The sequence below is a fragment of the Streptomyces sp. NPDC056480 genome, assembly GCF_042795405.1.
GTDB lineage: Bacteria > Actinomycetota > Actinomycetes > Streptomycetales > Streptomycetaceae > Streptomyces.
In genome coordinates, this window is record NZ_JBHTSA010000048.1 from 1 (window position 1) to 56577 (window position 56577).

47 protein-coding genes (1 of these 47 only partly in view) are annotated in these 56577 nt (G+C 72.6%); 14 read left to right on the forward strand and 33 right to left on the reverse strand.

The window, feature by feature from the left end; all coding sequences use genetic code 11:
• From ACFQ79_RS21580 to ACFQ79_RS21590, 3 genes are all read left to right on the forward strand, one after another.
• Positions 1 to 5499 (forward strand): amino acid adenylation domain-containing protein (locus tag ACFQ79_RS21580; protein WP_383585859.1); only part of this gene is annotated, 5499 nt, incomplete at its 5' end.
• Positions 5500 to 5602: 103 nt separating this feature from the next.
• Complete coding sequence (locus ACFQ79_RS21585; protein WP_383585861.1) at positions 5603 to 6739, forward strand: flavin-containing monooxygenase; 1137 nt, start codon at positions 5603 to 5605, stop codon at positions 6737 to 6739.
• The gene (locus ACFQ79_RS21590; RefSeq protein WP_383585863.1) at positions 6736 to 7170 is read left to right on the forward strand and encodes a hypothetical protein; all 435 of its coding nucleotides are present in this window, start codon (positions 6736 to 6738) and stop codon (positions 7168 to 7170) included. Before ACFQ79_RS21585 ends, ACFQ79_RS21590 begins: the two co-directional genes overlap by 4 nt.
• A 224-nt stretch (positions 7171 to 7394) precedes the next feature.
• On the opposite strand, the gene ACFQ79_RS21595 is transcribed toward ACFQ79_RS21590, so the two are convergent.
• From ACFQ79_RS21595 to ACFQ79_RS21625, 7 genes are all read right to left on the reverse strand, one after another.
• The gene (locus ACFQ79_RS21595; protein WP_383585865.1) at positions 7395 to 9077 is read right to left on the reverse strand and encodes a long-chain fatty acid--CoA ligase; all 1683 of its coding nucleotides are present in this window, start codon (positions 9075 to 9077) and stop codon (positions 7395 to 7397) included.
• 202 nt (positions 9078 to 9279) lie between these two features.
• Positions 9280 to 9834, reverse strand: coding sequence for a hypothetical protein (locus ACFQ79_RS21600; protein WP_383585867.1), 555 nt, complete (start codon positions 9832 to 9834; stop codon positions 9280 to 9282).
• A 167-nt stretch (positions 9835 to 10001) separates the two neighbouring features.
• The gene (locus tag ACFQ79_RS21605; RefSeq protein WP_383585869.1) at positions 10002 to 12911 is read right to left on the reverse strand and encodes an NHLP bacteriocin export ABC transporter permease/ATPase subunit; all 2910 of its coding nucleotides are present in this window, start codon (positions 12909 to 12911) and stop codon (positions 10002 to 10004) included.
• A gap of 1 nt (position 12912) precedes the next feature.
• A complete protein-coding gene (locus tag ACFQ79_RS21610; RefSeq protein WP_383585871.1) occupies positions 12913 to 15219 on the reverse strand; it encodes an NHLP family bacteriocin export ABC transporter peptidase/permease/ATPase subunit in 2307 nt (768 codons plus the stop codon).
• Positions 15220 to 15263: 44 nt separating this feature from the next.
• Entirely contained in the window at positions 15264 to 16070 is an 807-nt protein-coding gene (locus ACFQ79_RS21615) for a hypothetical protein (protein WP_383585873.1), read from the reverse strand.
• Between the two features lie 128 nt (positions 16071 to 16198).
• The gene (locus ACFQ79_RS21620) at positions 16199 to 16417 is read right to left on the reverse strand and encodes a hypothetical protein (protein ID WP_383585874.1); all 219 of its coding nucleotides are present in this window, start codon (positions 16415 to 16417) and stop codon (positions 16199 to 16201) included.
• A gap of 480 nt (positions 16418 to 16897) precedes the next feature.
• A complete protein-coding gene (locus ACFQ79_RS21625) occupies positions 16898 to 18391 on the reverse strand; it encodes an MFS transporter (protein WP_383585876.1) in 1494 nt (497 codons plus the stop codon).
• A gap of 146 nt (positions 18392 to 18537) precedes the next feature.
• Here ACFQ79_RS21625 and ACFQ79_RS21630 point away from each other — a divergent pair, with 146 nt between their 5' ends.
• Entirely contained in the window at positions 18538 to 18975 is a 438-nt protein-coding gene (locus ACFQ79_RS21630) for a MarR family winged helix-turn-helix transcriptional regulator (RefSeq protein WP_383585878.1), read from the forward strand.
• A gap of 8 nt (positions 18976 to 18983) precedes the next feature.
• Here ACFQ79_RS21630 and ACFQ79_RS21635 read toward each other — a convergent pair whose 3' ends face one another.
• The 6 genes from ACFQ79_RS21635 to ACFQ79_RS21660 form a co-directional block, all read right to left on the reverse strand.
• Positions 18984 to 19562 carry a hypothetical protein gene (locus ACFQ79_RS21635; protein WP_383585880.1) on the reverse strand — a complete coding sequence of 193 codons (579 nt, stop codon included), beginning with the start codon at positions 19560 to 19562 and terminating at the stop codon, positions 18984 to 18986.
• Positions 19559 to 20734: an ROK family glucokinase gene (locus ACFQ79_RS21640; protein WP_383585882.1), complete on the reverse strand. Its 1176-nt coding sequence runs from the start codon at positions 20732 to 20734 to the stop codon at positions 19559 to 19561. The genes ACFQ79_RS21635 and ACFQ79_RS21640 overlap by 4 nt, the downstream gene beginning before the upstream one ends.
• Before the next feature lie 57 nt (positions 20735 to 20791).
• Positions 20792 to 21598 (reverse strand): ATP-binding cassette domain-containing protein, encoded by an 807-nt coding sequence (locus ACFQ79_RS21645; protein WP_383585884.1) that lies wholly within the window; start codon positions 21596 to 21598, stop codon positions 20792 to 20794.
• A complete protein-coding gene (locus ACFQ79_RS21650; RefSeq protein WP_383585886.1) occupies positions 21595 to 22650 on the reverse strand; it encodes an ABC transporter permease in 1056 nt (351 codons plus the stop codon). Before ACFQ79_RS21650 ends, ACFQ79_RS21645 begins: the two co-directional genes overlap by 4 nt.
• Entirely contained in the window at positions 22647 to 23666 is a 1020-nt protein-coding gene (locus ACFQ79_RS21655; protein WP_383585888.1) for a sugar ABC transporter substrate-binding protein, read from the reverse strand. Before ACFQ79_RS21655 ends, ACFQ79_RS21650 begins: the two co-directional genes overlap by 4 nt.
• Positions 23667 to 23788: 122 nt before the next feature.
• Positions 23789 to 24517: a GntR family transcriptional regulator gene (locus ACFQ79_RS21660; protein ID WP_383585952.1), complete on the reverse strand. Its 729-nt coding sequence runs from the start codon at positions 24515 to 24517 to the stop codon at positions 23789 to 23791.
• Positions 24518 to 24656: 139 nt separating this feature from the next.
• Between ACFQ79_RS21660 and ACFQ79_RS21665 the strand changes: the two genes are divergently transcribed.
• Entirely contained in the window at positions 24657 to 25655 is a 999-nt protein-coding gene (locus ACFQ79_RS21665) for a Gfo/Idh/MocA family oxidoreductase (RefSeq protein ID WP_383585890.1), read from the forward strand.
• A 97-nt stretch (positions 25656 to 25752) separates the two neighbouring features.
• Here ACFQ79_RS21665 and ACFQ79_RS21670 read toward each other — a convergent pair whose 3' ends face one another.
• From ACFQ79_RS21670 to ACFQ79_RS21680, 3 genes are read right to left on the reverse strand one after another with little or no spacing between them, the layout of a single operon-like run.
• A complete protein-coding gene (locus ACFQ79_RS21670) occupies positions 25753 to 26931 on the reverse strand; it encodes a cytochrome P450 (protein WP_383585892.1) in 1179 nt (392 codons plus the stop codon).
• Between the two features lie 37 nt (positions 26932 to 26968).
• Positions 26969 to 27652 carry a response regulator gene (locus ACFQ79_RS21675; RefSeq protein WP_383585894.1) on the reverse strand — a complete coding sequence of 228 codons (684 nt, stop codon included), beginning with the start codon at positions 27650 to 27652 and terminating at the stop codon, positions 26969 to 26971.
• The gene (locus tag ACFQ79_RS21680) at positions 27649 to 28863 is read right to left on the reverse strand and encodes a sensor histidine kinase (protein WP_383585896.1); all 1215 of its coding nucleotides are present in this window, start codon (positions 28861 to 28863) and stop codon (positions 27649 to 27651) included. The genes ACFQ79_RS21675 and ACFQ79_RS21680 overlap by 4 nt, the downstream gene beginning before the upstream one ends.
• 145 nt (positions 28864 to 29008) lie before the next feature.
• On the opposite strand from ACFQ79_RS21680, the gene ACFQ79_RS21685 reads away from it, so the two are divergent.
• Positions 29009 to 29230, forward strand: coding sequence for a hypothetical protein (locus ACFQ79_RS21685; protein ID WP_383585898.1), 222 nt, complete (start codon positions 29009 to 29011; stop codon positions 29228 to 29230).
• 18 nt (positions 29231 to 29248) lie between these two features.
• On the opposite strand, the gene ACFQ79_RS21690 is transcribed toward ACFQ79_RS21685, so the two are convergent.
• The 3 genes from ACFQ79_RS21690 to ACFQ79_RS21700 all read right to left on the reverse strand — a co-directional run bounded on the left by ACFQ79_RS21690 (position 29249) and on the right by ACFQ79_RS21700 (position 31335).
• Entirely contained in the window at positions 29249 to 29605 is a 357-nt protein-coding gene (locus tag ACFQ79_RS21690) for a hypothetical protein (RefSeq protein WP_383585900.1), read from the reverse strand.
• 11 nt (positions 29606 to 29616) lie between these two features.
• Complete coding sequence (locus tag ACFQ79_RS21695) at positions 29617 to 30552, reverse strand: DMT family transporter (protein WP_383585902.1); 936 nt, start codon at positions 30550 to 30552, stop codon at positions 29617 to 29619.
• Between the two features lie 171 nt (positions 30553 to 30723).
• Positions 30724 to 31335: a dihydrofolate reductase family protein gene (locus tag ACFQ79_RS21700; RefSeq protein WP_383585904.1), complete on the reverse strand. Its 612-nt coding sequence runs from the start codon at positions 31333 to 31335 to the stop codon at positions 30724 to 30726.
• A gap of 170 nt (positions 31336 to 31505) precedes the next feature.
• Between ACFQ79_RS21700 and ACFQ79_RS21705 the strand changes: the two genes are divergently transcribed.
• The gene (locus ACFQ79_RS21705; RefSeq protein ID WP_383585906.1) at positions 31506 to 32246 is read left to right on the forward strand and encodes an SDR family NAD(P)-dependent oxidoreductase; all 741 of its coding nucleotides are present in this window, start codon (positions 31506 to 31508) and stop codon (positions 32244 to 32246) included.
• A gap of 358 nt (positions 32247 to 32604) precedes the next feature.
• Here ACFQ79_RS21705 and alc read toward each other — a convergent pair whose 3' ends face one another.
• Positions 32605 to 33723 (reverse strand): allantoicase, encoded by a 1119-nt coding sequence (gene alc, locus ACFQ79_RS21710; RefSeq protein WP_383585908.1) that lies wholly within the window; start codon positions 33721 to 33723, stop codon positions 32605 to 32607.
• Positions 33724 to 33726: 3 nt separating this feature from the next.
• Entirely contained in the window at positions 33727 to 35061 is a 1335-nt protein-coding gene (gene allB / locus ACFQ79_RS21715; protein ID WP_383585910.1) for an allantoinase AllB, read from the reverse strand.
• Positions 35062 to 35398: 337 nt separating this feature from the next.
• Between allB and ACFQ79_RS21720 the strand changes: the two genes are divergently transcribed.
• Complete coding sequence (locus ACFQ79_RS21720; RefSeq protein WP_383585912.1) at positions 35399 to 36205, forward strand: IclR family transcriptional regulator; 807 nt, start codon at positions 35399 to 35401, stop codon at positions 36203 to 36205.
• A gap of 714 nt (positions 36206 to 36919) precedes the next feature.
• On the opposite strand, the gene ACFQ79_RS21725 is transcribed toward ACFQ79_RS21720, so the two are convergent.
• Both ACFQ79_RS21725 and ACFQ79_RS21730 read right to left on the reverse strand, forming a co-directional pair.
• The gene (locus ACFQ79_RS21725; RefSeq protein WP_383585914.1) at positions 36920 to 37600 is read right to left on the reverse strand and encodes an ABC transporter ATP-binding protein; all 681 of its coding nucleotides are present in this window, start codon (positions 37598 to 37600) and stop codon (positions 36920 to 36922) included.
• Positions 37597 to 38676: an ABC transporter permease gene (locus ACFQ79_RS21730; RefSeq protein WP_383585916.1), complete on the reverse strand. Its 1080-nt coding sequence runs from the start codon at positions 38674 to 38676 to the stop codon at positions 37597 to 37599. Before ACFQ79_RS21730 ends, ACFQ79_RS21725 begins: the two co-directional genes overlap by 4 nt.
• A gap of 112 nt (positions 38677 to 38788) precedes the next feature.
• On the opposite strand from ACFQ79_RS21730, the gene ACFQ79_RS21735 reads away from it, so the two are divergent.
• Positions 38789 to 39991, forward strand: coding sequence for a sensor histidine kinase (locus ACFQ79_RS21735; protein ID WP_383585918.1), 1203 nt, complete (start codon positions 38789 to 38791; stop codon positions 39989 to 39991).
• A 5-nt stretch (positions 39992 to 39996) separates the two neighbouring features.
• Positions 39997 to 40623, forward strand: coding sequence for a response regulator (locus ACFQ79_RS21740; RefSeq protein WP_383585920.1), 627 nt, complete (start codon positions 39997 to 39999; stop codon positions 40621 to 40623).
• 193 nt (positions 40624 to 40816) lie between these two features.
• On the opposite strand, the gene ACFQ79_RS21745 is transcribed toward ACFQ79_RS21740, so the two are convergent.
• The gene (locus ACFQ79_RS21745) at positions 40817 to 41143 is read right to left on the reverse strand and encodes a DUF5955 family protein (RefSeq protein WP_383585922.1); all 327 of its coding nucleotides are present in this window, start codon (positions 41141 to 41143) and stop codon (positions 40817 to 40819) included.
• Between the two features lie 199 nt (positions 41144 to 41342).
• Between ACFQ79_RS21745 and ACFQ79_RS21750 the strand changes: the two genes are divergently transcribed.
• From ACFQ79_RS21750 to ACFQ79_RS21760, 3 genes are all read left to right on the forward strand, one after another.
• Positions 41343 to 41969: an NTP transferase domain-containing protein gene (locus tag ACFQ79_RS21750; RefSeq protein ID WP_383585924.1), complete on the forward strand. Its 627-nt coding sequence runs from the start codon at positions 41343 to 41345 to the stop codon at positions 41967 to 41969.
• Between the two features lie 228 nt (positions 41970 to 42197).
• Positions 42198 to 43820 (forward strand): malate synthase A, encoded by a 1623-nt coding sequence (aceB, locus tag ACFQ79_RS21755; protein ID WP_383585926.1) that lies wholly within the window; start codon positions 42198 to 42200, stop codon positions 43818 to 43820.
• A gap of 247 nt (positions 43821 to 44067) precedes the next feature.
• The gene (locus ACFQ79_RS21760) at positions 44068 to 45213 is read left to right on the forward strand and encodes a GDSL-type esterase/lipase family protein (protein WP_383585928.1); all 1146 of its coding nucleotides are present in this window, start codon (positions 44068 to 44070) and stop codon (positions 45211 to 45213) included.
• A 58-nt stretch (positions 45214 to 45271) separates the two neighbouring features.
• Here the strand turns inward: ACFQ79_RS21760 and ACFQ79_RS21765 are convergent, their stop codons facing one another.
• The 3 genes from ACFQ79_RS21765 to ACFQ79_RS21775 form a co-directional block, all read right to left on the reverse strand.
• Positions 45272 to 47071 (reverse strand): hypothetical protein, encoded by a 1800-nt coding sequence (locus ACFQ79_RS21765; RefSeq protein ID WP_383585930.1) that lies wholly within the window; start codon positions 47069 to 47071, stop codon positions 45272 to 45274.
• Positions 47072 to 47143: 72 nt separating this feature from the next.
• On the reverse strand, positions 47144 to 48385 hold the full coding sequence (locus tag ACFQ79_RS21770; RefSeq protein WP_383585932.1) for a hypothetical protein: 1242 nt from the start codon (positions 48383 to 48385) through the stop codon (positions 47144 to 47146).
• A gap of 109 nt (positions 48386 to 48494) precedes the next feature.
• Entirely contained in the window at positions 48495 to 49460 is a 966-nt protein-coding gene (locus tag ACFQ79_RS21775) for a fibronectin type III domain-containing protein (RefSeq protein WP_383585934.1), read from the reverse strand.
• Positions 49461 to 49591: 131 nt separating this feature from the next.
• Between ACFQ79_RS21775 and ACFQ79_RS21780 the strand changes: the two genes are divergently transcribed.
• Positions 49592 to 50185, forward strand: coding sequence for a hypothetical protein (locus tag ACFQ79_RS21780; protein ID WP_383585936.1), 594 nt, complete (start codon positions 49592 to 49594; stop codon positions 50183 to 50185).
• An 18-nt stretch (positions 50186 to 50203) separates the two neighbouring features.
• On the opposite strand, the gene ACFQ79_RS21785 is transcribed toward ACFQ79_RS21780, so the two are convergent.
• The 6 genes from ACFQ79_RS21785 to uraH form a co-directional block, all read right to left on the reverse strand.
• The gene (locus ACFQ79_RS21785; RefSeq protein WP_383585938.1) at positions 50204 to 50884 is read right to left on the reverse strand and encodes an aspartate/glutamate racemase family protein; all 681 of its coding nucleotides are present in this window, start codon (positions 50882 to 50884) and stop codon (positions 50204 to 50206) included.
• Positions 50885 to 50943: 59 nt separating this feature from the next.
• The gene (locus ACFQ79_RS21790; RefSeq protein WP_383585954.1) at positions 50944 to 52293 is read right to left on the reverse strand and encodes a nucleobase:cation symporter-2 family protein; all 1350 of its coding nucleotides are present in this window, start codon (positions 52291 to 52293) and stop codon (positions 50944 to 50946) included.
• Between the two features lie 399 nt (positions 52294 to 52692).
• The gene (locus tag ACFQ79_RS21795) at positions 52693 to 54081 is read right to left on the reverse strand and encodes an 8-oxoguanine deaminase (protein ID WP_383585940.1); all 1389 of its coding nucleotides are present in this window, start codon (positions 54079 to 54081) and stop codon (positions 52693 to 52695) included.
• A gap of 48 nt (positions 54082 to 54129) precedes the next feature.
• On the reverse strand, positions 54130 to 55536 hold the full coding sequence (locus ACFQ79_RS21800; RefSeq protein ID WP_383585942.1) for a nucleobase:cation symporter-2 family protein: 1407 nt from the start codon (positions 55534 to 55536) through the stop codon (positions 54130 to 54132).
• Positions 55537 to 55607: 71 nt separating this feature from the next.
• Complete coding sequence (gene pucL / locus ACFQ79_RS21805; RefSeq protein WP_030323851.1) at positions 55608 to 56531, reverse strand: factor-independent urate hydroxylase; 924 nt, start codon at positions 56529 to 56531, stop codon at positions 55608 to 55610.
• A gap of 5 nt (positions 56532 to 56536) precedes the next feature.
• Positions 56537 to 56577: the final stretch of a hydroxyisourate hydrolase gene (gene uraH / locus ACFQ79_RS21810; RefSeq protein ID WP_383585944.1), read on the reverse strand. The gene runs 349 nt beyond the window's last position; the window shows 41 of its 390 coding nt (coding positions 350-390); its start codon lies off the right edge, out of view; the stop codon is at positions 56537 to 56539.

Below are 56577 nucleotides of genomic sequence, written 5' to 3' on the forward strand. Positions count from 1 at the left end.
GGCGCCACCATCGACTGGCCCACACTCCTGGACCCCTACCAGCCCCACACCGTCGAACTCCCCACCTACCCCTTCCAACGCCGGCACTACTGGCTCGAACCGGAAGCCCCGTCAATGGCGCCCGGCGCGCCCCGTCCGGCCGTACCGACTGCCGAGTCGGCAAGCCTGCTGGGCGCACGACTGCCGTCCTCGCCGCTCGCGCAGGCGCAGTTCTCCCCGCCGCTCGACCCGTCGGCGCACCCCTGCCTCGGCGACTTCGTGGTCGGCGGGCGGCCGGTGGTCAGTGCCGGTGTGTTCGTGGAGTCGCTGATCGAGGCGGTCACCGAACTCTCGGGTCCGGGACCGGTGTCCATCGAGGATCTGGAGCTCCCCGCCGATCTGGCGCTCGCGCCGGACGGCACCGACCGCGCCGCTCAACTCATTTGGAGCGACGGCCGGTTCAGCTACTTCGCGCAGGATTCGACCGGCGGCTGGCAGCTGCACGCGCAGGCGAAGGCCCAGTCGGGTGCGGCGCCCGCGCCGACGGTGGCGCTCGCGGCGGGCGGGTCGGGCCGTGAGCTGACCGGCGACGAGCTGTACCGGCTGCTGTGGCAGCGCGCCCTGTACCTGGGCTCCGCCGCCCGCTGGGTGGAGCGGATCAGGCTGGGCCGAAACGAGGCCACCGCCGAGATCCGGTCCGCGGTGCCCGGCGAGACCGAGGCGTACGTGATCCACCCCGGGCTCGTCGACGCGATGTTCCAGACGGCGCTGGCCTGCTTCCCCGCGGACGGCCCTGCGCTCGTGCCGGCCGGTCTCGAACGCTTCGTCCACTATGACCGCGGCGGCCCCCAGGACGGGCTCCGATGTCATGCCGAACTGTTCGAAGGGGGCACCCGGGCACGTATCCGGCTCGTCTCGGCGAACGGCCGACTGGTGGCCGAGGCCGACGGCGTACGGTTCGTCCCCGCCCTGACCCGGCCGGTGGCGGAGGGCGAGACGGCACAGGCGCCGACGGCGCACCACGTGCCCTCGGCCGTGCGGACCCCCGCTCCGGAGCCCGAGGCGCGGCCGCGCGTCCTGCCCCCGGCTGTCTCCACCACGACGGCCTCGGCGGAGGGTGCCGAGGCGACACCCGCCGTGGAGCCCGACGCGGCGCGGGCCTTCGTGACGCGGACCGTCGCGCGTGCCCTCGGGACGACGGCGGCCCGGCTGGACGCCCAGCAGTCGCTGCAGGCACTCGGTCTTGACTCGCTGATCGCGATGAAGATCCGGACGTCGCTGAACAAGGAGTTCGACGTCCTGCTGCCGATGGCCGCGTTCCTCGAAGGCCGCAGCACCGAGGACATCGCCGACGACGTCCTGGCCGCCCTCGGCTCCGACACGGAGAACCCCGCGGGCACGGAGCCGGAGATGGAGCCGGCGACGGAGCCGGAGACGGAGATAGAGCCGGGATCGCCGCAGGTCGACGGTGAGGCCGTCATGACCGAGGACGACTCGGAGGAGGACGATTCCGGGGCCCATGAGCCGTTCGGACTGACCGACCTCCAGCAGGCCTACCTCGTGGGCCGCGGCGACGCCTTCGAACTCGGCAACACCTCCACGTACTTCCAGATCGAGATCGACCTGGAGAACGTGGATCTGGACCGGCTCGGCGCGTCCTTCCGGGCGATGATCGAACGCCACGACATGCTGCGGGCGGTCTTCACCGCAGAGGGCGAGCAGCGGATCCAGCGCGACGTCCCGGCCTATGTGATCCGGGAGACCGACGCCTCCGCCCTGGAACCGGCCGAGCGCGAGGCCGAACTGGTCGCCGTGCACGAGGAGATGCGGCACCAGGTGTTCGACACCACGCGCTGGCCGCTGTTCGACGTGCGGGTGACCCGTGTCGACGAGCGGGTGATCCGGCTGCACGCCGGCTTCGACGCCCTGATCATCGACGGGTTCAGCACGTCGATCCTGTTCAAGGAGTGGGCGGCGCACTACCGCGGGGAGACGCTGCCCGAACTGCGGCTGCGCTACCGGGACTACGTCAGGGAGGCCCGCGCCCTGGAGGCCGGTCCCGAGTACGACCGGGCGCTCGCCTACTGGCGCGACCGGCTGGACACCCTGCCGCCCGCTCCCCAACTCCCGCTTGCGGTGGCCCCGTCCAGCCTGGAGCGGCCGGTGTTCAACCACCGTGGCGCGACCCTGGCCAAGGAGGACTGGGACCGGTTCAAACAGCACGCGGCGGCCGCAGGGGTCAGCCCGTCGGCGGCCCTGTGCACCGCGTACGCTCAGGTCATCGCGGAGTGGAGTGCCACTCCCGACTTCTCCCTGAACCTGCTCTACTTCAACCGGCTGCCGCTTCACCCGCAGGTCGGCGACGTCATCGGTCAGTTCTCCACGACCCTGATGCTGGAGATCCGCGACGCGGCGACCGACTCGTTCGCCGTCCGCGCCTCCGCGGTCCAGAGCCGGCTGTGGACCGACATGGAGCACAGCCAGGTCAGCGGTGTGCAGGTGCTCAGGGAGCTGAACCGGGCGCGGGGCGCCTCGGTGCGGGCCGCCGCGCCGGTCGTCTTCACCAGCCTGGTGAACATGGCCGGTCAGCAGGACGGCGAGCGCGGTGGAGTCGTGCGGCACCTCGCCGGGATCGGTGAGAACGGCCGCCAGGTGAGCAGTTCGGTCCGCACCCCGCAGGTGTGGCTCGACCACCAGGCGGTCGAGGAGGCCGGTGAGCTCCTCCTGAACTGGGACGTGATCGAGGAGCTGTTCCCGGCGGGCTGCATCGACGCGATGTTCGCCGCGTACCAGCGGACGCTGCGCGACCTGTCCCGCGACGCGGGGGCCTGGCAGCGGCCCAGGCCCACCCTCGCGCCCGTCGCCGATCTGGACGTACGGGCCGAGGCCAACGCCACCGACGGGCCGGTGCCCGACGGGCTGCTGCACGACGCCGTGCTCGCCCGGGCGGCGGAGACGCCCGACGCGCCCGCGGTCGTCACGGGGTCGCTGACCCTGACGTACGCGGATCTCGAGCGCAGGTCCCACCGGGTGGGTCAGCGGCTGCGCGCGCTGGGGGCCGGCCCGGGCGACCTGGTCGGCATCGTCATGGACAAGGGCTGGGAGCAGGTCGTCGCGGCCCTCGGGATCCTGCGGGCGGGTGCGGCGTACGTGCCGATCGACGCCCGGGTGCCCGCCGAGCGGCTGCATGTGCTGCTCGACAGCGCCGGGATCGGCCGGGTGGTCACCCAGCCGTGGGTGGACGACGTCGCCGACTGGCCGCAGGGTCTGGCCAGGACCGTGGTGCGGGCCGACGAAGAGGCCGATGGAGGGGCAGCGGGGCAGGGCGACGGCGTCGGCCGGGAGTCGGACGGCGGGCTCGAACCGCTCGGGCCGTCCGGCGCACAGCCCACCGACCTGGCCTATGTGATCTTCACGTCGGGCTCCACCGGGCTGCCCAAGGGCGTGATGATCGAGCACGGCGCTGCTCTGAACACGATCGTCGACGTCAACGAGCGCTATCGCGTCACCGCGGCGGACCGGGCCATCGGACTGTCCGCGATGCACTTCGACCTGTCGGTCTACGACGTCTTCGGACTCCTTTCGGCGGGTGGCGCCCTGGTGCTGCCCGAGCCGTCGGCGCACCGTGAGCCCGCCCGCTGGGCGGAGCTCGTCATCGAGCACGGGGTGACGATCTGGAACAGCGTGCCCGCGCTGATGGAGATGTTCACCGAGCACGCCCTCGCGAACCGGCTCACGGGGCTGCCGCTGCGGCTGGTCATGATGAGCGGGGACTGGATCCCTGTGAACCTGCCGGGCCGGATCCGGCTGCTCCTCGAGGACGCCGAGCTGTGGAGCCTGGGCGGCGCCACCGAGGCGTCGATCTGGTCGATCCTGCACCCCATCGGGGAGGTGAACGAGGACTGCGTGAGCATCCCCTACGGCAAGGCGATGCGTAACCAGCGCTTCCACGTGCTCGACGGCGCGATGCGACCGTGCCCCGTGTGGGTGCCCGGCGACCTCTACATCGCCGGGGTCGGTCTGGCCCGCGGGTACCTGAACGACGAGGCCAAGACCAGCGCCGCCTTCCTGCACGACCCGGTCACCGGTGAGCGGCTCTACCGCACCGGCGACCTGGGACGCTTCCTTCCGGACGGCACCATCGAGTTCCTCGGCCGGCAGGACTCGCAGGTCAAGATCCAGGGCTACCGGATCGAACTGGGCGAGGTGGAGGCCGCGCTCACCCAGTGCGAGGGCGTACGGGCCGCCGCGGTCGTCGCGGCGGGCGAGCAGCACGGGCCCAAGCGGTTGATCGCGTACGTCGTCCTCGACGACGGGCGCGACGACACCGAGCAGCGGATCACCGAGTCGCTGCGCAAGGTGGTCCCCCAGCATCTGGTGCCGCAGCGCATCCTCGTCCTGGACGAGCTGCCGCTCAGCGACAACGGCAAGGTCAACCGGGCGGCGCTGCCCGCTCCCGACGAGGTCGCCTTCGAAGGCGCCGGCTTCGTCGCCCCCCGCGACGAGGTGGAACGCCGGCTCGCGGAGATCTGGGCGGAGTTCTTCGGCGTCACCGAGGTCGGGGTGACCGCGAGCTTCTTCGACCTCGGCGGGGACTCGCTGCTCGCGGTGCGGCTGATGGCCAGGATCGCCCGAGGTCTGGGCCGCAGCCTGCCGCTGTCCAGCCTCTTCGCCCGGCCGACGATCGAGCTGCTCGCCCAGGCGGTCCGGCAGGCCGGCAGCGTCGAGGACGGCCGCCGGGCGCTCGTGCCGGTCCGTACGACGGGCCGGAGTGCTCCGCTGGTGTTCGTCCACCCGGTCGGCGGTGACGTGCTCTGTTACGCGGAGCTCGCCGAACTCCTCGGACACGACCAGCCGTTCTACGCGCTGCAGCTCCCGGACACGGAGCTGCTGAGCGTCGAGGACATGGCCGCCCACTATGTCGCCGCGGTCCGTGAGGCGCTGCCCGACGGCCCGTACCGGGTCGGGGGCTGGTCGATGGGGGGCGTGATCGCCCTGGAGATGGCGGTCCAGCTGACGGCGGCGGGGGCCGAGGTGGAACTGCTCGCCGTGGTCGACCTGATGGAGCGGCCCGGCCCGGCCGAGGGCGCGCCGGTCTCCGACGAGGTGCTGCTGTCCTGGTTCGCCCGGGATCTGGCGGGCCTCGCCGGGGTGGAGTGGGAGCTGCCGGCCGAGGCGTTCGACGGCCGGCCGCCGGTGGAGGTGCTGCACGCCGAGGCACGTGCGGCGGGGGCGTTGTCCGAGGACATCGACCTCGACACGCTGAGTTCCATCGTCGGCCGGTTCCAGAGCAACTACCGCGCCCTGCTGCGGTACGCGCCCAGCGCCTTCGCCGGCCGGGTGCTGTCGTTGCGGGCGGCGGACGGCGGAGCGTCCGTCGAGACCGCGTCCCGCTGGATGGAGTACTTCCCCGGCGACGCCGCCCTCGTCGACGTACCCGGCGACCACTACACGGTCATGCGCGGTGAGCGGCTGCGGGTCCTGGCGGACGAGTTGCGCCGGGCTCTCGACGCCCACTGAACCGACCCGGCCGGGCCGCCCTTCCCGGCGGCCCGGCCGATCCACCCCGGACCGGTCCTTCCGGTGCCACGGGTCCAGGTCCAAGAAAGTGAGGACGATCGGTATGGGAATTGATCAGGCCGACCCGGTACGGCGGCAGGCCGGTGAGCGGACGAGCACGCTCCCGGCCGCCGTGCCGGTCGCCGTCGTCGGAGCGGGCCAGTCCGGGCTCGCCGTCGGGTACTACCTCCGGCGGGCCGGCGTGGAGTGTGTGCTGCTCGACGCGGGCGGCGAGGTGGGCGAGACGTGGGATCGGCGCTGGGACTCGCTGACGCTGTTCACGTCCGCGCAGTTCTCCGGGCTGCCGGGCCTGCCCTTCCCCGGCGACGGGAGGCACTACCCCGGCAAGGACGAGGTGGCGGCGTATCTGCGGGACTACGCCGAGCGGTTCGACCTGCCGGTGCTGCCGGACCACCGGGTGCTTTCGGTGCGCAGGGACGGTGACGGCTATCTGCTGAGCACGACGCGCGGCGACTGCCGGGCCGGGCAGGTCGTGATCGCGACCGGGGCGTTCGGCATACCCCGCCTCCCGGAGTTCGCCGCCGCGCTGAGTCCGGACGTGCCCACCCTGCACACCGCCGAGTACCGGAGCCCCGCGCAGGTGGCGCCGGGGACCGTGGTGGTCGTCGGCGACGGCAACTCCGGCCGGCAGATCGCCGCCGAGCTGTCCGCGACCCACGACGTGGTGCTGAGCTGCGGCGAGGCCGTGTCACCGCCCCTGCCGCAGACGGTCGTCGGCCGGGACATGTTCTGGTGGATGAGCGTCCTCGGGGTGATGCGTCTGCCCGTGAGCATGCAGGCGCCCGACCCGGTCGTCGGCGACCGGGTGCCCGAGCTCGTCGCGGCGGGCGGGATCCGGACCGTGGGCCGGATCACCGCGGCGGAGGGCGCCGAGCTCCTGGTCGCGGACGGCGAGCGCGTCAAGCCGTCCACGGTGATCTGGGCGACGGGCTTCCGCACCGACTGGAGCTGGCTCGACCCGGAGATGCTCGACGACGACGGGCAGCCGCGGCACACCGAGGGCACGGGAGCCGTGCCCGGCAGCCACTACCTGGGGCTGTACCGGATGCGTACCCGGGGCTCGGCGCTCATCGGCTTCGTCGGCCGCGACGCCGAGCACGTCGCGACGGCGCTCGTCGCCACCGCCCGGGGCGAGCACACCACGACCACTCCGCCCACGACGGAAGGCCAGGCGTCATGACCAGTGCCACCTCCACCGAACTCGATGTGCTGGGGGCGCTGCTGGCGTTCGACTTCATCGGGTTCGCCCAGAAGTCGGCCGCTCTCGACCCCACCGGACCGCGGTACGGGCAGGCGGTCGGCGTCGCCTTCGGGCTCGCGGCCCGTCGGCGCTTCCCGCAGGGCGCGACACCGGGGGAGATCAGCGGGTACGTCGCGGGGGTCCTCGGCTCGCTGGACGCCGGCGCGGAGGACTTCGACCCGGCGTTCCTGGAAGGCCTGGTCGCCGCCGGACTCGACGAGGGCTCGGCGCCCGGCGGTGAGCACCCGGACCCCGAGACGACGATCCAGGCCCGGCTCGTGCTGACGCTCCGGATGGTCCGGGAGCTGGGTCTCGACGCCGACCGGCAGCGGGAGCTGCTGGCCGAGACGGCGGACCGGCTGGCGGCCTGAGGCCGGTCACCGGGCCGGGAGCGGTGCCCCGGACGGTCCTGGTGCTCCAGGGCGTCCGGGGCGCCGCTCCGCCGCTCAAGCTCCCGGGGCGCTCCGCCGCTCAAGCTCCCGGGCGCTATGTCGCTCAGGCTCCCTGGGCTCCGCGCCGTCGTTCACTCCCCGGGCGCTCCGTCGTTCACTCCCCGGGCGCTCCGTCGTTCACTCCCGGCGCCCCGCGCCGTCGTTCACTCCCCGGGCACCCCGGATCCCGTGGGCGTCTGCGCCCCGGAGTCGTCCGGGCCCGGGAGCCAGACGTCCAGCGCCCCCTCCGCGTACAGGGTCCGCACGGCCCGCTTGTCGTACTTGCCGACGCTGGTCTTCGGCACCGCGTCCACGAAGGACCAGCGCTCCGGCACCCACCAGCGCGCCACCCGTCCGGTCAGGAACTCCCGCAGCTCGTCCCCGCCGGCCTCGGCGCCCGGCACCAACGACACGCAGGCCAGGGGGCGTTCCTCCCAGCGCGGGTCGGGCACACCGACCACGATGGCCTCCAGGACCGCGGGGTGCTCGATGATCGCGTTCTCCAGCTCGATGGTGGAGATCCACTCGCCGCCGCTCTTGATGCCGTCCTTGAGGCGGTCGCTGACCACCACCCAGCCGCCCGGCTCGATCACGCCGAGGTCGCCGGTGCGCAGCCAGCCGTCGTGGAACTTCTCCGGGGAGTCGGGGGTGTTGTAGTACGAGCCGGTGACCCAGGGTCCGCGCAGCTCCAGTTCGCCCACCGAGGTTCCGTCCCAGGGCTGTTCGGTGCCGTCCTCGGCGATCAGCCGCACGTCGACGTACGGCATCACGCGGCCGCTCTTGGCCAGCCAGCCGACCTCCTCCTCGTCGGGGGTGCCGTACGGAGGGACGGCGAAGGTGGCGAGGGGGCTGGTCTCGGTGAGTCCCCAGCCCTGTGTGAGGCGGACCCCGTAGCGGTCCTTGAGCCGCTGCAGGAGGGCGCGCGGCGGGGTCGCGCCGCCGCAGCCCGCGAGCCGTACGCCGCTCAGGTCCAGCGGGTGCTGTTCGCCGTGGTGGACCAGGCTGTTCCAGATCGTGCAGATCGCGGCCACCGCGGTGGGCCGCTCCTCGTTGATGATGCGGACCAGGTCCGGGGTGTGCAGCTGCCGGCCGTTCATGATCAGGTCGGAGCCGGCGAGCCAGGCGGAGTACGGCCAGCCCCAGGCGTTGGCGTGGAACATCGGCACGATCGGCAGGACCCGGTCGCCTTCGTGCATCGCGAAGCCGGAGCCGCCCGAGACGCCGAGGGTGTGCAGGGAGATCGAGCGATGGCTGTAGGCCACGCCCTTGGGGGCCCCGGTGGTGCCGGTGGTGTAGCAGAGCGCGGCCGCCTCCCGCTCGTCCAGGTCGGGCCAGACGTAGCCGGGCCGCTCGGCCGCGAGCAGTTCGTCCCAGCGGTGCACGGCGATGTGCCCGGGCAGGTCGACCTCCGGCGCGCCGCCGATGACGACCACGTGGCGTACGCTGCCGAGCCGGTCCCGCAGAGGGGTGAGCATGTCCTGGAGGGTCGAGTCGACCAGCAGGACGGAGTCCTCGGCATGCTCGACGATGTAGCCCAACTGGTCCGGGTGGAGACGGAGGTTGAGCGTGTGCAGCACGGCGCCCATGCTCGGTACGGCGAGATAGGCCACCAGGTGTTCGGGGGTGTTCCAGGCGAGCGTGGCGACGCGCTCGCCGGTCTGCACCCCCAACCCGGCCAGTGCGGCGGCGAGTCGTTCGGCCTGGGCGCCGATGTCGGCGAAGGTCTGTAAGGACCGTTCGTTCTCCGCGTCGGCACATCGGATCACCCGGCTGTCCGCGTAGACGCGTTGCCCGTGGGCGAGGAGGTCACGGACGAGCAGCTCGCGGTCCTGCATGGTGCTCTTCATGGTGCGGCCCCTTGGAGGTTGCGCCGTCAGAAGGGCGGAGCCGGCCCCGAGGGTGGAGCCGGCTCCGGGAGTGGTGACGGCTCTGAAGGTCTGGTTCTGGTGATGTGATTCCGAAGGCACGGTGCCGGGGGTGCGATCGGAGCGCGGGTGACGGCGGCGCGCCGTCACCCACGACCGACCGGCCCGCGGCCGGTGCGTCGGATCAGCCCAGGTACTGGATGTCCCCCACCAGCGTGGCGCTGACGTGGTCGTGGTCGAGGAGGTTGACCCGGGCGTTCATCTTTCCGCTGCCGGCCACCATCGCGTAGTTGCCGGTACCTCCGGTGATCTTGAACGTGCCGGCCGGGTAGACCAGGGTGGCCGTCGACACCGGCGCGGTGAGCGCGTAGCTGAAGTTGAGCTTGTCGCCGTCGGCCTCGGTGAGCGTCAGCGTCCCCTTGATGTCGTACTTGCCGGGTATGGTCGCGAGACACACCACCTCGGTCTGGGACCAGGTGGCGCTGCCGACCGGCTTGCCGGTGGCGGTCCCCGTCCCGACCACGTTGTAGCCGTTACAGCCCACGGTGTCCGGATGCGTGGTCGCGACCACGCTGAAGTTCGAGGCGATGTCGACGGTGGGCAGCCAGGTGTCGGCGACGATGCCCGCGCGGTCCGTCTCGGTGGCGAACGTGACGCCCGCCGTTCCGCCGGTGACGAGTAAGGCCGCGGCCGCCACCGCTGCGGTACGCGCGAGCCATCGGTTCGTGAGTCTTGTCATCTTCTCCCCCGGAATGATGCAGAAATCGACCAACTGCGCCTATATGAAGGCCTGTTGGGGACAGCTTCCCTGATCGAAAGCCCTTCCGTCGAGGCATTCCGGCTTTTCCTTCCGGGAGGCACGGATTCCGAAATGTGCCCTCTCCAGGTATCCGCGCGGACCGCCCGTCAGCCGAGCTGGCGGCGTACCAGCGCGTGGAACGGACCGCCCGTGTCGGCGAGGAGTTCGGCCGGCGGTCCCTGCTGGGCGACCCGGCCGTCCGCCATGACGATCACCCGGTCGGCGTCCATGATCGTGGACAGCCGGTGGGCGATCACGACGCGCGTCGCGCGCAGCGTGCGCGTGGACTCGATGACGACGCGCTGGGCCTCGTTGTCCAGGGCGCTGGTGGCCTCGTCCAGGAAGAGGACCCGCGGCTTGCGGATGAGGGCCTGGGCGATCATCAGCCGCTGACGCTGGCCGCCGGAGACCGTGCCGCCGCCGTCGGAGAGCATGGTGTGCATGCCCATGGGCATGGCCTTGATGTCCTCGGCCAGACCGGCCATGGCGGCCGCCTCCCAGGCCTCCTCCGGGGCGTACGGCTCCGCGCCGCGGATGCAGTCGAGGATCGAGCCGGAGAACGGCTGCGCGTTCTGCAGGACGACGCCGCACTGCCGGCGCACGGCCGTCCGGTCGAGCGCCGCCAGATCCTGACCGTCGTACAGCACACTGCCCGCGGCCGGCCTGTCGAAGCCGATGAGCAGGCGGAGCAGGGTCGACTTGCCGCAGCCGCTGGCCCCGACGATCGCGACGAACTCGCCGGGGCGCACCTGGACCGACACGTCGTCCAGGACGAGCGGACCGTCCTCGGTGTACCGGTAGGACAGGTTCTTCGCCTCGACCGCCCCGCTCAGCACCCCCGGCCGGGTGCTGGAGCCTCGCACCTCGGGGGTCTCCCGGAAGACCGGGCCGATCTGCTCGAACATCGGCTGCACGGCGGCGGCCGAGACGAGCGCGCCGGTCAGCTGGGTGACCGAGGAGAGCAGGATCGTCACGGCCGTGCTGAAGGTGAGGAACTCGGCGGCGGACATGCTGCCCCGCGCCGGTCCCGCGAGCAGCATGAACATCACCAGCATGCACAGCGGCGGGCAGACCGCGTTGAGGACGGTGATGACGTTCTTGATCCGGCCGATCCGCTGCTGGAGTTCCCGGGTGCGGGCGAACTCCCGTGCCCAGGCGGCGTAGGCGAAGCTCTCGGCGGCGGCCACGCGCAGCTTGGGCAGCCCCCGCAGGGTCTGGAACGCCTGGTTGTTGAGCTTGTTGCCGAGGGTGAGCAGCCGCCGCTGGTACCGCAGCTGCCACAGCCCGAGGCCCAGGAAGAGGGCCGCGACGACGAACAGCATGGCGAGCGCGACCAGGGCCAGCGGCACGCTGTAGAAGAGCAGCAGGACGAGGTTCATCGTGCCGACGGTGCTCGCCTGCAGACAGACCGAGCCGATGCCGGAGAGCACGCTGCGGATGGCGCTGACGCCCATGGCGGCACTGGCCAGCTCCCCGGTGGAGCTGCCGGCGAAGAACGTCACCGGCAGCCTCAACAGCCGGTCCCAGACGGCCGGTTGCAGGGTGGCCTCGATACGTCCCTCGACCCGCAGGATCGCGATGTTCTGCAGCAGCATGAAGGCCGCCGAGACGACACCGGCCGCGACGAGCGCGAGGGCCGTCTGCACGATGAGACCGTCCTCGGCGCGCGGTACGTACTCGCCGAGGACCTTGCCGGTGGCGAGGGGGACGAGCGCACCGAGGCCGACTGCGACAAGCCCGCCCACGAGGAGGCTGCGCAGGTCGCCGCCGGTCCCCCGCAGGCTGAAACGGAGCAGCCGCGCCAGGCCCGGCCTCCCGTCGGGCAGCGGGCGGTAGAACATGACGGCGCCGGGTTCGAACGTGCCCTCGTCCGCGGCGTCCACGCGTTCCCTGGTGCCGTCGGCCGGGTCGACGGCCTCGTACCCGCCGCGTCGCCACAGCAGGGCGACCGGAGCGCCGTCCTCCTCCCGCCGCCCCACCAGGGGTCCGCTGTTCTCGCGCCACCAGCGTCCGTGGAGGCTCACGACCCGGGTGCGGATCCGTGAGGCGACCGCGATGCGTTCGACGGGGTCGGTCCCCCCGGTGTCGGCGCCGGTCCCGACCGGCTCCGACAGGGTGATGCCCGCCTCGCGGGCGACCAGCCGGCACACGGCGAAGGCGGCGTCGTCGCCCCCGCCGCGCCCGGCCGCCCCGCGCGACCGGCCGCCAGGGCGGCCGATGGAGGCGAGCAGGGCCTGGTCGGCCTGGGTGCGCGCGGCCTCGCCGGCCTGGATGCCGGCCGCCGTGCGGTCCTCGTGGGCGCGCTCGGCCTGTTCGATCCAGTGGTCCAGGGCGTACAGCAGCCGGTACTGCTGGTCGACCATGCCCTGCCACATCGCCCCGTCGACGAGGAGCGCGGCCGCGGTGTCGTACCCGTCGTACCCCTCGTACACGGCGCCGTAGCGGACGCTGCCCGGGGTGATCTGCATCCACAGCACGTCGTCGTCGGCCGCGCCCGGGCCGGCGGTGGCGCGGCTCTCGAGGGGGGCCTGGTAGAGGACGCGCAGGCCGCGCCCGATGCCGAGCGCGAAGGCGTTCTCCAGGGGACTCAACGGCACCTCGCCGACGCCGTACGCCCCCTGCCCGTATCCCCCGTGGCCGTACTCCCCCGGTCCGTACTCGCCCTGGCCGTACTCCCCCGGTCCGTACTCCGCCTGTCCGTACGGCTGTAGCTCGCGCAGTTCGACGCGGCGCAGCAGGCAGCCCTGGAGGGGGCGGCCGATCAGGGTGTGGCCGGGGCCCTCCGCCGGGCCGAGCAGCAGCGTGCCCGGCGCCAGGCGGCCCAGGAAGTGCCAGTGGCCCTCCTGCGCCGCGTCGATCGCGAACAGGTCGAGCTCGCCCTCGACGACGAGCCACAGCACGAGCGGCCCCTCAAGCGAGAGGCTGCGCATGCCCGTGCAGTCGAGGGGCGTGCCGAGCCCGCCCAGGGCGGCCACGACGGGGTCCGCAGCGACGGGTGCGGGGTGGGGGGACGTCACCTCAGTGCTCCTTGACCAGTTCGGCGTACGCGCCCCGCGCCGCGAGCAGCTGCTCGTGCCGCCCGCGCTCGACGACGGTGCCCCGCTCCAGGACGACGATCTCGTCGCTGTCGCGGACGGTGCTCAGCCGGTGGGCGATGACCACGCAGGCGCAGCCCCGGCGCCGCAGGTTGTCGATGACGAGACGTTCGGTCGCCGCGTCCAGGGCGCTGGTCACCTCGTCGAGGACCATGACGCTGGGACGGCGTACCAGCGCCCGTGCGATCTCCAGGCGTTGGCGCTGGCCGCCGGAGAAGTTGTGGCCGTCCTGCTCGACCCGGCTGTGGATGCCGCCGGGGCGGCGCGCGATCACCTCGTACACGGCGGCGTCCTGGAGCGCGGCCACGACGGCCTCGTCGGGGATGGAGGGGTCCCAGAGGGCGACGTTGTCGCGGACGGTGCCCTCGAAGAGGAAGACGTCCTGGTCGACGAAGGAGACGGAGGCGGCGAGCGCGCCGCGCGGGATGTCCTCGAGACGCATGCCGTCGATGCGGATGGCGCCCTCCCAGGGGGCGTAGAGCCCGGAGATCAGCCGCGAGACGGTGGACTTGCCGCTGCCGGAGCCGCCGACCAGCGCGACCTGCTGTCCGGGGCCGACCGAGAGCGAGAAGTCCTGCAGGAGCGGGGCGTCCAGCGGGCTGTAGCCGAAGGTGATGCCGTCGAGCACCACGTGGCCCTTGAGGCGGCGGGTGGCGGCGGGCGGCTCGCGCCGTGAGTAGATCGGGTCGACGGGGAAGTTCTCGACGTCCTTGAGCCGGGCGACGTCGGCCGCGAAGTCCTGGATGCGGCCGGCCACGCCGTTGAGCCGGGTGATCGGGGTGGTGAAGCTGGTGATGAGGGCCTGGAAGGCGACGAGCAGACCGACCGAGAGGTGCCCCTCGACCGCGCGCAGGCCGCCGATCATCAGGATCAGCGCGCTGTTGAGCGCGGCAAGCGTCGGGGCGACGACCGCCAGCCACATGCTGGGGACGCCGAGCCGCTGCCGCACGTCGAGGGTGACGGCGTGCTGGCCCGCCCAGCGGCGGAAGAAGCCGTCCTCGCCGCCGGTGGCCTTCATCGTCTCGATGAGCTGCAGACCGCTGTAGGAGGTGTTGGTCAGCCGGGCGCTCTCGGCGCGGAGCTTCTGGGTGTCGGTGGCCCTCACGTGGATCACGATCCGCATGGCCACGACGTTGAGCAGCGCGATGCCGATGCCGACGACCGTCAGCTGCGGGTCGTACGTCCAGAGCAGTACCGCGTAGAGGACCACGACCACCGCGTCCACGCCGGCGGCGGCGAGGTCCCGTGCCAGTGTCTCGGCGACCGCGTCGTTGGACTGCAGGCGCTGCACCAGGTCGGCCGGGTTGCGCTGGGAGAAGAAGGCGACGGGAAGGCGGAGCAGATGCCGCAGGAAGCGGGCGCTGCCGAGCGTGGAGGAGATGATGCGGCCGCGCAGCAGGTTGGACTGCTGGAGGAGGGTGAGCACCGCCGTGAGCAGCAGGGCCGCCGCCATCGACGCGAAGAGCACGCCGAGCAGTGAGGTCTGCTCGCCGATCAGGAACATGTCGATGTACGTCCGGCTCAGCGCGGGTACCGCCGCACCGACCACGACGAGGAGGAGGCTGGCGAGCACGGCGGCGAGCAGGGTGCCCGAGGTGCCGCGCAGGCGGGCGGGCATGGCGCCCATGACGCCGGGCTTCCGCCCGGTGCGGCGGAAGCCCTCGCCGGGCTCGAAGGTGAGCACGACGCCGGTGAAGCTGGTGTCGAACTCGTCCATGGGCACGAAACGCCGCCCCTTGGCCGGGTCGTTGATGTGGACGCCGCGGCGGCCGAGGCGGCGGCCGATGCCCTCGTAGACGACGTAGTGGTTGAACTCCCAGAAGAGGACGGCCGGCGGCCCCACTCCGGCGAGCGCGGCCAGGTCCATCTGCATGCCCTTGGCCTTCAGGCCGTAACTGCGGGCGGCCTTGAGGAGGTTGCTGGCGCGGGATCCGTCGCGGGAGACGCCGCAGGCGATGCGGAGCTCCTCCAGGGCGACGAACCGGCCGTAGTGGCCGAGCACCATGGCGAGCGCGGCGGCGCCGCACTCCACCGCCTCCATCTGCAGCACGGTGGGGGTGCGGACGGGGCGGGGGGTACGGCCCTTCGGGACGGGCCTGCGGCGCCGGGGGCTTCGGCCGGCCGGCTCGGGGCGGCGGCGCCGGCTGCCGCCCTGCGGCACGGGGCGGTGCCGCCGGTGTCCGGAGGACGGGAGCCGGGGGGGCTGGGTCGTGTCGGGCGACGCGGTCACGGGTGCGGCCAATCGAGCTGGGGGGTCGTGTCGGGCGGGCGAGGTCACGGGAGCAGCCAGTCGACGGGGCGCTGGGCGGCCAGGTGGACGGTTCCGGTGACGGGCGTCGTGGAGTCGACGGCGTACGGGGGCCCGTCGGCCGAGGACCACCGGTAGCCGGACGGGGTCGCGGCCGAGCGCTCCAGCTGGACGAGCACCGCGACCGGGTTGCCGTTCCGGGCGAACTGCGCGGCGAGCCTGCTGTCACCGAGGAAGCCGCTGATCTGCGCCGGCGTCTGGGGGGCGCGGCCGACCGCCTTGACCCGGCCGCGGAGCACACCGAACCGCTGCTGGGGCGCGGACTGGACGCCGAGGTCGACCTGGGCGCCGACGGGGATCGCCGCACCGCTGCCGCCGGGCACGTAGAGCAGGGCCACCAGCGGGTCGTCCGGGTTCTTCACGCGTTCCACGGTCGCCACATCGGCGCCGGTGGTGACGACGAGACCGGTCTTGGCGAGGAGGGTCGTCACCCGCCCTCCGTCGACCACGCGGACGTCCCGGTCGCCCTGTGCCGTCCGGACCGTGAGCAGGGGGGTGTCCGGGGACACCAGCTGTCCCTCCTCGGCGTGGACGGCGGTGACCTGTCCCGCGAACGGGCTCTGCAGGAGGTAACTGCCCTCGGCCCGGGTGAGAATGCCGGGTGCGCTCAGCTTGGAGGACACGGATCCGGTGAATGCCCAGAAGGTCGCGGCGGCCATCACGACGACGGTGACCACGAGCACGAGCCGGCCCTGCGGGCGCGCGAACCGTACCGGCAGGTCGAGTTCTTCGGGCGATTGCAGCTTGGAAAGCGCCTTCTGACGGAACTGCACGGACTCTTCCTTCGACTGCATTCTTCACGGGGTTGCCGAATTGACCGGCAGAAGCCGCTTTCCATGAGCGGGAAGGGCAGCCGTGAACCCCGGAACGGAATGCGTTCCGGGGTTCACGGATGTACCGCTCAGAGACCGGCGACACCGACGTTGACACCGGCGAGGCCCGTGACGACGCCCGGCAGGGACTGCACGCCCTGGACGGTCTGGAGCGAGGTCACGGTGCCGAGGACGGTGCTGACGTCGCCGACCACGGCACCGGCGAGGCCGCCGGAGATGGCGAGGCCGCCGGAGACGGCGTCGAGCTCGGCGTCGGCGATCTCACGGGTCTCGATGTCGTTACGCATGTGTGCGCACCCTTCAATTCGTGTGAATGTTTTTACCCCGGCCGGAATCAAGCACCGTTCCGACGGCGGCCGCGATGTGCTGATGTAAGCACGCGAACGGGTTGCCCGGCCAACCGAGTTGACGTGCCGCGGCACACGAATTCATCACCGAATCGATGGGCGTTTCGATCTATTTGACAGATCGCCAGGAGATCACCACAGGTTCTCCGCAGGATCGAGTAACAGAAATGGGCCCCCGGTCGCCCTCGCGGAACGCAAGGGGACATAGGCCCCTGAAGCGGGGGGAGGGCGGCCGCCGGGTCGAGCGGCGACACAAGGGGAAGGATCCCCTCCTCTTGCACGATGTGAAGATTCGCCGGAGCGACGCTCGGTGAGGAGGTCGGCACCGCGGGTGCCGACCCGACTCCGGGCGCCGCTCCGGCGAAGAGACCTCGCCGCTCCGGCGAAGACCTCGCGGCTCCGGCGAGGAGACGACCCCGGCTAGGACACCGACGCCTTCTCGGGAGCGGGGGCGGCGGCCGACGCCGTCTCCGCGGCCGGGCGTGCCGCGGCGCGCGTCCGCAGGCCGAGGCCCGCGATCAGCGCGACCAGGGCGAACGCCGCGGCACCGATCCAGAAGGTGAGGGTGAAGCCGGACTCCGCCGGCAGCGGCGGGACGCCGGCCGGGAGGTGCTCGATGGTCTGCGAGGCGAGGATCGTGGTGACGACCGCGCTGCCGATCGCGCTGCCCGTGGAGCGGGAGATGGAGTTGATGCCGTTGGCGATGCCGCTCTGGTGGTGCGGGACGCTCGACATGATGACGGCCGGCATGGCCGCGTAGCCGAAGCTGACGGCCGCGCCGACGACGACCCCGGCCCCGATCACCGAGGCCGTGTGGCCGTGGCCGAGGGCGAGCCAGGCGAAGCCGACGGCGCCGAGGCCCGCTGCCAGGGCGAGGGCCGTGCGCGGTCCGCGGTGGCGGACCAGCTGGCCGCCGATCGGGGAGGCGAGCAGCGAGACGATCGCGCCGGGCAGCAGGAACTCCACGGAGGCGCGCAGGATGGACGCGTCGAAGCCGTAGCCGGTGAGGGCCTCGGGCATCTGGACGAGGTAGGAGACGCCGAGGAAGTTCGCGAACATGCCGAAGCCGACGAGGATGCCGGCCAGGTTGGCCATGAGGACCGGGCGGTGGACGAACATCTTCATGTCGACGAGCGGTTCGCGGACCTTGCGCTCCACGAGGACCCAGACGACCGCCATGACGGCCGCGCCGGCGAAGCTGCCGAGCGTCCGCGCCGAGGCCCAGCCCCACTCGTGGCCCTGCGAGATGGGCAGCAGGAGCAGCAGCAGCGTGATGCCGAGGGTGAGCGCGCCGAGGAAGTCGGTCCGGCCGCCCGTCTTGTGGCGGGTCGCGGGGACGAGGAACACGACCGCGAGCAGGGCGAGCGCGGCGAAGCCGGTCGCCATCCAGAAGGCGCTGCGGTAGTCGGCGTCGGAGCCGGAGGTGAGCAGGCCGGTCGCGACGAGGGCGAGGCCGCTGCCGAAGGCGAGGGTGCCGCTGACCAGGGACATGGCGCCGGGCAGCTTCTGCGGCCTGACCTCCTCGCGCAGGACGGAGAGGGCGAGCGGGAAGATCGCGGTGGCGGCGCCCTGGAGGACGCGGCCGAGGATCAGCAGGGGCAGCGAGGTCGCGAGGGCGGCGACGACGGAGCCGACGACCATGACGCCGAGGACGGCGACGAGGGTGGGCTTCTTGCCGTGCTGGTCGCCGAAGCGGCCGAGGAGCGGGGTGAACACGGCGGCGGAGAGCAGCGTGGCGGTGGTCACCCAGCTCACGTTGGCCGTGGAGGTGCCGAGGTCGGTGCGGATGAGGCCGAGGATCGGGACCGGCAGCGTCTGCATCATCGAGACGACCATGGCGGCGAGACTCAGGGCGAAGACGATGACCGTCTCGCGCCGGGCATCGGCGACGGGCGGTGTGGGGGCATGACTCATGGCAGGGAGGGCCTTTTCCGGTGACGCGGGAGCTTCAGATCATCGATGTTTGATGTCATCAAGTACTTGCCCGAAGGTAGACCCGGATACTTGAGGTGGTCAAGTAAACAATTGATAATGTCAAGTGTTCTGAGTAGGCTCGACCCATGAGCGTGACGACCGAGACCCCCACCAGGCTCCAGCTCATGGAGCTCCTCGCCGCCATCGGCACGGCCCAGTGGCGCGACTTCGCGGCCGCCGCGGCACACCACGGTCTGACCTCCACCCAGGCGAAGGTCCTCGCCCAGCTCAACGGCCCGCTGCCGATGCGCGCCCTCGCCACCCTGCTCGTGTGCGACGCGTCCAACGTCACCGGCATCATCGACCGCCTGGAGGCCCGCTCCCTGGTCCGCCGCGAGCCCGACCCCTCCGACCGCCGCGTCAAGAACGTCGTGGCGACCGACGAGGGCCGGGACGTCATCCGCCGCGTCCGCGAGGAGATGCAGGCCACCAGCGGCGCCCTCGACACCCTCGACGCGGCCGAGAGCGCGACCCTCTACGACCTGCTCGCCCGGCTCCGCCCCGGCATGGAGAGGAACGCCTGACCCACAGGTCAGGGACTCGTCGTCGAGACCGCGTACACCCGGGGGAACGCCGGGTCGGTGAGGTCGACCGTCAGATCGGTCGCCGGACGCGGCTCCTCCCGCTTCACCGTCGTGCCGGCCCAGTTCATGCCGTCGGCGAAGCTCCAGCCCGCGATGTCCGCGTCACGGTCACCGACCGTGATCCGGCCCGGGGTGAGCGCGGCGCGGCTCGTGCCGGACTCGGCGAGGAAGCCGTCCAGGTCGGCGGCGGTCGTCGTGAACTGCACGTACAGCCGGCTGGTCTTCCAGTTGCTCGTCTCGTAGTAGGCGACCCCCCACGCCCCGGCGGGGATCGGGACCTCGAAGATCCGGCGCTTCATCAGCGAGGGCCAGTTGTCCTGGAGGCCGGCGGCCGAGGACTCGCGCTCCTTGTCGCGGCCGCTGTCACGGCTCTGGCCCGCGGAGATGACGAGATAGCCGGCCGGGATGCCCACGAGCAGGACGATGATGACGGCGGTCAGCCAGCGGCGGCGGATCATGTGCCGGCGGTCCTCGGGGAGCCTGCCCCCGGGGTCGCGCGGCGGGGCGGACTGGTGGGGCAGGGTCATGAAGGCGGGTCCTCGGGGATACGGGGGGCACGGCCCGAGGTCCCGCTGCGCAGGGCCTGGGCGTAGCGCTCGTACCGTTCGTACCGCTCCACCCGGCGCCGGTTGGCGCGGCGGAAGCGGCGGGCGACGAGCCGGGCGAGGTCGGCGGCGCCGACCATCCCCGCCTCGGGGCCGAGCTGGGCGCGGGTGATACGGGCCTCGGGACGGTAGCCGCGGCCGGTGAGGTGGCGGCGGAAGGAGTCCCTGGCGGGGCCGATGAGCAGGTCGTCGGCGGCCGAGACGCCACCGCCGATGACGAAGCAGGAGGGGTCGAGGGCGGCGGCGAGGTTGGCGATGCCGACGCCGAGCCACTGACCGATGTCCTGGAACAGCTCCACGCACATGGCGTCGCCCTCGCGGGCGAGCTCGGTGATGAGCGGTCCGGTGATCTCGGGGACGTTCCCCTTGACGCGTTCGATGAGCCCGTACGCGACCGGGGAGTCGGCGGCGGCCAGCTCGCGGGCCTCGCGGACCAGGGCGTTGCCGGAGCTGTACTGCTCCCAGCAGCCGCGGTTGCCGCAGGGGCAGCGGTGGCCGCCGGGGACGACCTGCATGTGGCCGAACTCGCCGGCCACCCCGAACCTGCCGCGCTTGACCTGGCCGCCCTCCAGGATGGCGCCGCCGATGCCGGTGCCGAGGGTGATCATGACGAGGTGGTCCTCGCCGCGTCCGGCGCCGAAGCGCCACTCGGCCCAGGCGGCGGTGTTGGCGTCGTTGTCCACCATGACGGGGACGGCGAGGCGGCTCTGGAGGGCGTCCTTGAGCGGCTCGTTGCGCCAGGCCAGGTGCGGGGCGAAGAGCACGGTGGCCCGCTCGGCGTCGACCCAGCCGGCCGCGCCGATGCCGACGGCGTGCACGTCGTGCCGGTCGGAGAGGTCAAGGACCAGCTCGACGATGGTGTCCTCGACGACCTTGGCGCTCTTGGACTTGTCCGGGGTCTCCGTGCGGAGCTTCTCCAGGATGTTGCCGTCGGCGTCCACGACGCCGGCCATCACCTTCGTACCGCCGATGTCGATGCCGACGGTCGGCACCCGCGGCGCCGTCAGATGGGAGCGCCGCTCCCGGGTGCCGACGGTCCGCAGCACGGTGCCCCGGGCCGATCCCCGGTGGGCGAGGTCACGGTAGGTACTCATCGGCTCCGATTCTGCCAGGTGGGGTGTCAAGGGGCCGTTCGATCGCGGCCGCGTCCGTCACGTCCCGGACGGCCGCTCCAGTTCGTGGCGCAGGTCCTCCAGCTCGGTGCCGCCGGCCATCTGCCGGGTCAACTCGTCGAGCGTGACGGAGCCCTTGGTGTGGCTGCCGGCCATGACGCCCCGCTTCAGCAGCACGAAACGGTCGCCGACCAGGTACGCGTGGTGCGGGTTGTGGGTGATGAGGACCACGCCGAGACCCTGGTCGCGGGCGGCGGCCACGTACTTCAGGACGACGCCGGACTGCTTGACGCCGAGCGCCGCGGTCGGCTCGTCGAGGACGAGGACCTTCGCGCCGAAGTGGACGGCCCGGGCGATGGCCACGCACTGGCGCTCGCCGCCGGAGAGGGTGCCGATGGGCTGGTCGACGTCGCGCAGGTCGATGCCCATGCGGAGCAGCGCCTCGCGGGTGGTGGTCCGCATCAGGCCCACGTCGAGCCGCTTGAAGGGGCCGGAGCCCTTGGTGGGCTCGGAGCCGAGGAAGAAGTTCCGCCAGACGGGCATGAGCGGGACGACGGCGAGGTCCTGGTAGACGGTGGCGATGCCCCGGTCGAGGGCCTCGCGCGGGTTGGCGAGGGTGACCTCCTCGCCCTCGATGCGGAAGGTCCCCGTGTCGTGCCGGTGGAGGCCGGCGACGATCTTGATGAGGGTGGACTTGCCGGCGCCGTTGTCGCCGAGGACGCAGGAGATCTCGCCGGAGCGGACCTCCAGGGAGACCCCTTCGAGGGCGCGGATGTTGCCGTAGTACTTGCTGACGTCGTCGAGCTCGACGAGCGGAGCGGACTCGGTCTTCGTGGCCGTCGTCACTTGGTGGCCTCCACGCGCTTACGGATCCAGGCGTTCAGCAGGGTCGCCAGGAGGAGCATCGCTCCCAGGAAGAACTTGAACCAGTCCGGGTTCCACTCGGCGTACACGATGCCCTTGCTCGTCATGCCGAAGATGAGGGCGCCGATCGCCGAGCCGATGGCGGAGCCGTATCCGCCGGTGATCAGACAGCCGCCGATGACGGCCGCGATGATGAAGATCAGCTCGTTGCCGACGCCCTCGCCCGACTGGACGACGTCGAAGGAGAAGAGCAGGTGCTGGCCGGAGATCCAGGCGCAGAACGCCACACCCAGATAGAGGCCGATCTTCGTCCGGTAGACCGGGACGCCGACCGCGCGGGCCGCGTCGGCGCCGCCGCCGACCGCGAAGATCCAGTTGCCGAAGCGGGTGCGGAGCAGGATCCAGGTGGCGAGCGCGACCAGGCCGAACCACCACAGGATGGTGACCTTGAACTCGACGCCGCCGATGGTCAGCTGCGAGGCGAAGAGCTCGCGGGCGGAGGAGAAGCCCTCCATGTCGGCGATGGTCTTCGTGGAGACGGTGCCGCTGATCAGCTTGGTGAGGCCGAGGTTCAGGCCGGTCAGCATGAGGAAGGTGCCGAGCGTGATGATGAAGCTGGGCAGCTTCGTACGGGTCAGCATGACGCCGTTGAAGGCGCCGATCGCCAGGGTGACGAGCAGCGAGACGCCGACGCCGACCCAGACGTTCGCCGTCATCTGGTAGCTGAACATCGACGAGACCAGGGCCGAGCTGGTGACCAGGACACCCGCGGACAGGTCGAACTCGCCGCCGATCATGAGCAGCGCGACGGGGACCGCCATGATGCCGAGGGTGGAGGCCGCGTAGAGCACGGTGCCGAGGCTCGACGGGTTCAGGAAGCTGTCGGCGGTCACCGAGAAGAAGACGAAGACGGCGATCGCGCCGACGACCGAGCCCAGCTCGGGGCGGGCCAGCAGCTTCTTCAGCGGGGTGGTGCGCAGCAGCCGTTCGTCGACGTGGTCGAGCCCGTCCGACGGTGGGGCGGTGGAGCTCATCGGGTGCCCCGCTCGGCGTACTCGACGAGCTTCGCCGCGTCGTCCTTGGTGATGATCTGCGGGCCGGTGAGGACCGGCTTGCCGCCGCCGAGGACGTTGGCGTTGTAGCGGTAGAGCCAGAGCAGGTCGACGGCCTCGTAGCCCTGGAGGTAGGGCTGCTGGTCGACGGCGAAGCCGAGCGTGCCGGCCTGGAGGGAGGCGGCGACCTTGGCGTTGAGGTCGAAGGTGTCGATCTCGGCCTTGCTCCCGGCGCTCTTGGCGGCCTGGACGGCGGCGTCGGCGAAGGGGGCGCCGAGGGTGACGACGGCGTCGACGGACTTGTCGGACTGGAGCTTGGCCTCGATGGACGCCTTGACGTCCGGCATGTTGGTGCCGTCGACGTAGAGGTTGACCAGCTCGCCGTCGAAGGTCTTCTTCGTGCCGGCGCAGCGCTGCTCGTGGCCGACGTTGCCCTGCTCGTGCAGGACACAGAGGGCCTTCTTCTTCCCCCGCTTGTCGAGCTCCTCGCCGACGGCCTCACCGGCGACGGTCTCGTCCTGGCCGATGTGGGTGAGCGCGCCGTAGGCCTTGGACTGCTCGGCGCCCGAGTTCACGGTGATCACCGGGATGCCGGCCTTGACGGCCTTCTCGACGGCGGCCTTCATGGCGTCCGGCTTCGCGAGCGTGACGATCAGACCGTCGACGCCCTTGGCGACGTACGAGTCGATCAGCTGCGCCTGCTGCTGGGCCTCGTCGCTGTGGGCGTAGAGGAAGTTGATGTTGTCCTTGGCGGCGGCCTGCTTGGCGCCCTTCTGGACGATGTCCCAGAAGGTGTCGCCGTCACCCGAGTGGGTCACCATGGCGAAGGTCCAGCGGGGGGTGTCGACGGCCGCCCTGCCCTGGGCCTCGGCGGCCTTGCGGGCGTCCTCCGCCCGCTTTCCGCCGGTGCTGCTGCACCCGGCGAGCGCCCCGGTGAGCGCGAGCGCGAGCACAACGCCGACTGCGGCGCGTACCCCTCCTGTCCGAAGCCTGGTCACGAGGCCGTGCCCTCCTTTGTGTCCTTTGCGTGCATTGCAGTCGTGCATTGCAGTATCGGTCATGCGGGTCGTGGCGCTCGCCAGGGGGCCGGTGTCCGGCTCCCTGGCCGGTGGGGTACGGCCTACGGACGGACCATCAGCTGGAACTCGAAGGAGTAGCGGCCGGCCCGATAGAGGTGGGAGCCGTACTCGACGGCGCGGCCCGTGTCGTCGTAGGTGACGCGCTCCATCGTCAGCAGCGGCGCGCCCTCCCGTTCGTCGAGCAGGGCGGCCTCGTCGGCGGTCGCGGCGCGGGCGCCGACGGCCTGGCGGGCGCTGTGCAGGGTGAGCGCGGCGGAGCGGAGCATCCGGTAGAGGCCGGTGGTCTCCAGCAGCGCGGTGTCCGGTTCGCCGGGGCCGAGGAGCCCGGCGGGCAGGTGGTTGCGCAGGTACGCCATCGGTTCGCCGTGCGCGGTGCGGAGCCGTTCCAGATAGACGACCTCACTGCCCTCGGGTACGCGGAGGGCCGCGGCGACCGGGCCGGTGGCGGGTTCGACGCGGTTGGCCAGGACCCGGGTGGCGGGGAGCTGCCCGGCGGCGTCCAGGTCGTCGTACAGACTGCTGAGCTCCAGCGGGCGGCGGACGGTGCTGTGCACGACCTGGGTGCCGACGCCCCGGCGGCGGACCAGGAGGCCCTTGTCCACGAGGGTCTGGATGGCCTGCCGGACGGTGGGACGGGAGAGGCCGAGACGGGTGGCGAGGTCGATCTCGTTGCCGAGGAGGGTGCCCGGGGTCAGCGTGCCGTTCTCCACGGCGCTCTCCAGCTGCTGGGCCAGCTGGAAGTAGAGCGGGACCGGGCTGGTGCGGTCCACGGAGAGCGGGGGCAGGGCGGAGCCTGACTGCTTGGACACGGGGGGAGCGTAGCCCGGGGCGCTGATGACGGGAAGTCGTGACGTCCGGTTGTCCTGACAAATCCTTGACACCGGGGACGGGCGGCTCCACGGTGGGGCCATGCGCATCGGACTCATCGGTACGGGCCGGATCGGGAGCTTCCACGCGGGTGTGCTGGCCCGCCACCCGGAGGTCGAGTCGCTGGTCGTGGCGGACGCGGACGCCTCGCGGGCGGCCGGGGTCGCCGGGGCGCTCGGCGCGGAGGCCGCGCCGGACGTGACCGCCCTGTTCGGGCACGCCCTGGACGCCGTGGTGATCGCCTCGGCGACGGCGGCGCACGCGGAGCTGATCGCCCGCGCGGCGGGCGCCGGGCTCCCGGCCTTCTGCGAGAAGCCGATCGCCCTGGACGTGCCGGGGACGGCGACCGCGCTCACGGCGGTGGCCGAGGCGGGCACGGAGCTCCAGCTCGGCTTCATGCGGCGCTTCGATCCGGGGTACCGGGCGGCGCGCGAGGCGGTGCGCTCGGGGCGGCTCGGCCGGCTGCACACCGTGCGGGCGGCGACCTCCGACCCGGCGCCGCCGCCGGCCGCGTACCTCCCGCTCTCCGGCGGTCTCTTCCGGGACTGTCTGGTGCACGACTTCGACATCGTGCGCTGGGTGACCGGGCGGGAGGTCGTGGAGGTGTACGCGACGGGCTCGGACGCCGGTCCCGCGATGTTCCGGGAGGCCGGGGACGTGTCCACGGCCGCCGCGCTGCTCACCCTGGACGACGGCACGCTCGTCACGGCGACGGCGACCCGCCGCAACGGCGCCGGGTACGACGTCCGGATGGAGCTGGCGGGCGAGCTGGACCAGATCGCGGTGGGCCTGGACGACCGCACCCCGCTCACCTCGGTGGAGCCCTGGGCGTCGGCACCGCCGGGGAAGCCCTGGACCGGCTTCCTGGAGCGGTTCGCCCCCGCGTACGAGGCGGAGCTCGACGCCTTCGTACGGCTGGTCCGCGGCGAGGCGCCCAACCCGTGCGACGGCCGGGAGGCCCTGGCGGCGCTCCGGATCGCCGAGGCGTGCGAGCACTCGCGGCGGGAGCGGCGACCGGTCCTGGTGGCCGACATCGGCTAGCGGCCCCCCGGCGCCGAGACCGGACCGGGATGCCTCACGACCGGACCGGTCGGCCTCACGACCCGACCGGTCGGCCTCAGCACGGCACCGGTCGACGTCACCACCGGACCGGAAGGTGCCGGACTCCGCGCATGAGGAGGCCGGGGAGCCACTCCCAGGGCTCGCCCTCGGGGTCGAGTTCCAGGTCCGGGAAGCGGTCGAGGAGGGTCCGGAGCGCGATCCGGCCCTCCAGCCGGGCGAGCGGGGCGCCCAGGCAGTAGTGGATGCCGTGCCCGAACGCCAGATGGCCCCGGGTGTCCCGGCGGATGTCGAAGCGGTCGGGCTCGGGGAACCGGGCCGGGTCGCGGTCGAGCGCCCCGATGGCGACCAGGACGTACTGGCCCGCCGGGATCTCGGTGCCGCCGAGCACGACGGGCTCCCGGCTGAAGCGGAAGGTGCTGGTCTCCACCGGTCCGTCGTACCGCAGGGACTCCTCGATCGTCCCGTCCAGGAGGCTCGGGTCGGCGCGCAGGGCGGCGAGCTGCTCGGGGTGGGTGAGCAGGTTGCGGACGGTGTTGGCGATCAGGTTGACGGTGGTCTCGTGGCCCGCGATGAGCAGCAGATAGGCCATGGCCCGGAGTTCGGGCCCGGAGAGCCGGTCGCCGTCCTCGGCGCGGGCGGCGATCAGACCGGAGAGCAGGTCGTCGGCGGGGCCCGCGGCCCGCTTGTCCTCGATGAGCGAGTCGAGGTAGGCGCCGAAGTCCACCATGCTCCGGGCGAAGTCCGCTTCGCCGGTGGGGCTGACCAGCTCCGACGACCAGCGGCGGAAGGTGTCCCGGTCCGCCGCGGGGACCCCGAGGAGCTCGCAGATGACGGTGATCGGCAGCGGGTACGCGAAGGAGTCGACGAGGTCGGCCCGGCCGGCCGGTTCCATCGCGTCGATCAGGTCCGCGGTGAGCCGCTCGATGCGGGGCCGCAGGGCTTCCACCCGGCGGCCGGTGAACTCCCCCGTGACCAGGCGGCGCAGCCGGGTGTGGTCGGGCGCGTCGGCCGAGAGGAGGTGGACGCCGATGATGTCCTCCTCGGGCGGCCGTACTCCGATCACGTGCGGGGACTTGGCGAGCCGGGGGTCGGCGAGCGCCGCGCGTCCCTCCTCGTGGCCGACGACCAGCCAGAACTGGAAGCCGTCGGGCATCCGCACCTCGTGGACGGGGCCGGTCTCGCGGAGCTTCGCGTAGTAGGGGTACGGATGCGCGGTGAAGTCCGCGCCGTACTCCCCCAGTTCGATGACGGACATCGACGCAGACTATCCGAAGGCGGCGGAGCCGAAGTGATCAGTTCTGGCCGTCCTCGTCCCCTCCTGTGGGCAGGAGGCCCGCGTCGTGGACGAGGAGGGCGATCTGGACGCGGTTGTTGAGGCCGAGTTTGGCGAGGACCCGCGAGACATGGGTCTTGACCGTGGGCACGCTCATGTACAGCTCGGCTGCGATCTCCGCGTTGGACAGGCCCCGGCCGACGGCGACGGCCACCTCCCGCTCACGGTCGGCGAGTTCGGTGAGGCGTCCGGCGGCCGCGGTGCGCGGGGACTGCTCCGGCTGTCCGGCGACATGGGTCATGAGCTGGCGGGTGACGGCCGGAGACAGCACCGGGTCCCCGGCGGCGACCCGGCGGACGGCTGCGACGATCTCGGCGGGCGGCGTGTCCTTGAGGACGAAGCCGGCCGCGCCGGCCCGCAGGGCGCGCAGCACCTGCTCGTCGGCGTGAAAGGTGGTGAGGACGACGACCTCGGGGGCGCCGGGCTCGGCGCGCAGCCGCTCGGTGGCGGTGAGCCCGTCCACGTGCGGCATGCGGATGTCCATGAGGACGACGTCGGGGGCGTGGCGGGCGACGAGTTCGGGGACCTCGCGGCCGTCGGCGCCCTCGCCGACGATCTCCAGGTCCTCGGCGCCGCCGAGCATCAGGGTGAGGCCCGCGCGGACCAGGGGGTCGTCGTCGACGATGAGCAGCCGGATGGTCATGGGGGCCACGGTAGCCAGGCGTGCAGGGAGAACCCGCCGTCGGGTGCGGGTCCGTGCTCCATCCGGCCACCGGCGAGCGCGGCGCGTTCGGTGAGTCCGATCAGGCCCTGGCCGGAGCCGGGAACGGGCGGGACCGGTCCGGCGGGTGCCGGGTTGTGGACGTCGACGGTGAGGCCTTCGCCGGGGCGGCCGCGGACGGTGACGGTGACCGTGGTGCCGGGGGCGTGCTTGCGGGCGTTGGTGAGGCCCTCCTGGGCGATGCGGTAGACGGTACGGCCGGTGGCGGCGGGCACGGTGGCCGGTTCGTCCACGGTGGTGTCGAGGACGACGTCCGCCCCGGCCTCGCGGGACTCGTCGATCAGCGCGTCGAGGGTGGCGAGGGTGGGCTGCGGCCGGTCGGCCCCGTCGCCGTTCTCGCCGGGGGCGCGCAGCACGCCGATGATCTCGCGGAGGTCCTGGAGGGCCTCGTGGGCGCTGTCGCGGATGACGCCGGCGGCGCGGGCGACCTGCTCGGGCGGGGCGTCGGGGCGGAACTCCAGGGCTCCGGCGTGCACGCTGAGCAGGGTGAGCCGGTGGGCGAGGACGTCGTGCATCTCGCGCGCGATGGCCTCGCGGGCGAGCCGCTGGGCCTGGGCGGCGCGCAGCTCGGCCTCGGCCTCGGCGCGGCGGGCGCGTTCCCTGAGGGCCTCGACGAGCTGGCGGCGGGAGCGGACGAGCATGCCCCAGGCGGTGACGAGCAGGATGAGCGTGAAGCCGAGGGCGATGGAGAGCCCGGTGTTGGTGGTGGGGTCGGGCCGGATGAAGGCCTGTGCGGTGGAGGTCGCGACGGCGAGCGCGCCGATCGCGGCGACCTCGCGGAAGGGTTTGCGAACGGCGACGCTGAAGAGGCTCGCGAGGAGGGCGCCGGCGGCGACCGGGGCCACGATGTTGAGCAGGGAGAGGCCGATCGCGAGCCCGGCGGGCCAGCGGCGACGCAGCCAGAGGGCGCAGCAGGCGGCGGCGCCCAGGAGCTGGTCGACGAGGGTGACGGCCTCGCTCGTGTACTCCGCGCTGGTGTCGGCGGCGATGAGGCCGACGAAGGCGGCGAGCAGGAAGAGCGAGGTGTCCACGATCCAGTCGCGGACGGTACGGCGGGGCCGGCCCTCCCCGTTCCCACCGGGTTCGACCAGGTGGGAGGGGAGCAGCCAGCGCTGCCGGTCCGTGCGAGTCATACCGGCAATGTACGCAGCCGGGGGCGGCGTGCGGGGCATCGGCGGCCGGGCCGCTACCGAAGTCGCGGAGGTCGATACTTCGGTCGCGGTGCCCGTGAACCGGCGGCGGACGCGGCCGGTCCCCCGGCCGCGCCATGATCACTTCATGAAGAAGTCTCTGGAGGTCGCCGGTTTCCTGCTCGCTCTCTTCGGTGTGGCCGGGGTGGTGCGCGAACTGACGGACGGCTGGTTCCGTCTGTTCGGCGTGACCCGGTTCCTCACGGAGAACGTGGGGTTCCTTGAGGGCCGTGAGCTGTTCGCCGACATCGTGATCGCGGTGCTCGGCCTGGTCCTCATGATCGGGTCGGCCCGGGTGGCGAAGTCCTGACCGGTCCGGCCCCGTGGCTCAGACGCCCGTCGTGTTGAGCCGGGTCACCTCGGCGAGGTGCTCGGCCATCCGGTGCGAGACGGAGCCGCTGGTGTAGAGGGCGCCGCCGACCACGGCGAACGGGACGGAGCCGCCGAGGAGGGCGAGCATGCCGGGCCAGTCCCGGCTCTCGACGCATTCCTCGTCGTGGACGTAGTCGCTGGTGAGCAGGGCGGGGCAGGGGCTGCCGCCGCCGTCGGCGTCCTCGTAGGGGGTGAGCAGCAGGACGCCGAACCAGACCCAGAGCAGAGCGGCGATCGTGAAGAGGCCGAGGCCCCAGCCCTGGGTGCGCCGGGCCTTGGCGCGGAACTCGTTGTCGTACACCAGTGAACGCATGATCGAAGAACCTACCGGGCCTCGCCGTCGGCGGCACGGCGGCCCCAACTGGTGCCCGCGAGCACGAGGATGGCGCCCGCGAGACCGAGGACCCCGGGGCGGTCGCCGGCGAGGGCGATGCCCGCGGCGGCGGCCCAGAGCGGTTCCGTGCCGAGGAGGAGGCTGACCCGGGACGGGGAGGTGCGGCGGACCGCCCACATCTGCACGAAGAACGCGAAGAGCGTGCAGAAGACGGAGAGGAAGATCAGCCCGGCCCACTCGCGCGGGCCGAAGCCGAGCGCCACGGCCCAGGGCGAGGCGCCGGTGCCGGGGAAGGTCGCGATGACGGCGAAGACGGCGACGGCGGAGCCCAGCTGCACCGTGGTGAGGGAGAGCGAGTCGGCCGACCGGACGGCCTTGATCCGGGACATCGCCAGGACGTGGACGGTACGGGCGAGGGCGGCGAGCAGCATGAGCAGGTCGCCGAGGGAGGGGGTGCTGAAGCCCCCGCCCTGGGTGAGGAGGACGACGCCGAGGACGGAGAGCGCGGCGGCGCCGAGGAAGGCGCGGGGCGGTCTGACGCGGGTGACGGCCGCCTCGGCGAGCGGGGTGAAGATCATGGTGAGGCTGATGATCAGACCCGCGTTGGTGGCGGAGGTGTGGACGACGCCGTACGTCTCCAGGAGGAAGATCCCGCCGAGGATGAGACCGAGGGTCCCCGCGCCGCGCCACTGGGCGGCGCTCAGGGCACGGAGCCTGGCCCACCCGGCGACGACCAGGACGGGCAGCACCACCGCGAACCGCAGCACGAGGACCGCGATGACGGTGTGGGTGGTGGTGATGCCCTTGGCCGCCAGGTAGCTGGCGCCCCAGACGACGGCGACGAGCAGAACGGGCAGGTCGGTGAGCCAGGCGCGGCGCGGGGCGCCGAGGGGCACGGGGGCGGCGATCGACGACGAAGCTGACATTGCGGCCGTATCTCCAACTATCGGGGCGGGGTGGAGACTTCGACGGCTCGCACGTGGAGCGATCACCGTACCGGGACGGTCCTGTGGTGGCTACACCTTTCGTGGCCCCGCCTGTCCGTCCGCGCGGGGCCCGGGCGGGCGGGACGCACGGGCGCGTGACGGCCCGGCCGGTCAGGCGTAGCTGCCGTACTCGGGGCGGCCCACGCGCTCGTACGTGGTGAGGGCGACGCCCGCGCCGGTGGTGCGCGCGTCGGTCAGCCGGAACGCGGTGGGGCGTACGCCGTCCGAGAAGAGCCGGCGGCCGCTGCCGAGGACCACCGGGAAGACGAGCAGACGCAGGGTGTCGATCAGGTCGTGGTCGAGCAGGGTCCGGGCGAGACCGCCGCTGCCGTGCATCTGGATCTCCCCGTCGGTGCGCTCCTTGAGCGCCCTGACCTCCTCGACGACGTCCCCGCGGAGCACGGTGGTGCCCTTCCAGTCGGCGGAGTCGAGGGTGGTGCTGGCGACGTACTTGGGCAGGGCGTTGAGCTTCGTGGCGATCGGGTTGGCGGGGTCCGTCTGCAGGGGCCAGTAGCCGGCGAAGATCTCGTACGTGCGGCGGCCGAGGAGGAAGGCGGTCGGCCGGGTGAAGACCCCGTCCATGAACCGTCCGAAGTCCTCGTCCCCGAACGGCACGGACCAGCCGCCGTGCGCGAAGCCCCCGCTGGGGTCCTCCTCCGGGCCGCCGGGGGCCTGGTGGACGCCGTCGAGGGTCAGGAACTGGGTGAGGCTGAGCGTGGCCATGGTGGTGCCCTTCGTCTCCGGTCCATCGTGTCTCAGCAGTTCAGACCGTGCCGTCCGGCGGAACTCATCGGCGGTCGGGTCGGCGTCCGATTCATGCCAGCGCCGGAACGCCCCCGCGACTTTCATTGAACCCGCAACCAGTTATCGGTTTCTTCCTACGGAGGTTCGGGATGTCCACGATGAACGGCACGGCGGTTCTGGTGACGGGCGGCAGCCGCGGGATCGGCGCGGCCACGGCCGTACGGCTCGCCCGGGAGGGCGCCGACGTCGCCTTCACCTACGTCAAGGACGAGGCGCGTGCCGAGGAGGTGGCGGCACGCATCGAGGCGACCGGACGGAAGGCGCTGCCGCTGCGGGCCGACGCGGCCGACGCCGGGGACGCGGCGGGCGCGGTGCAGTGGGCGGCGGACGCCCTGGGGCGGCTCGACGTCCTGGTGAACAACGCCGGTGTCGGTGTCCTCGGCCCGTTGGAGTCCCTGGCCCTCACGGACGTGGACCGGGTCCTCGCCGTGAACGTCCGGGCGGCGTTCCTCGCCTCGCAGGCGGCGGCCGGGCGGCTGCCGGAGGGCGGCAGGATCATCACCATCGGCAGCTGCATGACCCAGCGGGTGCCGGGTCCCGGCGGGGTGCTGTACGCGCTGAGCAAGACGGCGCTGATCGGCCTGACGAAGAGCCTCGCGCGGGAACTGGGCGGACGCGGCATCACGGCGAACCTCGTCCACCCGGGCCCCGTCGACACGGACATGAACCCGGCGGACGGCCCGTACGCGGAGGGCCAGGCGGCGATGACGGCACTGGGCCGCTTCGGAACCCCGGACGAGGTGGCCGCGATGGTGGCGTTCCTGGCGGGACCGGAGGGGCGGTACGTGACGGGCGCGGAGTTCTCGGTGGACGGCGGGCACGCGGCGTAACTGGCCGATGTTCCTGTGGACCCGGAAGGCCTCGTAGCGCCCGTAGGCAAGGGGCCGGCTCGAAACGCCCACCCACAGGACCGGCGAGTGAGCCGAAGGGCGCCGCCGGGGGAACGGCCCCGAGCGCCCGGAGGCCCCCCGAGGAACGAGGGGGGTCGAGCACGGTCGGGGCCGTGAGCCCGGCTGTAGGCGCCCGGAGGCGAACCGAGCCCTCAAAAAAGAGGAGAGGGGTTCGCGAGGGCGCATCGGTGCTGTCGTGCCGGTGCGCCCTCGCGGGCCGGGCGGGGTGTCGTACCCGCCCAGTTCGTGGGGCGGGCCGGGGCGTATCCCGGCCCGCCTTGTTCGTACGGCTCCGGGGTCAGCCGCCCAGTTCCTGGTGGCGGGCCGTCAGGCGGGCCGTACCGGCGTCCGTGAGGGAGCCGAAGAGGCGGAGGCGGGAGATGCCGCCGTCGGGGTAGATGTCGATCCGGACGCGGGAGCCGACCGCCGGGGTGTCGAGCACGAAGCGGTGGTTGGTGTCGGGCTGGAGGCGGGTCCGGGGCAGGATCTCGGTCCACTCCTCCGAGCCCTCGGCGGCGACGGACAGGGCGGCCCAGCCGGCGCTGTTGCCCTTGAGGTACGCGGTGTCGATCTCGACGGCGCGGACCTCGGACTCGGCGACCAGCTGGTAGCGGATCCAGTCGTTGCCCTTGTCGCGGCGGCGGCGGGTCTCCCAGCCGTCGTCCATCTTGCGGGAGCGGCCGGGCTGGATGGTGTTGGTCGCCGGGGAGTAGAAGCGGTCGGATGCGTCCTCGACCTGGCCGCCGTTCTCCAGGGCCGCGAGGTCGAAGGTGCCGAGCACGCCGAGCCACCGCGGGTCGGGGGCGACCTCGCCGTAGACGCGGAGGCGGGCGATGCCGCCGTCGGGGTGCTGGTTGACGCGGAGGTGGGTGAAGCGCTGCTCGACGTCGACGGCGAAGCCGTTGGCGGCGTGGCCGCCGACGGCGGTGCGGGGGACGAGCGTCGTCCACTTCACGTCGTCGGCGAGGAGCTCGTCGGGCGAGGGCGAGCCGGGGACGGAGGCGGCCTCGACGGAGACGGCCTGCGGGTAGTTGCCGCGGAAGTGGGCGGTGTCGAGGACGATGCCGCGGATGACGCCGGGCGCGCCGAGCCGTACGAGGGCCCAGTCGTGGTCGTCCTCGGTGGGGTGTGGCTGCTGGGCGGAGACGCCACGGCGGCGGCGGGTCTCCCAGCCGTCCATGATCTTGCCCTTGTGGCCGAAGTGCTCGGGGTCGAACTCGGCGGCCTCGGGCTTGAGCAGGTTCTCGCGCTCGGCGAAGAACTCGTCGTTGGCGGCGATCACGCCCGCGCCGAGGCGCCGGTCGGCGAGGTCGGCGTACTGGGTGAAGGGGAAGTCAGCCGTCCGGTAGTCGGCGTAGGGGTCGCCACCGCCGTAAGGGCTGGCGTCGCCGGTGAAGGAGGGTATGCCGGTGCTCACGGGTCAGTTGTTCCTTTCGAGGAGGCGGCCGGAGGGCTCTGCGAGGGTGCCGTGGTCGGCGATCCGCTCACCGCGCAGCCAGGTGGAGGTGACGACGCCGTTGAGGGTCTTGCCCGCGTAGGCGGTGATCCGGTTGCGGTGCTGGAGCTCGGCCGGGTCGACGGTGAAGGTGGCCTCCGGGTCGAGGACGGCGAAGTCCGCGTCGCGGCCGGCCTCGATGGCGCCCTTGCGGGTGAGGCCGGCGAGCCGGGCCGGGCCCTCGGACATCCAGCGGACGACGTCCGTCAGGTCGAAGCCGCGGCGGCGGGCCTCGGTCCAGATGGCGGGGAGGCCGAGCTGGAGGGAGGAGATGCCGCCCCAGGCGGACGCGAAGTCGGGCGTCTTGAGGTCGGTCGTGGAAGGGGAGTGGTCGGAGACGATGCAGTCGATCGTGCCGTCCGCGAGCCCCTGCCACAGCGCGTCCTGGTTGACGGCCTCGCGGATGGGCGGGCAGCACTTGAACTCGGTGGCGCCGTCCGGGATCTCCTCGGCGGTGAGCGTGAGGAAGTGCGGGCAGGACTCGACGGTGACCTTGACGCCCTCGGCCTTGGCGGCAGCGAGGACCGGCAGCGCGTCCGAGGAGGAGAGGTGCAGGACGTGGACGCGGGCGTTGAGCCGGCGGGCCTGGTTGACCAGGTTCTCGATCGCCGTGTTCTCGGCGTCGCGGGGACGCGAGGCGAGGAAGTCGGCGTACGCGCCGCCGGAGCGCTGGGGCGCGGCGGCGAGGTGGTGGGGGTCCTCGGCGTGCACGATCATCAGGCCGTCGAAGCCGGAGATCTCGGCGAGCGAGGTCGCGAGCTGCTCCTGGTCGAGCTCGGGGAACTCCTCCACGCCGGAGGGCGACAGGAAGCACTTGAAACCGTAGACGCCGGCGTCGTGGAGCGGGCGCAGGTCCTTGACGTTGTCGGGCAGGGCGCCGCCCCAGAAGCCGACGTCGACGTGGGCCTTGGCGCGGGCGACCTCCTGCTTGACGCGCAGGTTCTCCACGGTGGTGGTGGGCGGCAGCGAGTTGAGGGGCATGTCGAGGAGGGTGGTGATGCCACCGGCGGCGGCCGCGCGGGTGGCGGTCCAGAAGCCCTCCCACTCGGTGCGGCCGGGGTCGTTCACGTGGACGTGGGTGTCGACGAGTCCGGGCAGGACGACGTCGTCGCCGACGTCCTCGAGCCGGGCACCGGCGGGTACCTCCGCGTCGTACGGCAGCACGGCCGCGATCGTCCCTCCGGAGACGGCGATCGACGCCGGGCGTGTCCCCTCGGGGGTGATGACACGCGTCGAGCGCAGGACCAGGTTGACGTCCACCCGTACCCCTCTTCCAGTGCTTCAAGAAAAAATTCAACGAACTGTTGAAGGAGTCTTCACTTCCGGACGACATGTCGTCAAGGGCACACTTCCAGCATCGCCGCCGAGGCCGGGCGGCGCCGCACGCCACTTGGATGTTTCCACCAAGTGAAATGCAAATTCCGTACAGTAGAACGTAGCTCCGTACAGCCGGGGCCGACCCGGACGCCTCCGGGCCGTCGCCGACACCGGACAAACACGTCCTGACCGGCGCGGACGCCGACACCAGGACCATGTACCCCGGCCAATGGGCCGGTAGGCTGCTGCCTTGCCCGCCTGCCCCGAAAGGACCGTTGACGTGCCGACGTCCAGCGCCAGCACCACCGACGCCGCCAAGCCCGCCGCGAGCGGTGGCGTCCAGTCCCTTGAGCGTGCCTTCGACCTCCTCGAGCGGATGGCCGACGCCGGGGGCGAGGTCGGGCTGAGCGAGCTCTCCGCCAGCAGCGGACTCCCACTCCCCACCATCCACCGCCTGATGCGCACCCTGGTCGCCTGCGGGTACGTACGCCAGCAGCCCAACCGGCGGTACGCCCTCGGCCCCCGCCTCATCCGGCTCGGCGAGTCCGCCTCCCGTCTCCTCGGCACCTGGGCCCGCCCGTACCTGGCGCGGCTCGTCGAGGAGACCGGCGAGACGGCGAACATGGCACTGCTCGACGGCGACGAGATCGTGTACGTGGCACAGGTGCCGTCCAAGCACTCGATGCGCATGTTCACCGAGGTCGGCCGGCGGGTGCTGCCGCACTCGACGGGCGTCGGCAAGGCGCTGCTCGCGCACACCCCGGCGGAGGAGGTCCGCGCGCTGCTCGCCCGTACCGGCATGCCGGCCGCGACGGAGAAGACCATCACGACGCCGGACGGCTTCCTCGACGCGCTCGTCGCGGTCCGCGAGACGGGGTACGCGGTCGACGACAACGAGCAGGAGATAGGAGTCCGCTGCCTCGCCGTCTCGGTCCCGGACTCCCCGACGGCCGCGGCGATCTCGATCTCGGGACCGGCGGGACGGGTGACGGAAGCGGCGACGGAGAAGATCGTCCCGATCCTCCAGGAAGTGGCGCGGGAACTGTCCGCGGCACTGGCGAACACGACGGCCAACGGCACCGCGTAGCCCTGCGGGGCGGGGCACCTGGACTAGGTCCTGGACCCACCGGGGGCCCGTTCGGCACCACCGGGACGACCACCGCAAGCACGGGGCTACGGCCGGGACCCGCCACAGCACGTACGGCCCAGGCCGGACTGGCCGCCTCCACGCGTGCGCGTGATCTCCCGACCCGACGCCACGCGATCCGCGCGCTGCCCCTGCGGGCAGCACCCGCCATCCTCGCCTTGCCCACCCCCGTGTGGGCAATCGTCCCGCTGGGGCGGGACGGGTGGGCACACGGGACGGCGCACTCTGGCGGCGCCTCCGCCCCTTGCGCCCTGGCCCGCACCCCTCGTGCGCCGCACTTGTGGTGCGGGTTCAGGCGCGGAAGCCTAGGCCCGGCAAAGGGCGCCGTCCGTTGTGCCCACCCGTTCCGCCCCAGCGGAACAGATGCCCACAACGCGGGCGGCGGCGGGGCGCCAGCCCACGGCAAGGCCCGGGGGCGCGGGCTGCGGCAAGGCGCGGGCCGCGGCAGGGCCCGGGGGTGCGGGCTGCGGCAAGGCGCGGGGGCGCGGGCGGCGGGGCGCCAGCCCACGGCAAGGCCCGGGGGCGCGGGCCGCGGCAGGGCCCGGGGGTGCGGGCCGCGGCAGGGCCCGGGGGTGCGGGCCGCGGCAGGGCCCGGGGGTGCAGGCGCGGGGCGCGGGCTGTGGCAGGGGGCGGCTCGCGGCAAGGCTGGGGGGGTCAGACGGCGGTCGGGGTCGACAGCCGGCCGTCCTTGACCTCCACCACCCGATCCGCCCGCCCCGCATGCCCCCTGTCATGCGTCACCAGCACCGTCGCCGTCCCCCTCCCCACCGTCAGCCCCGCCAGCAGCTCCATCACCGCCGCCCCCCGTTCATGATCGAGCGCGCTCGTCGGCTCGTCGACGAGGAGGACCGCGGGTTCGTTCATCAGGGCCCGCGCGATGTTGACCCGCTGCCGCTGTCCCCCGGACAGCTGGTGCGGTCGGCGCCCGGCCAGGCCCGCGAGGCCGACCGCGTCGAGCAGTTCCAGGGCCCTGCCGCGGGCCGTCTTCGCCGGCCGCCCCGAGACGTGCGCCATCACCTGGAGCTGTTCCACCGCCGTGAGCGACGGCAGCAGGTTCGGCTGCTGGAACACGATCCCGATCCGCTCCCGCCGCAGCGCCGCCCGCCCGGCCGCGTCCAGCTCCCCCGTCTCCGTGCCGTCGACGACGACCCGCCCCCGGTCGGGTGTCACCAGCGTCGCGGCGACCGCGAGCAGGCTGGACTTGCCGGAGCCGGAGGGCCCGACGACGGCCGTGAGGGAGCCGGCGGGGACGGTGAGGGAGACCTCGTCGAGCGCGGTCAGCCGGCCGTCGCCGTCCGGGTAGGTGAGGGTGACGGCATCGAGGACGAGACTCATCGGGCACTCCCGAGCGCGGTGAGGGGGTCGACGGCGGTGATCCGCCGGATGGACAGCGCCGCCCCGAGGACCCCGAGCACGACGATCACGGCGGCCGGCCCGAGGACGGTGAGCGGTTCGAGGACAAACGGCACGTTCCCGCCGCTGACCAGCGCCCCGATGCCGACCGCGAGGGCGGTGCCGAGCAGCGTGCCGGCCGTGAGCATCAGGACGGCCTGCCCGAGGGCGTCCTTGAGGAGGTACGGGGTGGAGGCGCCGAGGGCCTTCAGGACGGCCACGTCGCCGCTCCGCTGGATCGTCCAGACGGTGAAGAAGGCTCCTATGACGAGGGCCGAGATGGCGAAGAGGAAGCCGCGCATGAGCTGGAGCGAGCCGTTCTCGGCCTGGTAGGACCCTATGGCGGTGAGGGCGCCGTCGACGGTTCGCGCCTCGGTGCCGACGGCCTTGTCGCCGGCGCCCCAGTCGGCCCCTCCCTCGCCGCGGAGCGCGACGACCGTGGCCTGCTCCTCCGTGGTGGTGCCGCTGTGGCCGACCCGCTGCCAGTCGTCGAGCGTCGTCCAGACGACCGGCGTGTGGCTGTACGAGGCATCGCCGGCGACCGCTCCGACGGTGAGTTCCAGGGGGCCGAGGCGGACGGGGTCACCGACGGCGACGCCCAGTTCGTCGGCGGCCGACTCCGAGAGCACGGCCTTCCCCGGGGCGGGCGCCACGGGTGCGAGGCCGCCCTCGGGCTCCGTACCGAAGGCGGACACGGCGGCGGTGCGGTCCCCGGCGGCGCCGTTGAGCGTCCGGATGCCGAGTGGCGAGGCCGCCGTCACTCCGGGCCGTTCGGCCCACGCGTCCCACTGCTTCTCCGTCACCGTCGAGTTGGTGAAGGAGACCGACTGCCCGGACGGCGGCGCCGCGAAGGCGAGCCGGTCGGCGGGCAGGCCGGTGATCGCGGAGATGTTCTCCCGCGCGAGGCCGGCGGTCAGTCCGGACAGCAGGCCCACGAGCAGGGTGATCAGCACGATCACGGTGCCCATGAGCGCGAACCGCCCCTTGGCGAATCCGAGGTCTCTCCATGCGACGAACATGCTGACCAGAGTGGTCGGCGAGGTGCCCCACGGGCATCGCGCCACGGATGGCTCCGTCATCAAACTTTCGGTTGAGCCCGGATCGTCTGCCGCTGTCTACGCTGGAGGGGACATGGCTCCCCACTCCTCCCTCCGCCCCGCGCCCCACTCCTCCCTCCACCCCACCCAGCGGCCCCTCACCCCCGTCCTGCGCGTCCTGCGCCTCTGTCTGCACCTGCTGATGGCGGGCCTGCTCGCCCTCGCGGCGGTACGGGCCCACTCGGCTGCCGGGACGGTGCTCGCGGTGGTGACGGGCGCGGTCTACGCCGCCGGGTCGTACCTGCCGTCCGTACGGGACTCGCAGCGGGCCGCCGCGGTGTGGCTGGGCGTCCTGGGCGCGTGCTGGCTCGGGATGCTGTGGCTGACCCCGGAGGCGCTCTGGGTGGCCTTCCCGCTCTACTTCCTCCAGCTGCATCTGCTGCCCGCCCGCTGGTCGCTGCCGGCGGTCGCGCTCACGGCGGTCGCGGCGATCCTCTCGTACGTGGGGCACGGCGCCGCGCTCAATCCCGGGGTCTTCATCGGGCCGCTGCTCGGCGCGGCGGTCGCGGTGGCGACGGTCCTCGGCTATCACGCGCTGTACCGGGAGAGCGAGCGACGGCGCCGGCTCATCGAGGAGCTGATCGAGACGCGGGCGGAGCTGGCGGCGGCGGAGCGGCACGCGGGGACGCTCGCCGAGCGGGAACGGCTGGCCCGCGAGATCCACGACACGCTCGCTCAGGGCCTGTCCTCGATCCAGCTGCTGCTCCGCGCGGCCGAGCGGGCACTGCCGCCGGACTCCCCCGCCGCGGGTCACATCGACCGGGCCCGGCAGGAGGCCCAGGACAACCTGGCGGAGGCCAGGCGTTTCGTCCGGGCACTGTCACCGCCGGACCTGGAGCACGGCTCCCTGGCGGCCGCCCTGGAGCGCCTCTGCGAACCGGGGGCCGGGCCGCGGGTCCGTTTCTCCGTCAGCGGCACCCCGGTCGAGCTGCCGACCCCCTACGAGGTGGCGCTGCTCCGTATCGCCCAGTCGGCGGTCGCGAACACGGTGCGGCACGCGGGCGCGTCGCGCGCGGAGATCACCCTGTCGTTCATGGACGCCTCGGTGACCCTGGACGTGGTCGACGACGGCGAGGGTTTTGAACCCGGCGCCGTGCGGCCCTCCTCCGACGGCGGTTTCGGGCTTCCGGCGATGCGGTCGCGCGCGGAGTCGCTGGGCGGCACGTTCACCGTCGAGTCCGCCCCCGGCCAGGGCACGGCCGTCGCCGTCTCCCTCCCCCTCCCCGCTGGAGCGTGAAGAGCATGACCATCCGTCTTCTGCTGGCCGACGACCACCCGGTCGTCCGGGCGGGCCTGCGCGCGGTCCTGGACACGGAGCCGGACTTCGCCGTCGTCGCGGAGGCGGCGACGGCCGAGCGAGCGGTGGAGCTGGCCGCGGCCGGGGGTGTGGACGTGGTCCTGATGGACCTGCAGTTCGGCTCCGGGATGCACGGTTCGGAGGCGACGGCGGCGATCACTGCGGTGCCCGACGGGCCGAAGGTGCTGGTCCTGACGACGTACGACACGGACGCGGACATTCTGGCGGCAGTGGAGGCGGGCGCCTCGGGCTATCTCCTGAAGGACGCGCCGCCGGAGGAGCTGGCGGCGGCGGTCCGTACGGCGGCGGCCGGGCAGTCGGCCCTCGCCCCGGCGGTGGCGCACCGGCTGATGGACCGGATGCGGACCCCGGCGGAGGCGCTGACCAAGCGCGAGCTCGAGGTGCTCCAGCTGGTGGGCGAGGGCCTGTCGAACCAGCAGATCAGCAAGGTGCTGTTCCTGAGCCAGGCGACGGTGAAGTCCCATCTGGTGCATGTCTTCGCGAAGCTGGGCGTGGACTCCCGTACGGCGGCGGTGGCGGCGGCGACGGCCCGCCGCCTGATCAGGCGCTAGCCTCCTCCGGCCACCGCGCACCTGTCACACCGCGCACGTGCCACACCCAGGCTGTCCCCCGCACACCCGCCGCGCCGCGCCATAGCCGGCCCCTGGACACCCGTCGCGCCACAGGCAGTCGCCGCGCACCCGTCACGCCGCAGGCGGCCCCTGGACACCCGTCACGCCGCAGCCGTCCCCGCAGTCCCGTCCGTCAGTCGACCGGCCCCCGGGGCGTCGGCGGCCCGAAGAGTTCCACCGCCCGTCTGACCCCGGCGAGCCCTTCCGCGAGCGCGCTGACGGAACCGACCGATCCCGCGACGAGCAGCAGCGAGCGACGCAGCCGCCGTACCTCGGGGGCTCCGCTGAGCGCCATCGCGTCGAGCGCCGCGAGTTCGTCCTCGGCGATGCCACGGTCGGCGAACTCGAGACGGTGGGCGGCCAGTTCACGTCGGAGCCGGGACACGGCGGACCGCAGTTCGGCCACCCTCGGGTCCACGCCCTCGCCGGTCACTCGCCTCTGCCCCACGCTTCGCAACATGGTTCTCCCCCTCGCACGACACTGTGCGCAGAACTCCATACTCCGAGCACCCGGAGCAGCGCTCCGAGCCGACCCCCGGGCGGTGGTCGGGCGCCGTGAGTTGCGGGTCAGTTAACTCCTTCGCCACCCCACCGCGCCACCCTTCGCCCGGGTAATTCAGGCGACCGTGTGATTCCGCCTGATGAGGTATGCAGTCCCCATGACAACAGCGCATGACCGAACGGATGTCCACACGCCACTCGTCGCCGGACTGCTGCTCGCCGCCGGGGGCGGGCGGCGGCTCGGCGGGCGGCCCAAGGCGCTGCTCACACACCGGGGACGGCCCCTGGTCGAGCACGCCGTGGGGGTGCTGCGCGCGGCCGGGTGCGAGGTGGTGCACGTGGTGCTGGGCGCGTCGGCCGAGGCCGTACGGGAGCGTGCGGAGCTGCCCGGGTGCGTGCTCGTGGACAACCCGGAGTGGGCTGAGGGGATGGGTTCCTCGCTGCGGGCGGGGCTCGACTCGCTTGCCGCCGATCCGCGCGGGGTCGACGCGGCGCTCGTCCTGCTGGTCGACCAGCCGGGGATCGGGGCGGAGGCGGTGGCCCGGGTCCGGGCGGCGTACTTCTCGCGGGATTCGCTGGCGGCGGCCTCGTACGACGGGCAGCGCGGCCATCCGGTGCTGTTCGGCGCCGGGCACTGGGCGGGGATCGCCGAGCTCGCCGTGGGCGACCGGGGCGCGCGGGACTATCTGGCGGCACACCGGGATGCGATCACCCCGGTGGACTGTTCGGATGTGGCCGAGCCCTATGACATCGACACGGAGGAGGATCTGGCGCACTTGGAGTGAAGGGTGTGGCACCGAGCGCCATGGTCTGTCGACGCGGAGAATCTCGACATCAACAAACCATTGAACTTCCACCATGAGGAAACTAGTATCCACTGTTCAGAAGCGCCTGTCCGTTCAGAAGGCGCTTGCGGCCGTATCTCGGCGCCTGCGGCACTGCGTGCCGTCCCGCGACGCCCGGCGGCCGTCTGTGGCACCGCCCGTGAAGTCCGCTGAAGGAAGTGACAGTTCATGTCCGCACCAGCGCCGTCCCCCCTGGCCGTCGTCGATGCCGAGCCCCTGCCGCGTCAGGAAGAGGTGCTCACCGAGGCCGCCCTGGCCTTCGTCGCCGAACTGCACCGGCGGTTCACCCCGCGCCGGGACGAGCTCCTCGCCCGCCGAGCGGAGCGTCGCGCCGAGATCGCCCGCACGTCCACCCTGGACTTCCTGCCGGAGACCGCGGCGATCCGCGCCGACGACTCCTGGAAGGTCGCGCCGGCCCCGGCGGCCCTGAACGACCGCCGGGTCGAGATCACGGGCCCGACCGACCGCAAGATGACGATCAACGCGCTCAACTCCGGCGCCAGGGTCTGGCTCGCCGACTTCGAGGACGCCTCCGCGCCGACCTGGGAGAACGTGGTCCTGGGCCAGCTCAACCTGATCGACGCGTACGCCCGGAAGATCGACTTCACGGACCCGCGCTCGGGCAAGTCGTACGCCCTCAAGCCGGCCGGCGAGCTGGCGACGGTCGTCATGCGGCCCCGCGGCTGGCACCTGGAGGAGCGTCACCTCACCTTCGACGGCCGCCCGGTCCCCGGCGCGCTCGTCGACTTCGGTCTGTACTTCTTCCACAACGCCCAGCGGCTGATCGACCTCGGCAAGGGCCCGTACTTCTACCTGCCGAAGACGGAGTCGCACCTGGAGGCCCGCCTCTGGAACGAGATCTTCGTCTTCGCCCAGGACTACGTCGGCATCCCGCAGGGCACCGTCCGCGCCACGGTCCTCATCGAGACCATCACGGCCGCGTACGAGATGGAGGAGATCCTCTACGAACTCCGCGACCACGCCGCCGGGTTGAACGCGGGCCGCTGGGACTACCTGTTCTCCATCGTCAAGAACTTCCGTGACGGCGGCGCCAGGTTCGTCCTTCCGGACCGCAACGCGGTCACGATGACGGCCCCGTTCATGCGCGCGTACACCGAGCTCCTCGTGCGCACCTGCCACAAGCGCGGCGCGCACGCGATCGGCGGCATGGCGGCGTTCATCCCGTCCCGCAAGGACGCCGAGGTCAACAAGGTGGCGTTCGAGAAGGTCAAGGCCGACAAGGACCGCGAGGCCGGCGACGGCTTCGACGGCTCGTGGGTCGCCCACCCCGACCTGGTCCCGATCGCGATGGCCTCCTTCGACGCCGTCCTCGGCGAGAAGCCGAACCAGAAGGACCGCCTCCGCGAGGACGTCTCCGTCGCGGCCGGCGACCTGATCGCCATCGACTCGCTGGACGCCAGGCCCACGTACGCGGGCCTGGTCAGCGCCGTGCAGGTCGGCACCCGCTACATCGAGGCATGGCTGCGCGGCCTCGGCGCCGTCGCCATCTTCAACCTGATGGAGGACGCGGCCACCGCCGAGATCTCGCGCTCGCAGATCTGGCAGTGGATCAACGCGGGCGTGGTCTTCGAGAACGGCGAGAAGGCCACTCCGGAGCTGGCCCGCAAGGTCGCCGCCGAGGAACTGGACGCGATCCGCAAGGAGATCGGCGAGGAGGCCTTCGCGGCCGGCAAGTGGCAGCAGGCGCACGACCTGCTCCTGCACGTCTCCCTCGACGCCGACTACGCGGACTTCCTGACGCTCCCCGCGTACGAGCAGCTGGTCGGCTGATCCCGCAGCAGCACCGCTGACCCGACGGCCCGCACAGCGGTCGGACAGCAGGTGAACAGGGCTTCGTTCCCGGTGTCGCACAGCACCGGGGACGGGGCCCTGTTCCCGTTCCTGTGGCCCCACAGGGGACGTGACGCAACCGAGATATGCAGCTACCTAGCGGTAACAAGCCACTGGGTGACAGATTCCGCCATGCCACCGGCCGGCGGCTGTCCCCCACGTCACTGCGTACCGCAGGAGCACAGCCATGCCTTCGACCCCCCACCGTGCGCTGCGCGCACTCCTGGCACTGTGTACCGCCGCCGGGCTCGCCTCCGTCGCCGCCCCCACAGCCACCGCCTCCCCCGGCACCGGCCCCACCGCCGTCGTCACCATGGGCGACAGCTACATCTCCGGGGAGGCAGGCCGCTGGCTGGGCAACAGCCTCACCAACTCGGGCAACCGCAACGGCACCGACCGCGCCTGGACGGGCAGCGGTTACGACCCGTCCCGGGTGTACGGCGCCACCGCGGGCGGCTGCCACCGCTCGGACACCGCCGAGGTGCGGAGCGCGGGACCGCTCGCGAGCGCCCTGATCAACCTGGCCTGCTCCGGGGCGACGACCGAGAACGTCATCCGCGCCGCGCAGGGCGGCCGCGCCTACAAGGGCGAGGCCCCGCAGGCCGACCAGCTCGCGGCCGTCGCCGCCTCGCACGACGTGGAGCTGATCGCGCTCTCCATCGGCGGCAACGACCTCGGCTTCGCCGACATCATCGCCACCTGCGCCAAGGACTACATCGTCTGGTACTCGTACTGCCACGACGACCAGCAGGCCGAGGTCGACGCCCGGATCGACGGCGTGATGGCGGACGTCGGCCGCTCGGTCGACGAGATCCGGGCCGTGATGACGGGCGCCGGATACGCCTCCTCCGACTACCGGATCGTCCTCCAGTCCTACCCCTCCCCCCTCCCCCGCGCCGCCGAGAACCGGTACGGCGAGAGCGGCTGGACCCGTACGAACACCGGCGGCTGCCCCTTCTGGAACGCCGACGCCGACTGGGCCCGCGACTCCCTCGTCCCGCAGCTCGCCAACCGTCTGAAGGGCGTCGCGGCGGCCAAGGGCGTGCAGTTCATGGACCTGCGGGACGCGCTCCAGGGGCGTGAGGTGTGCGCGAAGGCGAGCCGTCAGGTGACGTCGACGGCAGCGGCCTCGGGGACGACGAGCGAGTGGGCGCGCTGGATCGACAGCCAGAGCACGCAGGGACTCGTCCAGGAGTCCATGCACCCCAACGCCTACGGCCAGCAGGCCCTCGGCCGCTGTCTGGCCCTGGTCCACGCCCGCCCGACGGGCAACCACAGCTGCCGGAACACGGCGGGTTCGGGACCGTCGGCGATGTACCTCGCGGCGGGGTAGCGACCGAGCGGGGTAGCGACCGAGCGGGGTAGCGACCGAGCGGGGTAGCCGCCGAGGGCTACGGCGCCAGGCCGAGCGGACCGAGGACCCGCTCGGCCTCGTGCCGGTCCGCCGCCCGCATCGCCCGGACCAGGGCGGCGGAACCCCCCGGCCAGGCGGCGGCCGCCTCGTCGAAGGCGGCACGGCGGGACTCCAGGGGCCCCTTCTTGGCGGGCAGCGCGTCGAGCACGAACAGCGCCCGTGCCGAGATCCCCACCTGGATCAGGTCCGAGGGCTCTCCCCGCGCGCGCAGGGCCTGATGGGCGTACGCGCCGATCACCGGGTCGCGCAGGGCTCCGCGCAGGGCATCGGGCGGGGCGGCGGCGGTGTCGAGGACGGCGAGGAGCCCGCGGGTGGCGGCGGCGTCCGTGGTGCCGGCGTGGACGGTGCCGAGGGCGGACAGCAGCCGGGACCAGGCGTCGGCGGAGTCCCCGCGCGCGTGGAGCCAGTCGGCGAGCACGCGCGAGGCCACGCCCGTGGGCCAGCCCACGGCGGCGGCCACCGCCTCGGAGGCGGACCACGCCCTGGCCTCGGCGGCGTCGGGGGCGGCGATCCCGCGTACGCCGAGGAGGTAGCGGACGACGCCGGCGCCGCGCGGGGTGAGTCCGAAGGCGTCGCCGGAGCGGAAGACCAGGCCTGTGGCGGCGAGTCGGTCGACGACGGCGGCGAGGTCACGGGCGGGGCCCTCGAGCCGGGCCCGGTCGGTCTCCGTCAGATCGGTCGTCCCGAGGAGCCGTACGAGCTCGGTGACGGGTGGAACGAGGTGCGAGGACTCGAACGCCCCGTCCGGCACCGCCGCCGGTACGGGTACGGGCAGGTCCTCCACGGCCGGATCGACGGCCCAGTCCTCGTACTCGGCGGCCTTGCGGGCGACGGACTCGGCCGAGCAGCCGCCCCGGTAGACCACGTACAGCAGGTGCGGAGCCTCGCCCCCGTAGGGCTCGAACTCCTCCTCGGACAGCTCCTCGACGGCGGTGATGAGGGTGTCGGCGTCCTCCTCGACGGGCCCCGCCTCGATCACGGGCGGCGGGGGCACGGGGACGGAGATGTCGCCGTAGTGGTCGAGGTGCTCGTCCAGGAGGGCGTCGGCCAGGACGAGGTGGGGGAAGTCGTCGGGTCCGGGCGCGAAGCGCGCGTACGGTCCGGCGAGCTGCTCGGCGAGCCCGGCGGCGGTCCACCGGTCCTGGAGCGCGGCGGCCACCTGCGCGATGCCGGTCGCGACGGCGTGGTCGGTGAGCAGCGGCCCGGCGGCGGGCGGCGCTTCGGCGTCCCGTACGTACGCGCGTGTGAGGGCCTCGGCGAGCAGCACGTCGGCGAGGGCCGTACGCCCCATGAGGTCGGCCCGGTGCACCCCGGTGGGCAACGGCGCCCCGTCGAGGGCGGCGAGCCTGCGCCGTACGTCCTCGGGATCGGCGAGGTCGGCGCCGCAGGTGCGCAGGAGCGAGGCGTACCACCGGTGCCAGGTCAGGTTCCCCGGGTCGGTCATGGCCCGCTCGAAGTCACCGGCGGCCTCCCGGACGGCCACGGCGACCTCCTCGCCCCGGCCCCCGTCGAAGCGCGCCGCGAGCCGGCCGACCACGGCCGGATAGACGGCGAGCGCCCCGGGCGCCACGTACACGAACGTCGGCAGGTCCTCGACGAGCAGCTGTCGTACGAGCCCGGGCGTCGGCTCGGGCACCCCCGACTTCCGGTCGGCCCCCCGGAGGGCGAGAAGACCCAGCACCGCCTCGGCGGCACGCACGAAATCGGGATCGCGGCGCTCGGGTGCTCCGTCGAGGAAGCTGTCGAGCCCGGTGTTGGTGAGAACGGTCTCGGCCACGCTTCCCAGGGTAGTTCGGCGGGGGACGAATCGGACGTACGACGCAGGGGGCGGGGCGGGGAATCGCTGGCGTCACGGTCGTCTGCGCAGGGCGCGGACGACCTGGGCCATGTGCTGGATGTGGCCCGCGCGCAGCCAGACGCCCGGCGTGCCGACGCCCTCGGCGCCCTCGGCGCCCTCGGCTCCCCGTCCGGTGGCGCAGGAGAGGAGCCAGCGTTCCCCGTCGCTGAATCGGTCCCCCCGGAAGCCCTCCGCGTGGACGATCTCCCGGGCCCGCGCGCGCACCGCGTCCGCGTGGTCGGGCCCTCGGGTGGGCACGCGTCCGAGGAGGAACGTGCGCTCGGTGGTGTAGCGCACGATGCCCCACGGCGAGCCGCCGTCGGCCTCGACGGGCCGGTCGTGGCTTCCGGGGTGGTCGGCGCCGTAGTCGCCGTGGACGACGTGCTCCGCCGGGCGGTCGGGTCCGTCGACGAGCATGTGCCAGACGTCCCAGTCGAATCGCTCCGCCTCCGCGAGCGGCGCTCCGTAGTCCGCCGGGTAGGCGGGAGGGAAGGAACCGGCGAGCAGGACGACCGTTCGCCAGGGATGCAGGGGGCCGAGCAGGGCCAGGGCGCGCCGCGCCCACTTCTCGGCGGGGCGGTGCTCGTCGACGACGGCCCCGAGGTCGAGCAGCAGGTCCAACGGGCAGTGCGCGAAGGCGATCCGGTTCAGGAGGCGGCCGACCTCGTCCCCGAGACGCTCGTCGGGAAGCCCGGTCAGGAACAACCGGACGCCGAGACCGCTGCCGCTCAGGCGGGCGGCCTCGGCACAGGCCGTCTGCTGCTCGACGGCACGCTCGACGCCCGTCACGGGCCGGAGCGCGGCCGCCGCCGGTGTCCGCCGGAGACCGGGCACGAGGTGCGCCACCTCGTCCTCCACGTGGAAGGCGTCCACCCAGGCGGGCCGGCCTCGCTGCACGGTCCCTATGCGGTGCAGTGCGGACCCGAGGTGGGCGGCGAGGGCGGCGGGGTCGGGGTCGAGCGGGTGGGACGGCCGGCGGCCCATGGTGCGGACCCGCCCGACCCGGGGCGGGACGACCCACAGCGGCGTCACGCACGCGCGTACCCGGTGCGGCAGACGGTCGTACGCGTCGAGCGCGCTCCGACGCGCGGGCAGGGCGGGCACGTAGAGCGGGGCGTCGGGCGGGCGGAGGACGGGACGGACGACTGGACTGAGGAGTGGACGGAGGAGCGGATCGCGGCGCGGATCGCTGTGCGGATCGCTGTGCGGATCGCTGTGCGGATCGCTGTGCGGATCGGACAACGGCTCGAACATCGGCGCCCCCCAGCGGCCCGTTGCATCCCCTGCTTCGCAGGGTGAGGGGCCTCGGTGCGCGGCGAAAGGAGGCGATTCCGGCCAGTCCGCGGGTCGGTCCGCGGCGCCGTCAGCGCACCACCACCGTCCGGGGCGCCGAGAGGTCGCCCCAGGTGCCGTCCGGGAGTTGGGCGCGGAGGGTGACGGTGTAGCGGGTGCCCGGGGGGTCATGGACCGGGAAGGTGTAGGTGGCGCGGCCGGGGGGCGGGGCGGTGCCCCAGATGACGGTGGTGGCGAACCTGCCGTTGAGGTGGAGTTCGTGGTGGGTCACCGGGGCGCCCGTGTCCGGCGGGGTCCAGGTGACGGTGATCTCGCCCTTGGCCGCCGTCGCGGTGAGGCGGGTGGGGGCGGTGTTCGGGGGCGCGCCGGGGGACGGGGCCGTGGTGAGGTCGACGGGGGTGCTGTCCGGGGAGGAGTTCTCGGCGGCGTCGCGGGCACGGACGGTGAACGCGTAGGCGGTGCCGGGGCGCAGGCCGGTGACGTGGGCGGTGGTGGCGGTCCCGGGCACGGTGTGGATGCGGGTGTCGGCCTGGTAGACGTCGTACGCGGTGACGTCGGTGTCGTCCCGGGACGCGGACCAGCGGAGGGTCGCGGCGCGGCCGCCGTCGGGGGTGACGCGGAGCGCGGCCGGCGGGGTGGGGGGCGTGCGGTCCTCGACGGTGGCGCGGAGGGTGGTCGCGGTGACGGTGGCGCTCGGGGGCGAGACGTTGCCGGCGGCGTCCCTGGCCCGGACGGTGAAGCGGTGGAGGGTGGCGGGGGCGAGGCCGACCACGTCGGTCATCAGGGTGGTGGCCGGGAGGTCCCTGACCTTGCGGCCCTCGCTGTAGACCGCGTACCCGGTGACGGCCCGGTCGTCGGTGGCCGCGCTCCACATCACATGGACCGTGCCGGCGCTGCCCGCCGTCGCGGTGACGCCGGAGGGGACGGTGGGGGCGCGGGTGTCCTCGGCTTCGGGAGCGGCGCCTCCGGAGCACCCGGCGAGGGCGAGGGTCAGCGCGAGGGCAGTCAACAGGCTTGCAGCGAGCGGGCGTTGCACGGGCCGGCCTCCGTCCGTCGGAAAGGTCCAGACCTATATCGCACAGTCGGACCGGGCTCGACAAGGGGGCGTTGTCAGTGGGGTGCGCTTCACTGGGAACATCACTCTCCGTAGCCGAATCTGGGGGCATCATGACGGACCGTACGACCTATGTGAGCCACGCCGGGGTGCGCCGCCGCGGCTGGACCGACACGATGGTGCGGCAGCTGCTCGGCACACCCGATGTGCAGGGCCGCGATCCGCGCCGCTGGTCCCCCGCGCCCCTGCGGCTCTACCTCCTGGCGCGGGTCGAAACGGTGGAGCGGACACCCGAGTTCGCCGAGACGTCGGCGCTCCCGCCGGCCCGCTCCTCGGCCGCCGCGGCCTACGCCGAGCGGCGCCGGGCCGCCGTCCTGGCCGCGATCCGCGCGGAACCGATCGAGGTCCCCCGGCTTCCCGGGCCCGAGTTGGAGCGGCGGGCGGTCCGGCACCGACAGCTCCTGGGCGCGCGCAGTCCCGGGACGGCACCGGGAGACGGGGCTCCGGCCGGCGCGCTCGTACGGTGGCAGGTGAGCTATCTCCGGCACGCCCTCGCGCGGTACGAGGCGCTGCTCGACGGGCTGTACGGGGAGACCGGGCGCGGCGAGGCGGAGCGGCTGCTGCGGCGGCGGCTGTACGAGGCGATCGGCGCCGCGTATCCGGCGCTGGCTCAGGAGTGCCGCCGCAGGATCGTGGTGGAACGGTGACACCCGACACCGTCCGCGTCATCGGAGTCCGGGTGAGCCGCCCCTCGGCGGTCGGCGTCCCAGCAGGCGCGTGAGCGCCCGGCATGCCGCCGGGATCGGGGCCACGATCCTGACCGCGCAGCGGGTGCGGAGCTCCTCCGCCGCGTCGCCCAGCGGGCCGCCTCCGATGACGACCGCCCGTGCCCCGTCCCGCTCCACGCACGCGCGGACCGCGCGTTCCAGTTCGGCGAGGAGCGACTCGGGGTCGGCGGAGAGGTGTTCGGGGCCGCCGGTCGTCAGGCGGAGGCCCGTGAACCGGTCGGCGAGGCCCAGGGCCGTCACACGGCCCGCGATGGCCTCGGCGAGGCGCGGTGTCGTGGTGGCGATGCCGAAGGGGGTTCCCCCGGCGGCCGCTTCCCGGAGGGCCGCCTCGCCCAGGCCCACCACGGGCACCTCGGTGACCGCGCGCAGCTCCGCCGCTCCCGGGTCGCCGAAGGCGCCGATGAGGAGGGCCGCGCAGTCGCCGGCGGCCGTGGCGCGGAGGCCCGCGGCCACGACTTCCGCGGCGGCGGCGTCCAGCGCGGCGGGGTCGGTGAGCATGCGCGGGCCGCGGGCCACCGTCACGCCGTGGACGGGGAAGGCGCCGCCGGCGGCGCGCCGGGCGAGGGCGGTCATCATCGCGGTCGTGGCGGTGGAGGTGTTGGGGTTGATCAGCACCACGGCCCCGGGCCCCGCGGCGTGCGCGGGGACCGGGGCGTGGGGTGGAGCGGCGGGCGGGTTCAGTGGACGTGCGCCGCCTTCGCCGTGTGGCTGCCGGAGATCTCCTCGCCGGGCTCCATCGGCGCGGTGACGTCGTCGTCGTCCTGTCCCCGGCCCAGGTGGTTGAAGACCACGTTGAGCAGGACGGCCGCGACGCAGCCGGTCGAGATGCCCGAGTCCAGGATGATCTTCGCCGTCTCCGGGAAGGCGTGGTAGAACTCCGGCGCGGTGATCGGGATGATGCCGACGGCCAGGGAGACGGCCACGATGAGGACGTTGTTGTCCTTCTCGAGACCGGCCTTGACCAGGGTCTGGATGCCGCTCGCGGCGACCGAGCCGAAGAGGACGACACCCGCGCCGCCGAGGACCGGCCGGGGGACGACCGAGATCAGCGAGGCGGCGACCGGCGAGAGGCCCATCAGGACCAGGAAGCCACCGCCGCAGGCGACGACGAAGCGGCTGCGGATCCGGGTCATGGCGACCAGGCCGATGTTCTGCGCGAAGGCGCTGCACATGAAGCCGTTGAAGAGCGGGCTGATCGCGGAGCCGAGGGTGTCGGCGCGCAGTCCGGCCGCGATGGTCTTCTCGTCGGCGGGCCGTTCGACGATCTCGCCGAGGGCCAGCATGTCGGCGGTGGACTCGGTCATGGAGACCAGCATGACCACGCACATCGAGATGATCGCGGCGAGGGCGAACTGCGGGCCGCCGAAGTGGAACGGCGTCGGGAAGCCGACGATGTCCGCCTCGGTCACCGGGGAGAAGTCGGTGACGCCGAACGGTATGGCGATGAGGGTGCCGATGACGAGTCCCAGGAGGACCGCGATCTGCTTGACGAAGCCCCGGGTGAAGCGGCGGAGCAGCAGGACGACGACGAGCGTGATGCCGGCGAGCGTGAGGAACGTGGTCGAACCGTAGTCCTCGGCCGCGGGGTTGGGCCCTTGGGCCCAGCCGAAGGCGACCGGGAGGAGGGAGACACCTATGAGGGTGATCACGGTGCCGGTGACGACCGGTGGGAAGAACCGCACGAGCCGGGAGAACCAGGGCGCGGCGAGGAAGCCGAGAAGGCCGGCGACGATGATCGCGCCGAAGATCACGGGGAGCGCGTCGGCCTTGTCGTCGGTGGTGTCGACGATGGCGAGCATCGGTGCGACACCGGCGAAGGTGACGCCGTTGACGAAGGGGAGCCGGGCGCCGATCTTCCAGACCCCGAGCGTCTGGAGGAAGGTCGCGAGCCCCGCGGTGAAGAGGCTGGCGCCGGTCAGGAAGGTGAGTTCGGTGCCGGAGAGGCCGACGGCCGCTCCGACGATCAGGGGCGGGGCGACAACGCCCGCGTACATGGCGGCCACATGCTGGAGGCCGCTGGTGAGCATCTTCAGTGGGGGCAACGTCTCGTCGACCGGATGCGTCTCGCGGTCGTCGGGGGCGGAGCCTGCGTCTTGAGCATTGCGAACCTGGGGCTTGGCGGCCACGGCGGTTCCTCCGGTCGGTTACACGTCGGCGGTGACGCGGGGTTCAGGGAGGTGGTGCGATGCGGTGCGGGGTGCAGGAGGTGCGGCTCGTTGCAGGGTGGTGCGGGGGTGCGGTGCGCTCGTGGGAGTCTGCGGCGCGGGGACGGACGCCCGGTGGGGGTGCGGGCGGACATCACCGTCCCGGGAGGTGCCGTACGTCTTCTGCGTACGGCACCTCCCGGTCGGGCTGCCGCGGACCCCGCTCGGGTCCGCGGCGACCGACCGAGGGCCGTCCCCCTCGGTCGGACTCCATGGGGAGGGTCAGGCCTGGGCCGCGATGCGGGCCAGACGCTGGGCCTCCGCGCGCGCGTCGCGCGCGATGGTGTCCTCGTCGACGGTGAGCAGTCGGTCGTTCTCGACGATCTGCTTGCCGTTGACGAAGGAGGCCGTGACCGGGGCCGCCGCGCCGAAGACGATGGCGGTGACCGGGTCGGCGATGGTGGAGTGGCCGAGGCCGTCGATCTTCCAGAGGACGAAGTCGGCGAGCTTGCCGGCCTCGAGGGAGCCGATGTTGTCGGCGCGGCCGAGGACCTGGGCTCCGCCGTAGGTGCCGAGGCGCAGGGCCTGGCGGGCGTTGAGCGCGGCCTCGCGGTGGGCGCCGAGACGGTTGATGAGGAGCGCGTTGCGCAGCTCGGTGTGGAGCTCGCCGGACTCGTTCGAGGCGGTGCCGTCGACGCCGAGGCCGACGGGTACGCCCGCCTTCAGCATGTCGGGGACGCGGGCGATGCCGGCGGCGAGACGCGCGTTGGAGGAGGGGCAGTGCGCCACACCGGTCTTGGTGCGGGCGAAGGCCGCGATGTCGGAGTCGTTCATGTGGACGCAGTGCGCCATCCACACGTCCTCGCCGAGGAAGCCGGTGGACTCGAAGTAGTCCGTCGGGCCCATGCCGAACAGCTCGTGGCAGAACTTCTCCTCCTCCACGGTCTCCGAGCCGTGGGTGTGCATGCGCACACCGAGGCGGCGGCCGAGCGCGGCGCCCTCCCGGAGGAGTTCGGTGGAGATGGAGAAGGGCGAGCAGGGCGCGACGGCGACCTGGGTCATCGCGTCGAAGGAGGCGTCGTGGTACTTCTTCACCGTCTCCTCGGTCGCGGCGAGCGCGCCCTCGGTGGTCTCGACGGCGAAGTCCGGCGGCAGGCCGCCGTCCTTCTCGCTGCGGTCCATGGAACCGCGGGCGAGGGTGAAGCGGACGCCCATCTCGGAGGCGGCGCCGATGATGGCACCGGACAGGTCACCGGAGTTCACCGGGTACACGTAGTGGTGGTCCATGGCGGTGGTGACACCGCCGCGGGCCATCATGGCCAGCGAGCCCTGCGCCGCGGCGCGCACCATCTGCTCGTCGATCCGCGCCCAGGTCGGGTAGAGGGCGACGAGCCAGTTGAAGAGGTTGTGGTCGGTCGCCAGGCCCCGGGTGATCCACTGGTAGAAGTGGTGGTGGGTGTTGACGAGACCGGGCGTGACGAGATGGCCGGTGGCGTCGATGCGCCGGACCACGTTCTCCAGGCCCTCGGGAGCCTTGCCGGCGCCGATGGACTCGATCTTGTTGTCCGCGACGACGAGGTAGCCGGAGGCGTACTCGGTGTCGTTCGCGTCGACGGTCGCGATCGCCGCGTTCTCGATGACGATGCGCTGGGCTGCCGAAGGTGCTGCCATGGCGGTGCTTCCTTCATTCCTCGGGGGTGGTGTGGGCACGGCAGGACCCTAGGAGGATTTGAGTGCCGGAGCCGTGTGACGGCTCCGGGTGCCGAGATGGTGGAAGAACAGATTCAGCAGGACGGCGACGAGTGCGCCGGCGCTGATGCCGGATCCGAGCACGGTCTGTGCCCAGGCGGGGAACTCGGCGTAGAAGGTGGGCGCGGCGAGCGGGATGATGCCCGCTCCGAGCGCGACGGCCACCAGGATGATGTTGGAGCTGTCGTCGAGTCCGGCTTCCGAGAGGGTGCGGATGCCGCTGACCGCGATCGAGCCGAAGAGGACGATGCCGGCGCCGCCGAGGACGGGCATCGGGACCATGGAGACGACGGCGCCGAGGGCCGGGAAGGCGCCGAGGACGAGCAGGGCGCCGCCTGCGACGGCGACCACGTACCGGGAGCGCACCCGGGTCAGCGAGACGACGCCGACGTTCTGGGCGAAGGCCGAGGTCGGGAAGCCGCCGAAGACGGGGCCGAGGAGGGTGGCGATGCCGTCGGTGCGCAGTCCTCGGGTGATGGTCCGGCCGTCGCTGCGCCGCTCGCAGATCTCGCCGAGGGCGAGCATGCCGGCGCTGGACTCGGTCATCAGGACCAGCATCACGATGCACAGGGAAAGGATCGCGGCGGGCTGGAACTCGGGGGCGCCGAAGGCGAAGGGGGCGGGCAGGGCCGCGACCGGCGCTTCGCTCAGGGCGGTGAAGTCTGCCATCCCGAAGGGGATCGCGGCGAGGGTGCCGATGAAGAGACCGAGCAGCAGGGCGATCTGCTTGACGAAACCCTTGCCGAACCGCTGGAAGAGCAGGATGACGACGAGGGTGAAGCCGGCGAGTGCCAGGTACTTCATGGCGCCGAAGTCGGCGGCGGTCCGGTCGCCGCCCTGCGCCCAGCCGACGGGCACGGGCATCAGGGTCACCCCGATGAGGGTGATGACGACGCCGGTGACGAGCGGCGGGAAGAAGCGAAGGAGCCTGCCGAAGAAGGGTCCGACGGCGAGGCAGAACACTCCGGCGACCATCACCGCGCCGTAGATGGCCGGGAGTTGGTGACCGGGGGCGCTGGTCTCGGCTATGGCGAGCATCGGCGCGATGCCGGCGGAGGATGCGGCGTTGACGAACGGCAGCCGGTTGCCCGCGAAGTTCCGGACGCCGAGCGTCTGCAGGATGGTGGCGCAGCCGGCGATGAGCAGGCTGGCGGCGATGAGCCGGGTCATTCCGGCGGCGTCCAGGCCGACCGCCTGGCCGATGATGAGCGGAGGGGTGACGACGCCGGCGTACATCGCGGCGATGTGCTGGAGTGCCGCGGGGACGAGCCGCGAGGCGGGGAGCTTTTCGTCCACCGGGTGGACCTGGTCGGTCGGTTCCGGCGGGGTGGAACACGGGCCTTCGGCGGGTGCCGGCCCCTTTGCTGGCTGTGCCATGAGAATCCCTCCGGTCCGGCGCGGCCCCCGCCCGACTGCGGGCGGGCGGGGGCCGGTCACACGGACGCCGCTTAGAGGTTGGTCATGTCGACCGGGATCTGCGCCGTGGCTCCGTCGCGGAGGACGGTGGCCTCGATGAGGCCGTACATGCGGTCGGCGGCGTAGTAGACCTCGTTGTCGTTCTTGAGGCCGAAGGGCTCGAGGTCGACCAGGAAGTGGTGCTTGTTCGGGAGCGAGAAGCGGACTTCGTCGATCTCCGAGCGGTGGTTGATGATGCGCGTGGCCATCTGGTACAGCGTCTGCTGGAGGGAGTACGAGTACGTCTCCGAGAAGGCCTCGAGCATGTGCTTCCTGGTCTGCTCGTAGGACCGCTCCCAGTTGGGCATGCGCTGCTCGTCGTCGGTCCAGTTGAACCGCCAGCGGGCGGACACCTGCGTGGCCAGGATGCGGTCGTACGCCTCCTGGAGCGTCGTGTACTGGTCCTTGATGTAGCCCCAGAACTCCGAGTTGGTGGAGTTCATGACCACGAGGTCCTTGAGGCCGGAGATGACCTCCCAGGTGGCACCGTCGTAGGTGATCTGGGTGACGCGGGTCTCCTGGCCCTTGCGGGCGAAGGAGTGGTTGACCTCGTCGGCGCCGATGAACTTGGAGTTGGCCTCGGAGGACGCGATGCGCTCCCAGGAGTACTCCTCGATCCGGATGCGCGCCTTCTTGATCGGCTCCTGGCTGGTCACGAAGTGGCGGGCGAGGTGGATGCCGAACTGCTCGGCGGACTCGATGCCGTACTCCTTGGCGAACGCGAAGATGGTGTTCTTCGTCGTGTCGGTGGGGAGGCAGTGGGCGTTGGAGCCGGTGAGGTGGACGTCGTCGAGGTCGCCGGAGAGGGCGACGGAGACGTTCAGGTCCTTGATGTGGTGGGTGTCGCCGTCCCGCGTGATCTTGACGACGCGGTTCTCTGCTTTGCCGTACTGGTTCTGGCCGAGAATCGTGGGCATGTCTGCTAGCTCCCTCGGTATACGGAGTAGCCGAACGGGTTGAGCA

Excerpts from the sequence above, each read along its gene's own strand:
- ACFQ79_RS21585 (WP_383585861.1), top strand. The coding sequence starts at position 5,603 with ATGGGAATTGATCAGGCCGACCCGGTACGGCGGCAGGCCGGTGAGCGG.
- ACFQ79_RS21590 (WP_383585863.1), top strand. The coding sequence starts at position 6,736 with ATGACCAGTGCCACCTCCACCGAACTCGATGTGCTGGGGGCGCTGCTG.
- ACFQ79_RS21595 (WP_383585865.1), bottom strand. The coding sequence starts at position 9,077 with ATGAAGAGCACCATGCAGGACCGCGAGCTGCTCGTCCGTGACCTCCTC.
- ACFQ79_RS21600 (WP_383585867.1), bottom strand. The coding sequence starts at position 9,834 with ATGACAAGACTCACGAACCGATGGCTCGCGCGTACCGCAGCGGTGGCG.
- ACFQ79_RS21620 (WP_383585874.1), bottom strand. The coding sequence starts at position 16,417 with ATGCGTAACGACATCGAGACCCGTGAGATCGCCGACGCCGAGCTCGAC.
- ACFQ79_RS21625 (WP_383585876.1), bottom strand. The coding sequence starts at position 18,391 with ATGAGTCATGCCCCCACACCGCCCGTCGCCGATGCCCGGCGCGAGACG.
- ACFQ79_RS21630 (WP_383585878.1), top strand. The coding sequence starts at position 18,538 with ATGAGCGTGACGACCGAGACCCCCACCAGGCTCCAGCTCATGGAGCTC.
- ACFQ79_RS21635 (WP_383585880.1), bottom strand. The coding sequence starts at position 19,562 with ATGACCCTGCCCCACCAGTCCGCCCCGCCGCGCGACCCCGGGGGCAGG.
- ACFQ79_RS21640 (WP_383585882.1), bottom strand. The coding sequence starts at position 20,734 with ATGAGTACCTACCGTGACCTCGCCCACCGGGGATCGGCCCGGGGCACC.
- ACFQ79_RS21650 (WP_383585886.1), bottom strand. The coding sequence starts at position 22,650 with ATGAGCTCCACCGCCCCACCGTCGGACGGGCTCGACCACGTCGACGAA.
- ACFQ79_RS21665 (WP_383585890.1), top strand. The coding sequence starts at position 24,657 with ATGCGCATCGGACTCATCGGTACGGGCCGGATCGGGAGCTTCCACGCG.
- ACFQ79_RS21670 (WP_383585892.1), bottom strand. The coding sequence starts at position 26,931 with ATGTCCGTCATCGAACTGGGGGAGTACGGCGCGGACTTCACCGCGCAT.
- ACFQ79_RS21675 (WP_383585894.1), bottom strand. The coding sequence starts at position 27,652 with ATGACCATCCGGCTGCTCATCGTCGACGACGACCCCCTGGTCCGCGCG.
- ACFQ79_RS21680 (WP_383585896.1), bottom strand. The coding sequence starts at position 28,863 with ATGACTCGCACGGACCGGCAGCGCTGGCTGCTCCCCTCCCACCTGGTC.
- ACFQ79_RS21685 (WP_383585898.1), top strand. The coding sequence starts at position 29,009 with ATGAAGAAGTCTCTGGAGGTCGCCGGTTTCCTGCTCGCTCTCTTCGGT.
- ACFQ79_RS21690 (WP_383585900.1), bottom strand. The coding sequence starts at position 29,605 with ATGCGTTCACTGGTGTACGACAACGAGTTCCGCGCCAAGGCCCGGCGC.
- ACFQ79_RS21695 (WP_383585902.1), bottom strand. The coding sequence starts at position 30,552 with ATGTCAGCTTCGTCGTCGATCGCCGCCCCCGTGCCCCTCGGCGCCCCG.
- ACFQ79_RS21700 (WP_383585904.1), bottom strand. The coding sequence starts at position 31,335 with ATGGCCACGCTCAGCCTCACCCAGTTCCTGACCCTCGACGGCGTCCAC.
- ACFQ79_RS21705 (WP_383585906.1), top strand. The coding sequence starts at position 31,506 with ATGTCCACGATGAACGGCACGGCGGTTCTGGTGACGGGCGGCAGCCGC.
- ACFQ79_RS21725 (WP_383585914.1), bottom strand. The coding sequence starts at position 37,600 with ATGAGTCTCGTCCTCGATGCCGTCACCCTCACCTACCCGGACGGCGAC.
- ACFQ79_RS21730 (WP_383585916.1), bottom strand. The coding sequence starts at position 38,676 with ATGTTCGTCGCATGGAGAGACCTCGGATTCGCCAAGGGGCGGTTCGCG.
- ACFQ79_RS21735 (WP_383585918.1), top strand. The coding sequence starts at position 38,789 with ATGGCTCCCCACTCCTCCCTCCGCCCCGCGCCCCACTCCTCCCTCCAC.
- ACFQ79_RS21740 (WP_383585920.1), top strand. The coding sequence starts at position 39,997 with ATGACCATCCGTCTTCTGCTGGCCGACGACCACCCGGTCGTCCGGGCG.
- ACFQ79_RS21745 (WP_383585922.1), bottom strand. The coding sequence starts at position 41,143 with ATGTTGCGAAGCGTGGGGCAGAGGCGAGTGACCGGCGAGGGCGTGGAC.
- ACFQ79_RS21750 (WP_383585924.1), top strand. The coding sequence starts at position 41,343 with ATGACAACAGCGCATGACCGAACGGATGTCCACACGCCACTCGTCGCC.
- aceB (WP_383585926.1), top strand. The coding sequence starts at position 42,198 with ATGTCCGCACCAGCGCCGTCCCCCCTGGCCGTCGTCGATGCCGAGCCC.
- ACFQ79_RS21760 (WP_383585928.1), top strand. The coding sequence starts at position 44,068 with ATGCCTTCGACCCCCCACCGTGCGCTGCGCGCACTCCTGGCACTGTGT.
- ACFQ79_RS21770 (WP_383585932.1), bottom strand. The coding sequence starts at position 48,385 with ATGTTCGAGCCGTTGTCCGATCCGCACAGCGATCCGCACAGCGATCCG.
- ACFQ79_RS21780 (WP_383585936.1), top strand. The coding sequence starts at position 49,592 with ATGACGGACCGTACGACCTATGTGAGCCACGCCGGGGTGCGCCGCCGC.
- ACFQ79_RS21790 (WP_383585954.1), bottom strand. The coding sequence starts at position 52,293 with ATGCTCACCAGCGGCCTCCAGCATGTGGCCGCCATGTACGCGGGCGTT.
- ACFQ79_RS21795 (WP_383585940.1), bottom strand. The coding sequence starts at position 54,081 with ATGGCAGCACCTTCGGCAGCCCAGCGCATCGTCATCGAGAACGCGGCG.
- ACFQ79_RS21800 (WP_383585942.1), bottom strand. The coding sequence starts at position 55,536 with ATGGCACAGCCAGCAAAGGGGCCGGCACCCGCCGAAGGCCCGTGTTCC.
- pucL (WP_030323851.1), bottom strand. The coding sequence starts at position 56,531 with ATGCCCACGATTCTCGGCCAGAACCAGTACGGCAAAGCAGAGAACCGC.